General features: G+C 34.8%; 56 protein-coding genes and 1 riboswitch (2 of these 57 only partly in view). Of the genes, 21 read left to right on the top strand and 35 right to left on the bottom strand.

Annotation, left to right across the window (positions count from 1 at the left end):
- The 3 genes from asnB to J7E44_RS10115 all read right to left on the bottom strand — a co-directional run.
- A protein-coding gene (asnB, locus tag J7E44_RS10105; RefSeq protein ID WP_214828926.1) for an asparagine synthase B crosses the window boundary here: on the bottom strand, nt 1-1,285 show its 5' portion. Its footprint begins 386 nt before the window's first position; 1,285 of the gene's 1,671 nt are visible here — the first part of the coding sequence; it begins with the start codon at nt 1,283-1,285; its stop codon lies off the left edge, out of view.
- A 319-nt stretch (nt 1,286-1,604) separates the two neighbouring features.
- Entirely contained in the window at nt 1,605-3,269 is a 1,665-nt protein-coding gene (locus J7E44_RS10110; protein WP_214828928.1) for a GLPGLI family protein, read from the bottom strand.
- 243 nt (nt 3,270-3,512) lie between these two features.
- Nucleotides 3,513-4,718: an RsmB/NOP family class I SAM-dependent RNA methyltransferase gene (locus J7E44_RS10115; RefSeq protein ID WP_214829224.1), complete on the bottom strand. Its 1,206-nt coding sequence runs from the start codon at nt 4,716-4,718 to the stop codon at nt 3,513-3,515.
- Between the two features lie 253 nt (nt 4,719-4,971).
- Between J7E44_RS10115 and J7E44_RS10120 the strand changes: the two genes are divergently transcribed.
- Complete coding sequence (locus J7E44_RS10120; protein WP_214828930.1) at nt 4,972-5,316, top strand: zinc ribbon domain-containing protein YjdM; 345 nt, start codon at nt 4,972-4,974, stop codon at nt 5,314-5,316.
- 339 nt (nt 5,317-5,655) lie between these two features.
- Here the strand turns inward: J7E44_RS10120 and J7E44_RS10125 are convergent, their stop codons facing one another.
- Entirely contained in the window at nt 5,656-6,591 is a 936-nt protein-coding gene (locus J7E44_RS10125) for a sulfate/molybdate ABC transporter ATP-binding protein (protein ID WP_214828932.1), read from the bottom strand.
- Nucleotides 6,592-6,666: 75 nt separating this feature from the next.
- Here J7E44_RS10125 and J7E44_RS10130 point away from each other — a divergent pair, with 75 nt between their 5' ends.
- A complete protein-coding gene (locus J7E44_RS10130) occupies nt 6,667-7,326 on the top strand; it encodes a YceI family protein (protein ID WP_214828934.1) in 660 nt (219 codons plus the stop codon).
- Nucleotides 7,327-7,458: 132 nt separating this feature from the next.
- Nucleotides 7,459-8,469 (top strand): phenylalanine--tRNA ligase subunit alpha, encoded by a 1,011-nt coding sequence (gene pheS, locus J7E44_RS10135; protein WP_214828936.1) that lies wholly within the window; start codon nt 7,459-7,461, stop codon nt 8,467-8,469.
- Between the two features lie 86 nt (nt 8,470-8,555).
- Here the strand turns inward: pheS and J7E44_RS10140 are convergent, their stop codons facing one another.
- Nucleotides 8,556-9,326 carry a DUF3108 domain-containing protein gene (locus tag J7E44_RS10140; protein ID WP_214828937.1) on the bottom strand — a complete coding sequence of 257 codons (771 nt, stop codon included), beginning with the start codon at nt 9,324-9,326 and terminating at the stop codon, nt 8,556-8,558.
- A 150-nt stretch (nt 9,327-9,476) separates the two neighbouring features.
- Between J7E44_RS10140 and J7E44_RS10145 the strand changes: the two genes are divergently transcribed.
- Together J7E44_RS10145 and J7E44_RS10150 are read left to right on the top strand one after the other, a co-directional pair.
- Nucleotides 9,477-10,532, top strand: coding sequence for an NAD(P)/FAD-dependent oxidoreductase (locus J7E44_RS10145; protein ID WP_214828939.1), 1,056 nt, complete (start codon nt 9,477-9,479; stop codon nt 10,530-10,532).
- Between the two features lie 12 nt (nt 10,533-10,544).
- The gene (locus J7E44_RS10150; protein ID WP_089029176.1) at nt 10,545-10,874 is read left to right on the top strand and encodes a 2Fe-2S iron-sulfur cluster-binding family protein; all 330 of its coding nucleotides are present in this window, start codon (nt 10,545-10,547) and stop codon (nt 10,872-10,874) included.
- 184 nt (nt 10,875-11,058) lie between these two features.
- On the opposite strand, the gene J7E44_RS10155 is transcribed toward J7E44_RS10150, so the two are convergent.
- The 3 genes from J7E44_RS10155 to J7E44_RS10165 form a co-directional block, all read right to left on the bottom strand.
- Nucleotides 11,059-12,504 carry an aminoacyl-histidine dipeptidase gene (locus tag J7E44_RS10155; protein ID WP_214828941.1) on the bottom strand — a complete coding sequence of 482 codons (1,446 nt, stop codon included), beginning with the start codon at nt 12,502-12,504 and terminating at the stop codon, nt 11,059-11,061.
- Nucleotides 12,505-12,690: 186 nt separating this feature from the next.
- A complete protein-coding gene (locus tag J7E44_RS10160) occupies nt 12,691-13,179 on the bottom strand; it encodes a hypothetical protein (RefSeq protein WP_214828943.1) in 489 nt (162 codons plus the stop codon).
- A 19-nt stretch (nt 13,180-13,198) separates the two neighbouring features.
- Nucleotides 13,199-13,804, bottom strand: a complete 606-nt coding sequence (locus tag J7E44_RS10165) for an LURP-one-related/scramblase family protein (RefSeq protein WP_214828945.1) — start codon at nt 13,802-13,804, stop codon at nt 13,199-13,201.
- A gap of 111 nt (nt 13,805-13,915) precedes the next feature.
- Between J7E44_RS10165 and recR the strand changes: the two genes are divergently transcribed.
- Together recR and J7E44_RS10175 are read left to right on the top strand one after the other, a co-directional pair.
- Complete coding sequence (gene recR, locus J7E44_RS10170) at nt 13,916-14,527, top strand: recombination mediator RecR (protein WP_214828947.1); 612 nt, start codon at nt 13,916-13,918, stop codon at nt 14,525-14,527.
- Between the two features lies 1 nt (nt 14,528).
- Nucleotides 14,529-15,368 carry a glycosyltransferase family 2 protein gene (locus J7E44_RS10175; RefSeq protein ID WP_214828949.1) on the top strand — a complete coding sequence of 280 codons (840 nt, stop codon included), beginning with the start codon at nt 14,529-14,531 and terminating at the stop codon, nt 15,366-15,368.
- A 50-nt stretch (nt 15,369-15,418) separates the two neighbouring features.
- On the opposite strand, the gene secG is transcribed toward J7E44_RS10175, so the two are convergent.
- The 5 genes from secG to J7E44_RS10195 form a co-directional block, all read right to left on the bottom strand.
- The gene (secG, locus tag J7E44_RS10180; RefSeq protein ID WP_214828951.1) at nt 15,419-15,769 is read right to left on the bottom strand and encodes a preprotein translocase subunit SecG; all 351 of its coding nucleotides are present in this window, start codon (nt 15,767-15,769) and stop codon (nt 15,419-15,421) included.
- 122 nt (nt 15,770-15,891) lie between these two features.
- Nucleotides 15,892-17,925, bottom strand: coding sequence for a M16 family metallopeptidase (locus J7E44_RS10185; RefSeq protein ID WP_214828953.1), 2,034 nt, complete (start codon nt 17,923-17,925; stop codon nt 15,892-15,894).
- 51 nt (nt 17,926-17,976) lie between these two features.
- The gene (locus J7E44_RS10190) at nt 17,977-19,290 is read right to left on the bottom strand and encodes a M16 family metallopeptidase (protein WP_214828955.1); all 1,314 of its coding nucleotides are present in this window, start codon (nt 19,288-19,290) and stop codon (nt 17,977-17,979) included.
- Nucleotides 19,291-19,455: 165 nt separating this feature from the next.
- Nucleotides 19,456-19,605, bottom strand: coding sequence for a bacteriocin-like protein (locus J7E44_RS24395; RefSeq protein WP_449243640.1), 150 nt, complete (start codon nt 19,603-19,605; stop codon nt 19,456-19,458).
- A gap of 54 nt (nt 19,606-19,659) precedes the next feature.
- The gene (locus J7E44_RS10195) at nt 19,660-19,821 is read right to left on the bottom strand and encodes a bacteriocin-like protein (protein WP_214828956.1); all 162 of its coding nucleotides are present in this window, start codon (nt 19,819-19,821) and stop codon (nt 19,660-19,662) included.
- A gap of 258 nt (nt 19,822-20,079) precedes the next feature.
- Here J7E44_RS10195 and J7E44_RS10200 point away from each other — a divergent pair, with 258 nt between their 5' ends.
- Both J7E44_RS10200 and J7E44_RS10205 read left to right on the top strand, forming a co-directional pair.
- Nucleotides 20,080-22,410, top strand: coding sequence for an ATP-dependent helicase (locus tag J7E44_RS10200; protein WP_214828958.1), 2,331 nt, complete (start codon nt 20,080-20,082; stop codon nt 22,408-22,410).
- Nucleotides 22,411-22,533: 123 nt separating this feature from the next.
- Entirely contained in the window at nt 22,534-25,263 is a 2,730-nt protein-coding gene (locus tag J7E44_RS10205; RefSeq protein WP_214828969.1) for a TonB-dependent receptor plug domain-containing protein, read from the top strand.
- Nucleotides 25,264-25,276: 13 nt separating this feature from the next.
- Here J7E44_RS10205 and hxpB read toward each other — a convergent pair whose 3' ends face one another.
- The 9 genes from hxpB to J7E44_RS10250 form a co-directional block, all read right to left on the bottom strand.
- A complete protein-coding gene (gene hxpB / locus J7E44_RS10210; RefSeq protein WP_214828976.1) occupies nt 25,277-25,930 on the bottom strand; it encodes a hexitol phosphatase HxpB in 654 nt (217 codons plus the stop codon).
- Nucleotides 25,921-26,571, bottom strand: a complete 651-nt coding sequence (tenA, locus tag J7E44_RS10215; RefSeq protein ID WP_214828978.1) for a thiaminase II — start codon at nt 26,569-26,571, stop codon at nt 25,921-25,923. Before tenA ends, hxpB begins: the two co-directional genes overlap by 10 nt.
- Nucleotides 26,558-27,391, bottom strand: coding sequence for a bifunctional hydroxymethylpyrimidine kinase/phosphomethylpyrimidine kinase (gene thiD, locus J7E44_RS10220; RefSeq protein WP_214828980.1), 834 nt, complete (start codon nt 27,389-27,391; stop codon nt 26,558-26,560). Before thiD ends, tenA begins: the two co-directional genes overlap by 14 nt.
- A complete protein-coding gene (thiE, locus tag J7E44_RS10225) occupies nt 27,388-28,023 on the bottom strand; it encodes a thiamine phosphate synthase (RefSeq protein WP_214828983.1) in 636 nt (211 codons plus the stop codon). Before thiE ends, thiD begins: the two co-directional genes overlap by 4 nt.
- Nucleotides 28,020-28,817 (bottom strand): hydroxyethylthiazole kinase, encoded by a 798-nt coding sequence (gene thiM, locus J7E44_RS10230; RefSeq protein ID WP_214828985.1) that lies wholly within the window; start codon nt 28,815-28,817, stop codon nt 28,020-28,022. The genes thiE and thiM overlap by 4 nt, the downstream gene beginning before the upstream one ends.
- A 61-nt stretch (nt 28,818-28,878) precedes the next feature.
- Nucleotides 28,879-28,972: riboswitch (TPP riboswitch) on the bottom strand.
- Nucleotides 28,973-29,021: 49 nt separating this feature from the next.
- Nucleotides 29,022-30,863 (bottom strand): carbon starvation CstA family protein, encoded by a 1,842-nt coding sequence (locus tag J7E44_RS10235; protein ID WP_214828987.1) that lies wholly within the window; start codon nt 30,861-30,863, stop codon nt 29,022-29,024.
- 262 nt (nt 30,864-31,125) lie between these two features.
- Nucleotides 31,126-32,145, bottom strand: coding sequence for an alpha/beta hydrolase (locus J7E44_RS10240; protein WP_214828989.1), 1,020 nt, complete (start codon nt 32,143-32,145; stop codon nt 31,126-31,128).
- A 23-nt stretch (nt 32,146-32,168) separates the two neighbouring features.
- Complete coding sequence (locus J7E44_RS10245) at nt 32,169-32,552, bottom strand: DUF3037 domain-containing protein (protein WP_214828991.1); 384 nt, start codon at nt 32,550-32,552, stop codon at nt 32,169-32,171.
- Nucleotides 32,539-33,312, bottom strand: coding sequence for a HipA family kinase (locus J7E44_RS10250; RefSeq protein WP_214828993.1), 774 nt, complete (start codon nt 33,310-33,312; stop codon nt 32,539-32,541). The genes J7E44_RS10245 and J7E44_RS10250 overlap by 14 nt, the downstream gene beginning before the upstream one ends.
- 153 nt (nt 33,313-33,465) lie before the next feature.
- Here J7E44_RS10250 and J7E44_RS10255 point away from each other — a divergent pair, with 153 nt between their 5' ends.
- The 4 genes from J7E44_RS10255 to J7E44_RS10270 all read left to right on the top strand — a co-directional run bounded on the left by J7E44_RS10255 (nt 33,466) and on the right by J7E44_RS10270 (nt 36,796).
- Nucleotides 33,466-34,305 (top strand): alpha/beta hydrolase family protein, encoded by an 840-nt coding sequence (locus J7E44_RS10255; protein ID WP_214828995.1) that lies wholly within the window; start codon nt 33,466-33,468, stop codon nt 34,303-34,305.
- A gap of 27 nt (nt 34,306-34,332) precedes the next feature.
- Complete coding sequence (locus J7E44_RS10260; protein WP_214828997.1) at nt 34,333-35,229, top strand: helix-turn-helix domain-containing protein; 897 nt, start codon at nt 34,333-34,335, stop codon at nt 35,227-35,229.
- 67 nt (nt 35,230-35,296) lie between these two features.
- Complete coding sequence (locus J7E44_RS10265) at nt 35,297-35,956, top strand: hypothetical protein (protein WP_251040538.1); 660 nt, start codon at nt 35,297-35,299, stop codon at nt 35,954-35,956.
- A 24-nt stretch (nt 35,957-35,980) separates the two neighbouring features.
- Nucleotides 35,981-36,796 (top strand): arylamine N-acetyltransferase family protein, encoded by an 816-nt coding sequence (locus tag J7E44_RS10270; RefSeq protein ID WP_214828999.1) that lies wholly within the window; start codon nt 35,981-35,983, stop codon nt 36,794-36,796.
- A gap of 69 nt (nt 36,797-36,865) precedes the next feature.
- On the opposite strand, the gene J7E44_RS10275 is transcribed toward J7E44_RS10270, so the two are convergent.
- The 7 genes from J7E44_RS10275 to J7E44_RS10305 form a co-directional block, all read right to left on the bottom strand.
- On the bottom strand, nt 36,866-37,687 hold the full coding sequence (locus tag J7E44_RS10275; RefSeq protein WP_214829000.1) for a flavin reductase family protein: 822 nt from the start codon (nt 37,685-37,687) through the stop codon (nt 36,866-36,868).
- A 104-nt stretch (nt 37,688-37,791) separates the two neighbouring features.
- A complete protein-coding gene (gene fahA / locus J7E44_RS10280; protein ID WP_214829002.1) occupies nt 37,792-39,039 on the bottom strand; it encodes a fumarylacetoacetase in 1,248 nt (415 codons plus the stop codon).
- 224 nt (nt 39,040-39,263) lie between these two features.
- Nucleotides 39,264-39,719 carry a hypothetical protein gene (locus J7E44_RS10285; RefSeq protein ID WP_214829004.1) on the bottom strand — a complete coding sequence of 152 codons (456 nt, stop codon included), beginning with the start codon at nt 39,717-39,719 and terminating at the stop codon, nt 39,264-39,266.
- A 71-nt stretch (nt 39,720-39,790) separates the two neighbouring features.
- Complete coding sequence (gene hppD, locus J7E44_RS10290) at nt 39,791-40,921, bottom strand: 4-hydroxyphenylpyruvate dioxygenase (RefSeq protein ID WP_214829006.1); 1,131 nt, start codon at nt 40,919-40,921, stop codon at nt 39,791-39,793.
- Between the two features lie 230 nt (nt 40,922-41,151).
- Nucleotides 41,152-41,931, bottom strand: a complete 780-nt coding sequence (locus J7E44_RS10295) for a hypothetical protein (RefSeq protein WP_214829008.1) — start codon at nt 41,929-41,931, stop codon at nt 41,152-41,154.
- 108 nt (nt 41,932-42,039) lie between these two features.
- Nucleotides 42,040-43,314 carry an acetyl-CoA hydrolase/transferase family protein gene (locus J7E44_RS10300; RefSeq protein ID WP_214829010.1) on the bottom strand — a complete coding sequence of 425 codons (1,275 nt, stop codon included), beginning with the start codon at nt 43,312-43,314 and terminating at the stop codon, nt 42,040-42,042.
- Nucleotides 43,315-43,379: 65 nt separating this feature from the next.
- On the bottom strand, nt 43,380-44,531 hold the full coding sequence (locus J7E44_RS10305) for a homogentisate 1,2-dioxygenase (RefSeq protein WP_214829228.1): 1,152 nt from the start codon (nt 44,529-44,531) through the stop codon (nt 43,380-43,382).
- A gap of 117 nt (nt 44,532-44,648) precedes the next feature.
- Between J7E44_RS10305 and J7E44_RS10310 the strand changes: the two genes are divergently transcribed.
- Nucleotides 44,649-46,718, top strand: coding sequence for a TonB-dependent receptor plug domain-containing protein (locus J7E44_RS10310; protein WP_251040539.1), 2,070 nt, complete (start codon nt 44,649-44,651; stop codon nt 46,716-46,718).
- Nucleotides 46,719-46,774: 56 nt separating this feature from the next.
- Nucleotides 46,775-47,182, top strand: a complete 408-nt coding sequence (locus tag J7E44_RS10315; protein ID WP_251040540.1) for a thioredoxin fold domain-containing protein — start codon at nt 46,775-46,777, stop codon at nt 47,180-47,182.
- 150 nt (nt 47,183-47,332) lie between these two features.
- On the opposite strand, the gene J7E44_RS10320 is transcribed toward J7E44_RS10315, so the two are convergent.
- Nucleotides 47,333-47,803, bottom strand: a complete 471-nt coding sequence (locus tag J7E44_RS10320; protein WP_214829013.1) for a cupin domain-containing protein — start codon at nt 47,801-47,803, stop codon at nt 47,333-47,335.
- A gap of 3 nt (nt 47,804-47,806) precedes the next feature.
- Nucleotides 47,807-48,796, bottom strand: coding sequence for an NADP-dependent oxidoreductase (locus J7E44_RS10325; protein ID WP_214829015.1), 990 nt, complete (start codon nt 48,794-48,796; stop codon nt 47,807-47,809).
- Nucleotides 48,797-48,888: 92 nt separating this feature from the next.
- Between J7E44_RS10325 and J7E44_RS10330 the strand changes: the two genes are divergently transcribed.
- The gene (locus tag J7E44_RS10330) at nt 48,889-49,269 is read left to right on the top strand and encodes a winged helix-turn-helix transcriptional regulator (protein WP_214829017.1); all 381 of its coding nucleotides are present in this window, start codon (nt 48,889-48,891) and stop codon (nt 49,267-49,269) included.
- A 159-nt stretch (nt 49,270-49,428) separates the two neighbouring features.
- Here the strand turns inward: J7E44_RS10330 and J7E44_RS10335 are convergent, their stop codons facing one another.
- The gene (locus J7E44_RS10335; RefSeq protein WP_214829019.1) at nt 49,429-49,794 is read right to left on the bottom strand and encodes a DUF1304 domain-containing protein; all 366 of its coding nucleotides are present in this window, start codon (nt 49,792-49,794) and stop codon (nt 49,429-49,431) included.
- A gap of 66 nt (nt 49,795-49,860) precedes the next feature.
- Here J7E44_RS10335 and J7E44_RS10340 point away from each other — a divergent pair, with 66 nt between their 5' ends.
- The 5 genes from J7E44_RS10340 to J7E44_RS10360 all read left to right on the top strand — a co-directional run bounded on the left by J7E44_RS10340 (nt 49,861) and on the right by J7E44_RS10360 (nt 56,230).
- Complete coding sequence (locus J7E44_RS10340; RefSeq protein WP_214829021.1) at nt 49,861-50,433, top strand: Crp/Fnr family transcriptional regulator; 573 nt, start codon at nt 49,861-49,863, stop codon at nt 50,431-50,433.
- A gap of 63 nt (nt 50,434-50,496) precedes the next feature.
- Nucleotides 50,497-50,928, top strand: a complete 432-nt coding sequence (locus tag J7E44_RS10345; RefSeq protein WP_251040541.1) for a DoxX family membrane protein — start codon at nt 50,497-50,499, stop codon at nt 50,926-50,928.
- Between the two features lie 4 nt (nt 50,929-50,932).
- Complete coding sequence (locus J7E44_RS10350) at nt 50,933-51,376, top strand: carboxymuconolactone decarboxylase family protein (protein WP_214829025.1); 444 nt, start codon at nt 50,933-50,935, stop codon at nt 51,374-51,376.
- A 398-nt stretch (nt 51,377-51,774) separates the two neighbouring features.
- On the top strand, nt 51,775-54,675 hold the full coding sequence (locus J7E44_RS10355; protein WP_214829027.1) for a SusC/RagA family TonB-linked outer membrane protein: 2,901 nt from the start codon (nt 51,775-51,777) through the stop codon (nt 54,673-54,675).
- 10 nt (nt 54,676-54,685) lie between these two features.
- Nucleotides 54,686-56,230, top strand: a complete 1,545-nt coding sequence (locus J7E44_RS10360) for a RagB/SusD family nutrient uptake outer membrane protein (RefSeq protein WP_251040542.1) — start codon at nt 54,686-54,688, stop codon at nt 56,228-56,230.
- Nucleotides 56,231-56,308: 78 nt separating this feature from the next.
- Here J7E44_RS10360 and J7E44_RS10365 read toward each other — a convergent pair whose 3' ends face one another.
- The 3 genes in view from J7E44_RS10365 to J7E44_RS10375 are tightly spaced (at most 57 nt apart) and all read right to left on the bottom strand, a layout consistent with a single transcriptional unit that may run on beyond the window.
- Nucleotides 56,309-56,800 carry a VOC family protein gene (locus tag J7E44_RS10365; protein ID WP_214829037.1) on the bottom strand — a complete coding sequence of 164 codons (492 nt, stop codon included), beginning with the start codon at nt 56,798-56,800 and terminating at the stop codon, nt 56,309-56,311.
- Nucleotides 56,801-56,828: 28 nt separating this feature from the next.
- On the bottom strand, nt 56,829-57,353 hold the full coding sequence (locus J7E44_RS10370) for a PPC domain-containing DNA-binding protein (RefSeq protein WP_214829039.1): 525 nt from the start codon (nt 57,351-57,353) through the stop codon (nt 56,829-56,831).
- Between the two features lie 57 nt (nt 57,354-57,410).
- A protein-coding gene (locus J7E44_RS10375; RefSeq protein ID WP_214829041.1) for a cyclase family protein crosses the window boundary here: on the bottom strand, nt 57,411-57,671 show its 3' end. It continues 711 nt past the right edge of the window; only the last 261 of its 972 coding nucleotides appear in the window; its start codon lies beyond the right edge, outside the window; its stop codon occupies nt 57,411-57,413.

Below are 57,671 nucleotides of genomic sequence, written 5' to 3' on the forward strand. Positions count from 1 at the left end.
TTCCTTCAGCGACATTGATCATTTTATCCTTCGGATTAATGGACATGGCTATATCCATGAATTCCTTATCCAGAAAAGGAACACGACCTTCAATTCCCCAACTCATTAAAGCTTTATTTGCTCTTAAGCAATCGTACAGGTGAAGCTTTCCTAATTTTCTTACCGTCTCATCATGGAATTCTTTTGCATTCGGTGCTTTATGAAAATATAAATATCCACCAAAAAGTTCATCAGAACCTTCACCAGAGAGTACCATTTTTATTCCCATAGATTTAATAACTCTTGCTAAAAGATACATTGGAGTTGAAGCTCTTATCGTTGTTACATCGTAAGTTTCAAGATGATAAATAACATCGCGAATGGCATCCAACCCTTCTTGTACAGTAAAATTGACTTCATGATGGACAGATCCTATATGTTCTGCGGCTTTTTTAGCGGCTGTAAGATCAGGAGATCCAACCAGTCCTACGGCAAAACTATGCAATCTTGGATACCATGCTTCCTGAGTATCTCCGCTTTCAACTCTTTGTCTTGCATATTTCGCTGTAATTGCAGAAATAACAGAAGAGTCTAAACCTCCGGATAATAATACACCATAAGGAACATCACTCATCAATTGTCTGTGGACGGCATCTTCAAGTCCTTTTCTAAGTTTTTTTATATCGCTTTCGTTGTCTTTTACTTCATCGAAGTTTACCCAGTCTCTTTTATACCATTGTTGGATTTCATTGCCATCCTTACTATATATATAGTGTCCCGGTAAAAAAGTCTCTATTGTTTTACATACCCCTTCCAGTGCCTTTAATTCTGAAGCTACATAAAAGTTTCCACTTCTGTCCCAGCCTTGATATAAAGGGCATATTCCCATATGGTCACGAGCAATAAGATAAACATCATTTTTTATGTCATAAAGTGAAAAAGCAAAAATACCATTTAGTTTTTCAAGGAAGTCTTTTCCGTATCTTTCATAAAGAGCCAAAATAACTTCACAGTCAGATTGAGTTTGAAATTCATAGTCAGGGAATTCTTCTTTCAATTCTCTGTGGTTGTATATTTCTCCATTTACAGCTAAGACGATATTTCCATCTTTAGAAAATAACGGTTGTTTTCCAGAAGTAGGATCCACGATTGCCAATCTTTCATGAGAGAATACTACTTTTTCATTTTGAAAAACACCACTCCAGTCTGGCCCCCTATGACGGATTTTTTTTGACATTTCTAAGACCTGAGGTCTCAATATTTCAGTTTTTTGTTTCGCATCAAACAAACATACAATTCCACACATTTTTTATCATTTATTTAGAAACAAAAGTAGGGTTGTAATTTAAAAAAGACAATATAAATTAAATATAAGTTAATATTTTTAACTTATTAATTGAATTTGATTAAAATTATAAATTAATTTAATGAGAATAAATGATTTTGGTTGATATTTTTCACTACAAACTAATGCTACTATTCATACGAAATTAAAACGATATATTTATTAATCTATGGTAATTAATTATATGAATTTTTACATTTACTTTGTGGCTCGAAATAATTTTTTTTCATCATTTGTGTTTTTACCTTCTTGTGACTAATATCACAAGAAGGTTTTGTTTTTATTGGATTCCTAGTAAAACACCTGAGACATTCCATGAGCTGAAACTTGTGCCTTCTGTTGGTCCCTGTGGGATTTTTATCTGGATATTATGTTTACCTGCTTTAAGATCTCCCAATGGAATAAAGTTAGGGTTGGTAAGTGTTCCGGGACACCAGTTTGATCTGCTTAGATCTGAGGAAGAAAGGCCGTCCGGAAAATTTCCTGATGCAGGATTATATAGTCTATAAGATCCACAATCTGTTCTCCATGGTGTGAAAGAGAATGTCATTTTGCCATCTAAGAATATAGAATTGGCCTTTGGAACAAACTCATCACCATTTTCCCATCCGCCGTGACCAGTAGTAATGTACCTTAATTGTGCATTTTTAAGATCCTTTTTCAAAGTGAATTCTACAAATAGTCCTTTATCCTGATTGAACATTGTTGAATAATCCTGACCAGCCATTTCCATAATATTTACTGTATTGAACAGTGGCAGTACCATATTATTTTTATGAATGGTCTGATCGCTTTTGTGAATCGTAATATCAAGGCTTACCTTATGTCCACCTTTGTCATAATTACCTATAAATGTACCCATCCAAAGTTCTTTTTCTGATAAAGAAGGCTTTAGATCTGTAATATCCTGTCGGTAAGGACTTATTGTTTGCCAGTCTTTTCCTTTCAACTGGATATGATTAAATTTCTGAATACCAAAAGCGGTAAAGAAACGCATCATTTCAATACCTGGGTCATAGTTTTCCGTTGAAGTAATACCATAATATTGTTTTCCATTTCCATTTTCATAAACAGGAAGTGTTTTGGCTCCTTTTTCCAAACCATCAAAAAAAGATTGCGATTTATCTTGGGGTATGAAAAATACGGTTCCCGTTCTGTCATAGGCGTCACCATTAGATTGTTGCTTTAGTTCAACAAAAATATTTTCACCATCAGATATTTTAGGAAACTTTACTTTTTTTAAAATGATTGTTCCATTGGCGAATCTTTTTACTTTCTCATCGGATTTTGACTCATCTGAAAAATTAATAATTTCATTTTCAAAGATATTTAAAGTGGTAAACCTGCTTTTCCAGAGAAGATCTTTATATCCTGACAGATCAGTAGTTCTGATCTGACCTTTTATAATGTCATCAATATCCGCTTTCTTAACTTTTTTAATGGAGCTGGCTGTAATTAATGAGTTTTTATTTCGTTCAATTTCTAATACCAAACCCATATTTTGACCTAATGTTGATGGCCCGCCGTTTATTTTTAGATCATTGGTGTACCAAACTTCAATAGTGTTGGAATTTATTTTGGTAACCGCTTTTTTACAGGTGTACCCTAATATTTTCTTAGTTTCACTGGTTAATTCAAAAGTTTGCTTGCTTACCGATTCCTTATCCGATGTAGAAATCGTTTCAGAGGGTTTTAAAAAAGCATAAGAAACGATCGTGTTAGAGGGTTTCTCTACTTTTGTAATCTCAAATGGATATTCACTTTTCTTCTCTCTTATTGAATTATTGAGAATATAATTTTCCTCAGAATTTACCCATATAAAGGTAGGAGATTGGTCTGCTTGTACTTTTCCGTTATAAGAACTGATGTATTGAATTTCATACGTCTGTGCGTTCGTAACAAAAAATACGAAAATAGATAGACTTAATAAAATTCTTTTATACATAGTAATAGGGGTTTATCACAAAGATAGAATTAGTAATACATGTCTATTTTGCGAATTAAAATTGGTTTTTGATATAATAGGTGTTACATATAATAAGAATGTTACGGAATTATAAAAATATTTTTATCATAAGATGTCCTTTGGTTTAAAATATTAAGTTCGAGGTGGTGGATTGGTATATAACAAAAAACTACTCCAGGAAAGTGGAGTAGCTGTATGTTAATAATGAAAATGAAATTCTAATTAAGCAAGTCTTTCGATCAGTGCCATATAGAACCCATCGTAACCTTCACTAGGCATTACCTTTTCATCTTTGATCAGTTTAAAATCAGGATTGTTTTTAAGGAATTCTTTAACCTGTCCATTGTTTTCAGAAGGTAGGATAGAACATGTCGCATAAACCATTTTTCCACCTTTTTTAAGGATCTTAGAATAATCCTGTAGAATTTGTTGCTGCTCTGTTTTGATCCTGTCAATGAAAGCCTGATCAATTTTCCATTTACTATCCGGATTTCTTTTTAAAACCCCTAAACCTGAACAAGGAGCATCAATAAGAAGTCTGTCAGCTTTTTCATGAAGGCGTTTGATTACTTTATTGTCGGAAATCATGCGGGTTTCAATATTGTGTGCTCCGGCTCTTTTTGCACGACGTTTTAATTCTGCTAATTTCCATTCGTAGATATCTAAAGCGATGATCTGTCCTTTGTTTTCCATTAGAGCAGCAAGGTGAAGCGTCTTTCCACCTGCTCCTGCGCAAGCATCAACGACTCTTTGTCCTTCTTTTACATCAAGAAAATATCCGATTTTTTGAGAAGAGGCATCCTGAACCTCAAATAATCCTTCTTTGAAAGCTGTAGTTAAAAAGACATTCTTTTTTTCTTCTAACTGTACCGCGTCTTGATAATTTCTTACAGTAAAAGCAGTAACACCTTCATCGGATAGATCAGAGATCAGTTCTTTTGGCGTTGTTTTAAGAGAATTCGCTCTTAAAACTGTCGGAGCCTGTTCGTTTAAAGCTCTCATTTCCTTTTCCCAGTTAGCACCTAATTCTTTTTCTAAAGTTTCAGCTAACCATTCCGGGATTGAATGTTCAATTGCTTTTGTAGGAACTGTACCTTTTTTTAATTTAGTAATGATATCAGCGATCTTTACCCCTTCGAATTCTTCAAATCTTTTATAGTTTGTTTTACTCCAAAGCAAATAAGCAATGATCAGTTTATAAACATTATTGGGTTTTACACCTTCTCCCATATAATATTCCAAACGTTTTTTCCAACGTATGATATTGTAAAAAATTTCAGAAACAACGGCTCTGTCCTGACTTCCCCATTTTCTGTGAGCCTTTAAAAGTCTTTCAATTACTTTATCGGCGTATTTATTTTTTTCAAAAAATGTTTCTTGTAGGGCATCGTGAATTCCGATTGCTAAGTTTCTGTGAATAAGTTCCATAATTGCTTCTCCTGTTTTCAATCTGCAAAAGTACAAATTATAGTTGAGAATTAATACTTGAGAGATTTAGCCTTCTGAAGAGAAGAAATGGATTTGAAAATAAAGGCAGAAGTAGTATAAAATGTTGCTTCCTCTAATAAACCAATCTATCTTCTCTCTTTGTTCTTTTCTCTTAACTCTTGGTTTTCGAATTCCATTTCCACCTCTTGACTCTATCATTCAAAAAGCTCTACCTTTGTAGAAATTTAAAGATATGAGTGATATTGTACTTTGTCCAAAGTGTGGTTCTGAATTTACTTATCCAAGTGATAATATGACGGTATGTTCTCAGTGTTTCTATGAATGGAATGCGGAGGAAGTTACTGCTGAAGCTGCAAATTCAGGAAAAATACTGGATTCCAATGGAAATGAATTGCAGGATGGTGATTCTGTAGTGGTCATTAAAGACTTACCGGTAAAAGGTGCTCCTAAGCCAGTAAAGGCAGGGACTAAAGTAAAAAATATCCGTTTACGACCAGATAGTGATCATAATATAGATTGTAAAATTGATGGTTTTGGATCAATGGCACTAAAATCGGAGTTTGTAAAGAAAGCTTAGAAGAAATTTCTTAACTATATTGGTGCGTCTTTGGACGCATTTTTTGTCTATAGAAAACAAAAAAAGGAAAAGATTGGACAGTGTAATCTTTCAAAGACTAGATTGCAGGATTCTGCTAATGTTTGTCCTGGAGGCAGAAAGAGAATTAACCAAAAGTTTCCTTATGCTGTGGAAATACAAATGTAAGAAAAAGTTTTAAAAATGAATTCTTAGATTTTTATTATTTATCCACAAACTAACATTAACTATAAGTAAATGTGTTGATTAACTGAAATCGTCAAACGGGTTATTAAAATAAAGATGACCGCTTAGATTTCGATATTTTATTTTTTTAGCTTTCTATTCAAATGTGATTTTAATCGGATTTTCCAGTTTATTGTTGCTGTAAACAATGAGGTCTCTATTCTTCATACTGATTTTATTCCAGTAATGATTGCCTGCAAATCTGCTTTCCAGAACTTCAGCATCTAAGCCATTCTCGGAAATTTTAATTTCATGTGGGTAATAAAAGAACTTTGAAATCTGAAAATCATTTATTTCATTTTCATTAAAAATATTTACTTCTCCAAAAAGCTTTGCTACATAAGAATTATAAGGTTCTTTATAAGTTTCTTCAGGATTGTTGTTTTGAATTAATCTGCCATTTTGGAGGATAACGATCTGATCAACCCAAGGCATAATATCCTGAAGCTCATGAGTAGAAATAATTAAAGAGATATTGTGCTGTTTTACATATCTGAAAAGTCTTTCACGAAGTTCTATTTTTCGTGGAAAATCGATATTACTAAAAGGTTCATCCAGAATAAGTAATTTAGGTAACACCGAGAGTGATCTTGCAATGGCAACTCTTTGTTGCTGACCGCCACTTAAATTTTTTGGGAAAACGTTACCATATTCCTCCAGTCCTACCACCTCAAGAAGCTCCGCTACAGTTTCACTTTTTTTAGCTAAATTAATATTTGAAATAAATTTCCCCACATTATCAGCAACCGTTGAATAAGGCATCAGATCAAAATTTTGAGCTACAAATTTCATTTCAGCTTCTCCCGGAACAAGATTTCCTTTAGGACCTAAAAGTGGAATTCCATCAAAAATAATTTCTCCACTTTCCCAGTCTAAAAGTCCATAAATTAAATTTAATAATGTAGATTTTCCACATCCGCTTTCTCCTGCCAATGCAATGATTTTGCCCTCCTCAAATCGTATATTCAGGTTTTGGAAAAGCGGTTGATCTTCGCGGTGTGAAAAGTATAAATTGTTTATCTCTAATAGCATATTACAAATGTAGTATTTTTATAAAAGAATTATTTTTTTTATTATCTTAGCGGACGTAATAAAAAAATATCAAAAATGAGAAAAAAACTGTTTTATTTCGTTATCCCTGCCGTTTTTGCTACAGCTGTAGTGGTTTCTTGTAAAAAAGATAAACCGCTTACCAGCGAAAGTAATGATGTTGCAACTACAAAAGATGGTACTCAATATGCATTAGATACTTTAAATAGTAAAATAGAATGGAAAGGATATAAAGTATTTAAATCCGAAAGCACAAGCCATTTTGGAACGATCAAGTTTGAAAGTGGAGATCTTACAGTAAAAGAAGGGAAACTGGAAAGTGGAAAATTCGTTGCTGATATGAATTCTTTAACATCAGTTGATTTGAAAGATGATGCTGACCAACTGGGAAAATTAAATGGACATTTGAAAAGTGGTGATTTTTTTGAAGTTGAAAAATTCCCAACTGCTTCTTATGAAATTACTAAAGTTACACCGGCTGCTGAAGGTGATTACAATACCTTGTTAGATGGTAATTTAACAATTAAAGGGATTACAAAACCACTTCAGCTTAAAGCTAATGTTTCTGTTAAAGAAGGAGAGGTAACTGTGGCAACTGAGCCAAAAGATATTAAAAGAGAAGAGTTTGGGGTGAAATTCCAGGCTCCTGCTGAAAACGGGGTCATTAAAGATGAGGTAACTCTTCAGATCAACGTTAAAGCTTTAGAAAAGAAATAATTTTTTTATTTAAGTGAAATAAGTGATTGAAGTCTGCCTCTGAATAAGGGGCAGATTTTTTTTATGATAAAATAAGAAAGTTTTTAAACTGAAAAATCGTATTTTTGCAAAACATTTTGAAAGGGTAAAATAATGATAGAAAAGATAGAAGAACTACTCGTTGAAGTAAACAGCTTCAATACTACATCTAAAGAGGAAATCGAAAATTTCCGAATCAAGTATAATGGTAAGAAAGGAGTTCTAAACGATTTTTACGAAACATTAAAAGAAGTTCCTAATGATCAGAAGAAAGAATTCGGACAAAAGGTTAATTCTTTGAAGCAGGCTATTGCCATAAAATTAGAAGACTTGAAAAGTGCTTCTGCATCTTCTATTATTCTGGAGAAAGATGATCTTACGAAACCTGCTTTTCCCTTAGAGCTTGGATCAAGACATCCTATCAACTTGGTGAAGAACAGAATTATTGAGATCTTCAAATCTATTGGATTCGCTGTAGCAGACGGACCTGAAATTGAAGATGACTGGCATAACTTTACAGCACTTAATCTTCCCGAATATCACCCGGCAAGAGATATGCAGGATACTTTCTTTATAGAGCAAAATCCGGATATTCTGTTGAGGACTCATACTTCTTCAGTACAGATCCGTTATATGGAAGAAAACCAACCGCCCATAAGAATTTTATCTCCGGGAAGAGTTTTCAGAAATGAAGCGGTATCTTCTCGTTCTCACTGTATTTTCCATCAGATTGAAGGTTTGTATATTGATGAGAATGTAAGTTTTGCCGATTTAAAACAAACGATTCAGTTTTTTACTACTGAGCTTTTTGGAAAATCTAAAATCAGAATGAGACCTTCTTATTTCCCTTTTACTGAGCCTAGTGCAGAGATTGATGTGTATTGGGGATTAAACTCAGAAACTGATTACAGAATTACAAAAGGTACTGGTTGGTTAGAAATTATGGGTTGCGGGATGGTAGATCCAGCCGTATTGAAAAATGTAAATATTGATTCAGAGAAATATTCAGGATATGCTTTTGGAATGGGTATCGAAAGAATTGTCATGCTTCTTTATCAAATGAGTGATATCAGAATGTTCTTCGAAAACGATATCAGAACTTTAGAGCAATTTAAAACTTTATAATAGAAAAGCCTCCGATATTTCGGAGGCTTTTTACTTCTTATTTATTTTGGTTTACTTTAAAAGTAAAATTTAAAAAAGGTCATCTATTATTTTGTAAACTTCAGCGGATACTTCACATTTTTATAATCATCAATACTTGCCTTTAAAGAACCAACTGCTAATTCAGCTTTTAACAGCATAGGTACGTGGTTAGCATCATTTGAAACCCACATGGTAACGCCTTCTTTTTCTTTAAATACTCTTCCACTTATTACTGAAGGAATAATTTTTAAACAATTGATCTTTCCAAACTTTGTTTTTAGGTCTTCGGTACCGATCACTTTCAAACGGAAAGGAAACATTTCATCATCAATCCATACGTTCATGTTAATGACTGTTCCTACTTTTAAATCTGTCTGACTTTGACTTCTCAGGTAATAGAAACAGGAAAGCATGTCCTGTACTCCTTTTACCGACTTTATTACCTTGGAACCATTAGCAGGTGTTTTTTTATCAGTTAGGATCAGTGTGTTGTTGTTGTGATTGAAGACCGTTTCAAAATGTTGGCGATAGCTGCCTTCTTTTACATTTCTTACATAAAAACTGGGAAGTCCTGTTTCTGTATTAATGAAGCTTTCATACAAATCATCCACCTTGAAGAATGCTTTTACAGCACCAGATGTTTGTCCTGTTCCCTTTACATACAAATGCGGAGAACCTTTGTAGGTTGTCTTTTGTGTTGTGAGGGTTGCATTTCCAGCGGTTAGAATTCCGTAATGGATTCTAAAGGTAATAGATTCACCATCCGCTATATTTTCAATCTGACCAAAGCCCAAAAAGAATACGAATAATGCAAGGATATTGAAAATTTTCTTCATACTATGGTTTTTACAAAAACGCTGCCAAAATTAAAATTTTTCTCTTTTTCCTGTTATTTGATAAATCTCAGGTTTTTATTTAGACTCAATTAAATCAGCTTGTCGTTAAAATTAGTAAATTTGCAGCTATATGTAAAATTAAATTTTGTTATGATTACTACTGATATATTGATTATAGGAGCAGGGCCAACTGGACTTTTTGCAGTATTTGAAGCTGGTTTGCTTAAAATGAAATGCCATATTATAGATGCTCTTCCTCAACCTGGAGGACAATTGGCTGAACTTTATCCTAAAAAACCTATTTTCGATATTCCAGGTTATCCTTCAGTAAATGCAGGAGATTTAGTTGATAACTTAATGGAACAGATCAAACAGTTTCAACCGGGATTTACCTTAGGAGAAACTGCTGTAACGCTGACTAAAGTAGATGAAGAGTGGTTTGAGGTGATTACAAATAAAGGAACAGTACACAGAGCAAAAGCAATTGCTATTGCAGGTGGATTGGGTACTTTTGAACCTAGAAAACCAACTATTGAAAATATTGCCGACTATGAGGAAAAAGGAGTTGAGTATTTTGTAAAAGAGCCTGAGCATTTCAGAAATAAAAAAGTAGTAATCGCCGGAGGTGGAGATTCTGCTTTGGACTGGAGTATTTTCTTGTCAAATGTAGCAAGTGAAGTGACTCTGATTCACAGAAGAAATGAATTTAGGGGTGCTTTGGATTCTGTTGAAAAAGTTCAGGATCTAAAGAATGCCGGAAAAATAAAATTAATTACTCCCGCTGAGGTTATTGGTGTAAAAGGAGAGGGTAAGGTTTCTGCAATCACTGTGCAGAAAGATGGAGAAGAAGCTTATGATCTCGAGACAGATTATTTCATTCCTTTATTTGGTTTAACTCCAAAACTTGGAGATATTGCCAGTTGGGGACTTAATATTGAAAAGAATGCCATTGTTGTAAACAATGCTCTAGATTATCAGACCAACATTGATGGAGTTTACGCGATCGGAGATATCAATACATATCCTGGTAAATTAAAGCTTATTCTGTGTGGTTTCCATGAGGCAACATTAATGTGTCAAAGTGTTTATAACAGATTAAATCCAGGTAAAAAATACGTTTTAAAATATACAACAGTAAGTGGAGTAGACGGATTTGATGGAAGCCGTAAAGAAGCAGAGAAAGCAGTTGTGAAAAAAATTGACTAATTTTGCAAAATTATGTCAGATATCAATATAAAAATTACCGATAGAGAGGGGGTAGCTCATGACGTTGTTGCACCAACGGATATGTCTATGAACTTAATGGAAATTATCCGTTCATATGAATTAGCTGAAGAGGGAACAATCGGTGTTTGTGGAGGAATGGCCATGTGTGCTTCATGTCAGGTCTATGTGATCAATGATCCGGGATTAGTGGAAATGGGAGATGAAGAAGATGCGATGTTAGCGGAGGCTTTCCATGTGAAGGAGAACAGCAGACTGGGTTGCCAGCTGCATATGGTAGAAGAAATGGAAGGACTTGAAGTGGAAATTGCTCCATACCCCTAGAAAATTTTTAACTTAAAAATATAAACTCCTGAAAAATATTTTTCAGGAGTTTTTTGTTTATCTCAAAGAACACCTTCATTATTATTTTTATTGAGACATTCTAATAAAAAATCGATAATTCATTTTGCAAAAAAATATCCAAAATCAAACGACTTTGGATATTCAATATAGAAATTTTATTGTTTTATTTCTGAGGAATATTCGCTAAAATTTCTTTTAGGAAGCTCCAGAACTTTTGTGCTGAAGGGATATTTGCTTTTTCATCTGGAGAGTGAGCTCCTCTGATGGTAGGTCCAAAGCTTACCATTTCCATTTCAGGATAATTAGCTCCAATGATCCCACATTCTAAACCGGCATGACAAGCGACAACATGAGGCGTTTCTTTGAATTTTTCAGTATAGATCTTTTCCATTAGTTGAACGATCTCAGAACCTGGTTTAGGCTTCCATCCCGGATAAGAGCCACTAAATTCTACCTGCATTCCCGCTAATTCAGCAACAGACTTTAATTGCTCTGCAACCGCATATTTGTTTGAATCTACAGATGATCTTGAAAGGTTTAAAATTCTTAAACTTCCTCCTTTCAATTCTACTCTTGCTACATTATTAGATGTTTCTACAAGATCTTTTACATCTGGGCTCATTCTATAAACCCCATTATGAAGAGATTTTAAAACTAAAATGATCTTTTTAGAATCTTCTTCAGAGATTGCTTTGTCAGAACTTGTTGAGTTTTCAATATTGATTTGAAGGCCTGGTTCCACCGTGGCAAATTCCTCTAAAATTTCTTTTTTAAGACCATTTGCTAGCTCTTCAATGAACTCATTGGCATTTCTTACTGATATTGTGGCAACAGCCTCTCTTGGAATAGCATTTCTTAAGCCTCCACCATCAACTGAAATCAGCTGTATATTTTCTTTAGCTAAGCCATTATAAAGCAATCTAGCCAGGATAATATTTGAATTTCCAAACCCTTTGTGGATATCCATTCCCGAGTGTCCACCTTGTAACCCTTTGATTTCAATTCTTACAATTTGTCCTTTAGAATCTTCCAATCCATAATTCTGAGTAATCGTAACGTCAATTCCTCCTGCACAACCGATATCTATTTCATCGTCTTCTTCTGTATCTAGGTTTAATAAAATTTGTCCGGTTAGCTGACCTGGCTTTAATCCTAAAGCTCCCGTCATTCCTGTTTCTTCATCTATTGTGAAAAGTGCTTCTAAATCAGGATGAGGAATATCAGAGCTTTCTAAAATTGACATGATCGTAGCTACCCCTAACCCATTATCAGCTCCTAATGTAGTTCCTTTGGCTTTTACCCAGTCCCCATCAATCTCCATTTTAATTCCTTCAGTTTCAAAGTCAAAATTAACATCACTGTTTTTTTGACAAACCATATCAAGGTGCGACTGTAGGACAATAGATTTTCGGTTTTCCATTCCAGCAGTAGCTGGCTTTTTGATAATAACGTTCCCTACTTCATCGACTGTTGTAGGTAATCCTAAATTTTCACCAAATGCCTTGATGAATGCTATTACTTTTTCCTCTTTTTTTGAAGGTCTTGGAACCGCATTTAATTTGGAGAAATTTTTCCAGATAATTTGTGGTTCTATGTTGGATAATTCCATAAAATTTATTTTTATCAAAATTACGAAATAAAAAATGCTCCCGTAAATTCAGGAGCATTCTTTTTATTGTGAAATCAAAAATCACTAAAATAATAAATCGTTGGATTGGAAGGTTATAAATTAACGCCAGTACAATAATAAACGATTTTGCATTTTAGTAGTTTAATAGTTATTTGATTTTACTTTTTAACATCCACATTCACCATAAATTGGTAAAGTGATTACAGTGCCATCTGGTTTTTCTATTGTAATCATACCTTCAAATAATAAGGCTTCTTCACCTTTTATTTTTTTACCTTTTACTGAAATTTTATAGTTATCATTTTCAATCTCTTTCGTCAATTGTTCATCAGCTTCCATATCACTGGATGAGATAAGATTCATTGCTAATCTTTTTCCGTCCAATTTCATATATGCTGTTTTTCCGGCATCATCTGCGTAGATGTATTTTTCCGCTTCAAAATCAGCTTTGCTTTTTGCAAAATAACATGAGCATTCTTTGATTTCTTTCGGGAATGTGATCGTTTCAACTAAAATTTTTCCTGATGCTTCTACTTTCGAAGAGTCCTGAACAACATTCAGTGAATCTTTAGGTGCAGAATTGGAAACAGGTTCTTTGTCTTTTTTACAAGCGACTAATAAGAGCGCTGAAAAGAGAATAATAAGATATTTCATTGTTTGTGGTTTATTGCATTTATCCTCTGGCTCTTTCCAATAGAACCATCATTAATAAAGAAAGTACAACTAAGCTTTCGTCTTCGTCATCAATATCAATCAATCTGTCAAGCTGAAATCTTCTGCCAAAGAAAGAAGGCATTTTTTTAAGTTTAAAATATTCCTTGCCATCCACACCTCTTACCGTATAAGCAGGGTTAAGGAAATATCCTGTAAACATTCCGATAATTGGAATTTCACTTACCATTCCATCAAAAAACTTTGTCCATGCATTATCTTCTGCTACCGTAAATTTTGGCTGATCATTTGAGTCCAGAATATTGTAAGTGGATTTCCACAGAGAACGCATTCCTTTTCTTGCTAATCTTCCAAAGTTCTTTTTATCAATCAGATCATTTAAAGAATAAGAAGCATTAAAATCGATCCATTTGTTAGCCTGTATTCTGAAAAGCTCCTGAGACTTGCTTTCATCATTAAAAACAATAACATCTTCTTTAAGTTTAAACATTTTTTGACGAACATAGGCAACGTAATTTCCATTTTTGTCCGTAATGTTGAAATCACTGGCTAATGTTGTGATTTTAAATTTAAAATCCAGTGGATAATTAAGGTTCTTAAGTGCCATTTAGTTTATTTTTTTCATATAATTCTCAAAGATAGATTTTTTATTGGAAAGGAGAGTATTTAAGCTTTGTAAACCCTTAAATACTCATCTTTTTATATTATTTTTGTAATTATGGATTATCCAAGTAAAGTTTTGGCAAAAGCAGTGGATGAGATTTCAGGACTTCCCGGAATTGGCAGGAAAACAGCTTTGCGTTTGGCACTTCACTTATTGAAACAACCGAATTCCAGGGCAGTAGGTCTTGGAAATTCTCTCATCAATCTTGTTAATGAAATAAAGTACTGCAAAGAATGTCATAATTTCTCTGATTTTGAAATTTGTGAGATATGCAGCAGTTCTAAAAGAAATGACGAAGTGATCTGTATCGTAGAGGATGTTCGTGATGTTATTGCGATTGAAAATACGGGGAAATATACAGGGAAGTATTTGATCTTGGGTGGAAAAATTTCTCCAATGGAAGGTGTAGGTCCTAACCAGCTGAATATTCCAAGTATCGAAAGAAAATTAAATGCAGGTGTAGTAAAAGAGTTTATTTTTGCTCTTAGTGCAACGATGGAGGGTGATACTACAGCCTACTATATTTATAAAAAATTCAAAAATTTCAATGTGAGCTTCTCAAGTATTGCCAGAGGTATATCAGTAGGGGATGAGCTTGAATATGCAGATGAGATCTCTTTGGGTAGATCGATTATCAACAGACTTCCTTATAACGAAAAGGACTAAAATGAACACAAAACTATCAATTGTAATTGTTAATTATAACGTTACTGGATTACTTAGAAATTGTCTTTTATCTATTCAAAAATATATAGAGGGAATTGCATATGAAGTAATTGTCATTGATAACGCTTCTACAGATGTTTCATGGAAAGATCTTATCACGGAATTTCCGGAATTTCATTTTATTGAATCTGAAAATAATGAAGGTTTTGCTAAAGCTAATAATAAAGCTATAAGAACGGCAACCGGCGAATATATTCTTATCTTAAACCCTGATACGGAACTCGAAGGCTTTTATATGAATGATATTTTAAGCTTCGCTGATTCACAAACTGATTTTGGATGTTTGGGTGTTAGAATGCATGATGCTAATGGTGTATTTTTGCCTGAAAGTAAGCGTTCTGTTCCTGATATGTTCAATTCTTTTGAAAAGTTATTTGTCAATTTTAAAAATAACAATTCAAAATCTTATTATCGAAATGATATCGGTGAAAATGAAATTAATGAAGTAGAAGTGATCACGGGAGCTTTTTTTCTCGTTAAAAAATATATTTATGAAAATGTAGGAGGCTTGGATGAGGCTTATTTCATGTATGGAGAAGATATTGATCTTTGTTATACCTTGCTCAGAAGTGGCTTGAAAAACTATTATTATGGTAAGGCTTCAATACTGCATCATAAGGGCGAAAGTACAGTAAAAGATGAGATTTACCTGGAAAGGTTCTATGGGGCAATGGAAATTTTTATCAGCAAATACTATAAAGAATCAAAACCGATTCAGTATTCATTTTTAAAAGCCGGATTAAGACTTCGACACAAAATAGAAAAGATTAAATTAAAATAAAAAGCAACTCCGGTAGAGTTGCTTTTTAAATATATAAAAATATTATTTGCTTATTTAGCTGGTGCAATAGGAGTCTTTGCAGGTGTGCTTGTTTGAGAAGCAGGCGTAGATTGTTTTGCAGGAGCTTCTTTCTTAGCTGGTTGTTGAACCGGAGCTGTTTGTGAAGGTTTTCCTGTAACAATAACGCTTATCAGAATAAGAACGATGATCGTTCCTCCTAAAGTCCATGTTGCTTTTTCCATGAAGTCATTGGTTCTTTGTACTCCAAACTGTGCAGATGATGCACCTCCGAAAGTACTCGAAAGGCCTCCACCTTTAGGGTTTTGAGCCATAACAATAATTACTAGTAAAATGCTAGCAATCATAACAAGAACCATCAATAGTATAAATATAGAATCCATTAATTTGATATCTTTTTGAATGGGCAAATTTAATCTTTTTTTACCGAATGACAAAATAAGATTTTAGTAAAAAGAAAAAACGACAACATTTGTTGCCGTCTTTTCTTTAAAAGAGATTATCCTTATTTAAAATCAGAATCTTTAGCCTGATTGATCTGATAAGATTTTATCGCAAGGTTAATATCCATTCCGCCCATATTTTGAAGAATCGTATGAGGCAATTTCACGCCAGATACATCTTTATAATCGGCATAGCTTGTAGGAGTAGAGCCCTGTTCTCCAGCTTTTACTTCTCCGGTTTTTAATCCAGTTTTTACGCTGTAGTAGTAAGTGTTTTTTGCATTTTTCACTACATAAGAATCTTCATTGTTATATTTTTCGATTCCTGCTAATTTGTATTCCGCAGACTTAGCGAAGTTTAATTCCGGAAATAGTTCTTTTTCCTGAGACATTTCTGTTTTCTGTTTGTCACTTAAAGGAACTTTTTTTCCTTGAACTTCCATATAACCATCTTTCCCGTCAAACACAATTTTTTGAACTGTATTTCCCATCATGCTGATGTTCATAGCCATTTTTCCTTCTTTTGCCTGTATCATTTTCATGGTCATATCCATTCCCTGTACTTTAGTAGTAGCTTCGCTAGAAATAGAAGTGATTTTCTGAACAGCAGCTAATCCACCAATTGCATTGATGTATTTGTCAGCAACAGAACCTATTGTAACGCTTGCATCAACTTTTTGAGCGGCAGGCTTTGCTACAGGATTGGCATCTTTATCAAAATATTTTACAGGGTATCCTAATTTTTCCAATCCTTCAGAAATGTCAGAAGCTTTACCAGCAATGAAAATTCTACTTTGATTAGGAAGGATCGTAGCTTTTACAGCGTTTGAAACATCAGCAGCAGTTACTTTATCAATTGATTTCAGATAATTTGTATAGAAATCAGAAGGAAGATCCTGAACTTTTTGATTTAAAGCAAATCTTGCGATAGTCTCAGGTTTTTCTAAAGACATAATGAAGTTTCCTTTCAGTTTAGCTTTAGCGTTTTCAAGTTCTTCCGGCTTTACTGTAGAAATTGCATTTAGCTCATTCATAAATTCTTTAACCGCTTTGTCGGTAACTTCATTTCTTACACTTGCTTCAGCGGAGAAATCAGGAGAATACTTACTGGCACTCATGCTGGAGTAAGCTCCATATGTGAACCCATTTTTCTCACGAAGGTTCATGAAAAGTCTGGCCTCACCACCACCACCTAAAATGTAGTTAGCAATTGTTGCAGGGAAATAATTGGTATCCTTCATTTTCAGTGTATTCAAGTTTCCTACAGAAACTACTGACTGTACAGCTGAAGGTACGTCAACAACATTAATTTCGGTTTTAGCCACGTTTGAAGCGGGTTCTAGTGCTGTAAATGCAGTATTTGATTTTTTCCAGCTATTAAATGCCTTTTCAATCAAAGATTTTACCTGATCATATTTAACATCTCCAACGATCACTAAGTATGCGTTGTCTGGAGAATAGTATTTTTTATACGTATTCTGAACATCTGCAAGCTGAATTTTATTGATGGATTCAACGGTTTCAAATTCTCCTCTGGATGTGTTTTTTCCATACTGTAAAGCATTAGAAACTCTTGATGCAATAGATGAAGCGTTTTTTTCTTCAGATTTTAAACCTTCAATTGCTCTTTCTTTGGAGCTCTGAATTTCTTCAGCAGAGAATTTAGGGTTTATAATAGCATCAGCCATTAAACCTAATACTTCTGGGAAATATTTTGAAAGTGAACTCGCAAAAGCGCCCGCTGAAGAAAAGCTTAAGTTAGCACCTAAAAAGTCAACCTTTTTATTGAATTCGTCTTTACTGATGTTTGTTGTTCCGTTTTCGAACTGTTCTGCCATGATCTGGCTTACACCTGTCACATTTCCTTCATAATAAGGAGGTCTGTCCATAGAAAGATTAGCGCTTACTCTTGGTAATTTGTTGTTTTCTACAACCATTACCGTAAGGCCGTTGCTTAGTTGGAAAGTCTTTGGCTTTGCAATGTTAATGGCAGGAGTGGGTCCTGGCTTTGGCATCGCATTAATATCTATTTTTTGTGCTGAAAGCATTCCAGTAAATAAAAATGCTACCGCTATATATGTTAATTGCTTTTTCATTTGTAAATAATTGTTTGTTATAATCACTTTTAAACCTAAAGTTATCTAGGATTATTTTTTTTCAGGTACGTAATTAATGATTACTCTTTGGTTAGGATTCAGGTACTTTTTAGCAGCATTTTGCAGATCTTCTCTTGTGATCGATCTGTAAATGTCAATTTCCTTATTAATTAAGTTGGTATTACCCATCAATACGTGGTTTGTTGCTAGTGAAGCAGCAATTCCCTGAATACTTGAATTTTGATTTACAAACTGGTTTTCAAATTGATTTTGAAGTTTTTGATAATCTTCCTGAGAAATTAAAGTTGTTTGTAGTTTTTTTATTTCAGCGTCTATATCAGACTGTAAAGTTTGCTTTGTAGTCTGTCCCATTGGAATAGCAAAGAAAGCAAAGATACTATAATCCTCAAGCCCCTGATTGAAAGCAGCTACCTGAAGCGCTTTTTTCTCCTGATCTACTAATTTTTTATATAAAACGGAAGATTTTCCATTACTTAAATAAGAAGAAAGCATATCTAAGATATAAGCATCCTTCTCCTTATTGGCAGGTGTTCTGTATGCAAAAACATAAGCTGGAAGCTGAATGTTAGGATCGGTTGCTGTAACTTCTTTTTCCTGAGTGATAGGCGCATCTTTCGGGAAATTTTTTGGAGTAACAGTACCTTTTTGAATTCCACCGTAATATTCCTCGATCCATTTTTTTGTCTGTTCTGGCTTGATATCTCCTGCTACAACAAGAGTGGCGTTGTTAGGAACATAATATTTTTTATAAAATGCCTGAAACTCTTCCAATTTTGCAGAGTTCAGATCCTCCATTGATCCAATAGTTGGCCAGTTGTATGGGTGATTGGTAAATAGGTTTTTTTGGATAGTTGAAAATAGATTTCCATAAGGCTGATTATCCATTCTTAATCTTTTTTCTTCCTTTACAACCTCTCTCTGAGTGTCTACACCTACTTGATTGATCACTGCCTGACGCATTCTTTCAGCTTCCATCCAAAGACCTAATTGTTCATTGTTCGAAGGGAAGGTTTCATAGTAATAAGTTCTGTCATTCGTCGTATTGGCATTGTTTTGTCCTCCGTTGGAAGAAACAATTTTAAACCATTCACCTCTTTTGATATTAGGTGTTCCTTCAAATAAAAGATGTTCGAAGAAGTGAGCGAAACCGGTTCTTCCTTTTACTTCATCCTTAGCACCTACGTGATACATTACCCCTGTTGTAACTACTGGTGCCGTATTGTCCTGATGAAGAATTACGTGTAAACCATTTGGTAAATCATACTCTTCGAATTTGATTTGTTGCGCATTCAGCATCATTCCAAAGAAAGCTACAGCAGCAACAGAAAGAAGTCGTTTTTTCATAAAGTCGAAATTGTTTGTCAATTAGTCATTAAAAAAGCTTACTTGTTACAAATTTGATTTTTTCATTGTTATTGAATATGAAAATTAAATATTAGAGTATCTCAGGCAAAGAGAATACCCCTGTATTTACAGGGGTATTTATGATGGTATCAGTAAGGTGATTTATTATTGACAATAAGGATGACTTAACGGTCTACAGCTATTTTTAGCACAGCACCATCCTGTTGCGCATGGTGGCAGGTCTTCACCGCATTGTATTAGTCCTCCTTTAATCGTTTTTAAATTTTGTCTGGAAATTGTTTTTAGATTTTTCATATCATTTAATTTAGTTTGAAATTCAATTATTGGATAATTACAAAAATTATTGCATTATTCTTCCGGTACTATCAAACAGTAAGAAGAATTGATTGGTCTGCAAGCACTTCCCGCACAGCACCAGCCTGCACCACATGGTGTACCATCACCACAATACTTAAGTCCTCCTTTAATTGTTTTTAAATTTTCTCTTGAAATTGACTTTAAATTTTTCATATTATTTTAATTTTTAGTTATCAACTAAGATAAAAAAATAATTGTAAAGTTGATTATTTTAAGTGTAAATATCTTATTTACTTATAGTTTCAATGTGTTAATAAGTCATAGAGCAGGGATAATGTACCGAGATTAAAAGCGTGAAATGTTTTTTTTCAGAGATGGTTGGTAATAAATAAGTTTGAAAACTGGAGACTATATACAGTTTGAATTCTCCTTTTAATACGTTATTTTTGTATTCCCAAATTTTTTTGCAGCATGGACTATTTGAAAGGATTAAATGAATCACAATATGAAGCCGTTACCACTTTACAGGGACCACTAATGGTGCTTGCAGGAGCAGGTTCCGGGAAAACTCGCGTACTAACCATGCGTATTGCCCATTTGATTACTAATGGAATCGATCCTTTTAATATTTTAGCACTTACCTTTACCAATAAGGCGGCAAAAGAGATGAAGGAGCGTATTGCAAAGGTGGTAGGGCCAGGCAATGCAAGAAGCCTTTGGATGGGAACTTTCCACTCTGTATTTGCGAGAATTTTAAGAGGTGAGGCACACTATTTAGGCTATCCTTCAAACTTTACGATTTATGATCAGCAAGATGCTTTGAATGTGATCAGAAAAGTACTGAAAGACATGAATATTGATGCTGACCTTTATAAACCTAAAAAAGTTCAGGCAAGAATTTCAAATTATAAAAACAACCTGATCACAGTAAAGGCCTATTTCAATAATCCTGAATTGATGGAAGCTGATGAAAAGGCCAATATGAAATTTATCGGGAAGATCTATGAAAAATATGTAGATGCCTGTTTTAGAAATGGAGCCATGGACTTTGATGATTTATTGTTAAAGACCAATGAATTGCTTACCCGTTTCCCTGAAGTTTTGGCAAAGTATCAGGATCGGTTTAGATATATTTTGGTAGATGAGTACCAGGATACCAATCATTCGCAGTATCTTATTGTGAAAGCATTAGCTTCAAAATTTGAAAACATATGTGTGGTAGGGGACGATGCGCAGTCAATTTATTCATTCCGTGGTGCAAATATTTATAATATACTAAACTTTAAAAAAGATTATCCGGACGCAATAACAGTTTCATTGGAGCAGAATTACCGTTCCACACAAACGATTGTAAATGCAGCTAATGTAGTGATCGCAAAAAACCTTCAACAGTTCAAAAAGAACGTATTCAGTGAAAATGAAGAAGGAGATAAAATAAAAATTTACCGTTCTCTTTCCGATGCTGATGAAGCAAATTTCGTAGCCGGAAATATCTGGGAACTTCGTAACAGAGATCAGAGAAAATACAATGATTTCGCTATTTTATATAGAACAAACTCTCAGACGCGTGCTTTTGAAGATGCATTGAGACGTAAAAATATTCCGTACAAAGTGTATGGAGGCCTGTCTTTTTATCAGAGAAAAGAGGTAAAGGATTTAATTGCTTACCTGCGTCTTTTGATTAACGAAAATGATTCGGAGGCATTGACAAGAATTATCAATTATCCTACAAGAGGAATTGGTGAAACTACTCAAAATAAACTGATTGTTTTTGCAGATGCTCATAATGTATCTGTTTCAAAAGTATTGGATAATCTACCAATGTATTCGCAACAGTTAGGTTTCAATAATGGCGTTCTTAATAAACTGAACGATTTTTGGTCCATGATCAAAGCCTTTCAGGTATTATTAAAAACCGAAACGGCCTACAGCGTAGCTATGGAAGTGGCTAAGCGAAGTGGTTTGATCAAATTTTTAAAAGACGATGGAACTCCGGAAGGTATTTCGAGAGTGGAAAACGTGCAGGAATTGATGAATTCGATGCAGGGTTTCATTGAAGAACAGATGCAGTTGGAAGATGGAGATCCCAGTTTATCTAATTTCCTCGAGAATATTGCCCTTTCTGCAGATACACAAGCTAAGGAAGAGGAAGAAGATATGGTTTCCCTGATGACCATTCACCTTTCAAAAGGTTTGGAGTTTCCTGTGGTACACCTTGTAGGAATGGAAGAAAATCTTTTCCCGAGTTTTATGAGTTCTGCAACCAGAGAAGATCTGGAGGAAGAAAGACGTCTCTTCTACGTTGCTTTAACAAGAGCTGAAAAACAGGCTTTTTTCTCTTATGCTATTTCCCGTTTTCAATGGGGAAAAATTACAGATGCTGAGCCTTCAAGATTTTTAAGTGAAATTGATGAGGAATATCTGGAATTCATTAATCCGGCAATGGAAAAGCGTTTCATAAACCAAAGTGGCCTTAAGTCTAATATTTTTGACGAGCATCCTTCTGAAATGAGAAGCTTTAAAAAAGTTGAAAAGAAAACGATTGAAAAGAGTGATGATGCGAAACCTATTGCTGAACCAAGGAAATTAAAACCTGTAAGTACAGCTAAAATTATCAACCCAAGCGGAGCTTCTTCTCAGGACATTGAGATTGGCGACAGGGTAAGGCATGACCGCTTTGGTATTGGCGAAGTTACTTTCCTGGATGGAACTGATCCTCAGAATATCAAAGCAAAAGTTATTTTCATGCATGAAGGAGAAAAAAATCTTATTCTGAAATACGCGAAACTAACCAAGATTTAAAAAAGAATAGATATCAGCTATTAACATTTTCTATAAATTATTAGTCCACTTGTTTTGTAGACTAATAAATATGACATACATTTGCTCCTCAAAAAAAGTTAAAGAAATCTTAACATAAAATGTATGAAAAATAGAAAGACAATTTTTTCGGCTTCTGTTTTATTTTTCTTGGGAACGTATGCTTATGCACAGGAAAAAGATACAGTAAAGACGGCTAATGTAGAAGAAGTGGTTATATTAGGTTCTCGAAGTGGAGCAAGATCTAAAGTAGACAGCCCGGTTCCTGTAGATGTTTTTAATATAAAAGAATCTTCATTGGTTTTACCTCAAACCAATATTTCCCAGATCTTAAATGCTATTGCCCCTTCTTTTACCTCTACGGTTCAGACCAATTCAGATGGTACGGATCATTTGGATCCTGCTCAGCTTAGAGGACTTGGTCCAGATCAGGTATTGGTTTTGGTGAATGGGAAAAGAAGACATACTTCAGCATTAGTTAACGTTAATGGAACTCCTGGAAGGGGAACGGTTGGAACAGATCTGAACGCAATTCCTTCTTTTGCAATCAATAGAATAGAAGTTTTGCGAGATGGGGCAGCTGCCCAATATGGTTCAGACGCCATTGCAGGAGTGATCAACTTAGGGTTAAAAAGAGACACCGGCAAACTGACCGGACAATTTACATATGGTGGAAATCTTACTCCAACAGCCAATGACCATACCGGAAATTTTGATGGTCAAAATTTTCAGGTTGACCTGAATTATGGTAATAAAATAGGAAAGAAAGGTGGTTTTTATAATATTACCTGGACTTCTCAGTTCAGAAATCCTACTTATAGAGCAGGAACAGAAAGTGGAGCAATATATAATGCTTATAACGCAATTGAAAAAAGAGCTTTGAATGATGGCGTAAATCTTTCCACATTATTCACAGACATTAATAATACGCCCAACTCTCAGCAGATCGTAAATTATATTCATCAGTATTCCCAGAATGTAAATTATTTTTCTCAGGATTTTCAGAATCAAATCCAGGGGGCTCATACAATTGGAGCATTACAGGGGATATTAGGGCGTGATGTTAGTGATCAGGAACTGGCGTATAGAGGATTAGACAGAAAGGATTTCAATATGCAAGTAGGACAATCAAAACTGAATAATCATCAGCTTTTTGCCAATATAGAAGTTCCTATTAATGATGATTGGAAAGTCTATACATTTGGAGGATATAGTTTCAGACATGGAACTTCGGGAGGTTTTTTCAGAAGACCTAATCAAAGTAGAACTTTTACGGGTCTTTATCCGGATGGTTATCTACCTCAGATCGCAACAGATATTCAGGATTTATCTCTTTCTGCAGGAATCAAAGGAAACTGGGAAGGATGGAATATTGATTTCAGTAATACCTATGGACAGAATTCTTTTGATTACAATATCCAGAATACAGGAAATACTTCTTTGCGATTTGCTTCACCAAATGAGTTTAGTGCTGGAGGATTGAGGTTTTCTCAAAACACAATAAATCTCGATTTCTCAAAAAAATATGATGTTTGGCAGGGGATCAATATTGCTTTTGGGGCAGAACACCGTTATGAGAATTTTAAAATAACAGCAGGGGAGGAAGCTTCTTATGCAACCTATGATGTAAATGGAAATGTATGGAACGGGAGTACTCCAAGACCTACTGATTTCTTCGGAAATGGTACGCAATTTCTTCCTGGTGGATCACAGGTTTTTAGTGGTTTCAGGCCTGATAATGCTGTAAATAAAAACAGACAATCTGTTGCCGGATATGCTGATTTTGAGTTCAACTTTACAGATTGGCTATTGGTAGATGCGGCAGCGAGATATGAGAACTATTCAGATTTTGGCTCTACCTTTAATTATAAAATTGCTTCAAGAGTCAAGCTTGATAAAAATTTAAATCTGAGATTTGCCGGATCTACAGGATTCAGAGCTCCTTCTATCCATCAGATCTATTATAATGTGACTTCAACATTATTTACAAATGGTCAGCTGCTTGATGTTGGAACTTTTAGTAATGATTCAGAAATTGCCGGATTATTAGATATCCCAAAACTGAAACAGGAAACTTCCCAATCAGCAAGCTTCGGATTTACTTATAGAATTCCTTCGGCTAACTTAACCTTTACAGCTGATGGATATTTTACTAAAATTAAAAATAGAATTATCCTTACCGATCAATTTACAAGAGCTGCGGTTCCTGATGCAGCAAAAGTGGCCTTTGATAAAGCAGGAGTCAATGCGGGACAATTTTTTGCCAATGCGATAGATACAGAAACCAAAGGTTTGGATGTTGTAATTACGCACAATGCGAGATTTTCTGAAGTAAAATTGGATAATAACTTTGCTGTTAATCTTAACCAGACCAAAAAAGTAGGAAATGTTCATTCATCAGGTTTACTGGAATCTGCTAATCTGGAAAATACTTATTTTTCTGAGAAATCAAGAATATACCTTGAAGAAGCTGTTCCAAGAGTAAAAGCTACTTTGTCACATAGTGTTTCCTGGAAAAATGCAAGTTTCTATCTTAGAAATACGTATTTCGGAAAAGTTACCGGAGCGGATGTTTTAGATGCTAATGGAGATGGGATTATTGCATTTGATGAACATCAAAAGATTGCAGATAAAGTGATTACGGATGTTTCTGTAGCGTATCAGTTTACGAAAAATGTTGGTTTAACGTTAGGAGTCAATAATGTCTTTGATATTTATCCTACGAAAAACCTTCCGGCATCCAGTAATAATGACCAGTTTATCTACTCACGTTCCACTTCACAGTTTGGACAGAATGGTAGGTATGTCTTCACGAGATTAAATTTTAATTTCTAAAACTTTATTTCATCTAGTTAAATATTGCGGGTAAGGGACCTTCAAAACTGATGATCCTATCATCTGCAAGATCAAAATAAATATCAGGATTTTGATTAGTAAAAGCAATAACAGTCATTCCCGCATTTTTTGCAGCAATAATACCGGAATGGCTGTCTTCTATTACGAAACAAAATTGTGGATCAACATCTAGATTTTTTGCTGAAGTAAAATATACCGCAGGATGAGGTTTGCCTTGCTTTTCAAATTCTGCTGAGGTAATGTGATCGAATAAATGGGTGACCCTTATTTTATCCAGAACAGTTTGAATAATTCTGTAAGGAGAGTTGGTGGCTAAGCCTATTTTATATTGTTTTAATTTAAGATCTTCTATAAACTTTTTTATACCTGCAACAGAACATTCTTCTGTTTGTATCAATTCAATTACCCTTGAGATGACTTGCTGTTCTATAACATCTAGTGCAGCGTTTTCCCAGGGGTATTTTTCATGCCAGAATCGAGCTACTTCGGAAGTCGTCATTGATTGTGTGTGCTTGCTTAATTCTTCAGTGACCTCAACTCCTAAAGAGCTGAAAACTTCATATTCAGCCTGCTTCCAGAATTTCTCACTATCAATGAGAACACCGTCCATATCGAAAATTACGGCTCTTTTAGATTTTATATCCATGTCTTTAGGTCATATGCTGCTTCCCAGAAATGATATTCCATCCGGGTTGACATGATAAAAGCTTCAGTCATTTTTTTTCTTGTTTCCATGGTCGCATTTTCTGCTATTTTATCACAGATTGCAATGGCCTGATCTACCGCAACAGAAAATTCGTCACCACCATAAGTTTCAATCCATTTCTGATAGGGATTATTAACTGTGTTTTGGTTTTTGTAAATGTAATCTCCTACTTCTCTATAGATCCAGAAACAGGGCAATACCGCGGCAACACCAATTTCTACAGATTCTATAGCTGCAGTACTTCTAAGGAAATGGATGTAATGATGACAGGCGGGTTCTAATACTCCTTTATCAGTAACCCCAAAATCTTTAAAATAAAACTCATGTAATGCATTTTCCACTACGATGGCATTTTCAGCAAATCGCATATAGGCAAGTACATCCTTAAGATCGTGAATTTTTGTAGCAATCATTGAAAGTGTTCTTCCAAAATGTTCAAGATATAAGGAATCCTGAGCCATGTAAAATTTAAACTTCTCTTGTGGTAAGGTACCATCTGATAATTCTTTTATAAAGGGCATTTTCAGAATAGATTGATATCGTTCTTCAATACTTTGCCAGGTTTGTTCAGACCATTTCATTTTTGACGAGTTTTTGAGGGTTAAAAAAATGATTAAGCGGACCATTTCCCAGGCCGGTTTTTACATCTTTGCCATTTTCTATAGCTTGATAAACATACTGTTGACCAAGAGAAACGGAGTCATATAAAGTTTTCCCCAGGGCCAAATAAGCCGCAATAGCAGAGGAAAGTGTACAGCCAGAACCATGGGTGTTATTGGTATTAAATTTTATTGTTTCAAAACAGTGGTAATTCTCGTGTTCATCATAGAATAAGGATGTGATCATGGAAGTTTCCTGATGTCCACCTTTAAGAAGAATGCTTTTACAGCCCAATTGTTTGATCTGTTTTCCCGCAGTATAAAGATCATCCAGAGTTTCTACTTTCATATGAGCTAAAATGGCTGCTTCATCCATATTTGGAGTAATAACATCAGCAATAGGAAAGAGCCTTTCTATAATAGCGGTAATGGTGTCTTCTTCAATAAGCCTATGTCCGCTTGTTGCTACCATTACAGGATCAAAAACAAGAGGTATTTTTTTGTATTTACTTAATGTTGAAACAATGACTTCTACCAGTTGCGGGGTGTGAACCATTCCGATTTTAATGGCATCAGGGAAAATATCATCCAGAATAGCTTCTATCTGATCTGCTACAGCTTCTACAGGAATAGGGTAGATTTTTCTTACGCCTTGTGTATTCTGTACAGGTAAAGCGGTTAAGACAGATGTGGAAAAACAACCTAACGCGGAGGCTGTTTTAATATCAGCTTGAATACCTGCACCACCACTTCCGTCAAATCCGGCAATCGTTAATACCGATGGATATGTATACTTTTTCATTTTAGAATTTCATTTTTTAATTCATAAGCAGCTTTTTGAGGATCATCAGCACTGCATATGGCCGAAACCACAGCGATACAATCTGCTCCGGCGTTTATAATATCCTTAACATTAGTGAGATGAATATTACCAATTGCCACCAAAGGTTTTTCTGTGAGCTGTCTGATCTTTGTAATTCCATCAAGTCCCCATTCTGTCACCGTATCAGATTTTGTATTCGTTCTGAATACAGGGCTAATTCCAAGATAATCAGATTCTGTGATCTGTTCATTTTCAAGTTGAGACAGATATTCTATAGAGTAGCCTATGATTTTATTTTGAAGAAATGGCTGTTGTCTGAGATAAGTAGGTTTTGCATCATTATTACCTACATGAATTCCGGCTACATTTATATTTTTTGTAACTTCAATATTATCATTAATAATAAGTGGAATATTATACTTGTCTGTAATTTCAATCAGTTGACTGGCTTTTTTGATAAACTCGCTATTAGAACAGTTTTTTTCTCTCAGCTGAATAATATCTACGCCACCAAGAATAGCCTTTTCGGCGACTGTTAGAAAACTTCTTCCGATACAATCTGCCTCAGAGATCACAAGATAAAGTTGATAAGGAAAAGGATGTAAACTCATTTTCTTTCTATCTTTAAATAACTGATAAATTCCTTTTCCGTCATGTTATACAATTTATCAATAAGATTGACCTGGAGACTTCCTGGTCCTTTACTTTCCAAAACAGCAAGTTCACCAGCAATACCTATCAATGCCATTGCAGCTGCCACAGCTTCACTTATATTTTCCGTAATACCTATGAATGCTCCGATAATTGCAGTAGCAGAACATCCAAGACCTGTTACTTTAGTCATCATCGGATGTCCATTGCTGATAAGAAATATTTGTTGACTATCTATAATGATATCTGTTTCACCGGAAATGCATACGATTGCATGGTAGTGATCCGCGAGAAAATGTGCAGCGTTAATGGCTTCACTACTTTTTGCTGTGCTATCGACCCCTTTAGTAATACTCGTATTGGCTTTAGCAAGTGCAATAATCTCAGAGGCATTACCTCTTATCACTGTAGGCTGGTATTGCAGGAGCTGATTTAAAGTAGCATCCCGAAAAGTTGTTGCTCCTGCACCTACCGGATCCAAAACCCAGGGTTTCTTTACTGAATGTGCGGCTTCAGCAGCGATTAACATCGATTCAGACCAGTATTCATCGAGTGTCCCAATATTGATGACCACTGAATGGGCAATATTGACCATTTCATGAATTTCAGATTTTGCATGAGCCATGATAGGTGAAGCTCCGACAGCCAAAAGAGCATTAGCTGTGTTATTCATCACAACATAATTCGTGATATTATGTACAAGAGGAGAGTGTTGTTTTACCAACTGTACCAGTTCCCAAAGATTTTTGTCCATTGTTATTGATTAAAATAAAAATAGCTTCAGGAAAAAATCCAAAACAAAAGTACATTGTAGAGAATGTCTTTTTGCTTTTCCCTACGTCGGTGTAAGCCGTATCAGGTTCAAAGGGACTCTCTCAATTCTTTTTCAGAATACCCCTAAAGCAAGACAAATGTATAAAAATTATCAGAGCAGGCAAAGAACCAGCAAAGGATCTTTTTATCTTTCTACTAGTTCCTTTACGGTTTCTCCATAAAAATCAGTTTCAGATTTATTGATTTTTAAAAGTTCATACCATTTTCTAAAAGCACCAATAAATACAATAAGCATTAATGCCATGGCAACAACTGCTAGTGTAGCAAGTAGATATTGTTCTTTAGGGAGATAGATAACTGTTACCTGAATATAGCCAGCCCAAAATGTGATGATTGCCATAAATACTCCTGGAATAGCTGAGCAAAGTGCATATTTTCCTCTGTTCAGCCGGATAAGCATCGTAGTGCACACGATGAGTCCACAGGCTGCTAAAAGTTGATTGCTAATTCCGAATAATGGCCAGATACTGCTTACATTACCTGTGAAGACCAGATAGCCCCAGGCAAAAGTAAAAATAAGACTGCTTATAATGATTCCCGGTATCCAGTTTTTATCATTGAATTTTGGAATGACAGAGCCCAGCATTTCTTGTAAAAAGAACCGTCCTACTCTTGTTCCGGCATCAATGGCAGTAAGGATAAATACAGCTTCAAACATGATCGCAAAGTTGTACCAATAAGCCATCAGCTGATCCATATATGGGATCTTATTAAAAATATGAGCCATTCCTACGGCCAGAGAAACAGCTCCACCAGTTCTTCCATGTAGGTCGATGCCTATTTTTTGAGAAAAGTAATCAATGTCTACTCCGTGAAGAGAAGGATGTGTCGCAAGAAATGCATCGTAAGATTCTTTAGGGGTATTGATCGCAAAATAGTCGCCGGGCATTAAAGTACAGGCGGCAATTAAAGCCATAAGGGCAACAAATCCTTCTACCAACATCGCCCCATAACCTACAAAAAGAATTTCTCTTTCTTTATTCAGCATTTTAGGTGTGGTTCCGGTTGCAATAACGGCGTGGAATCCTGAAATGGCCCCACAAGCAATCACTATAAAAATAAAGGGCAGAACCGGGCCTCCTATAACAGGGCCACCACCATTTACAAATTGACTGATCGCTGGCATTTGTACCGTTGGATGTATAGCAATTACGCCTATGGCAAGCATGACGATGGTTCCGATTTTTAAATAGGTAGAAAGATAGTCTCTTGGTACCAGAAGTAACCAAACAGGTAATACTGAAGCTAAAAAACCATATAAAGGAATAGCGATAGAAATAGTAGTAATATCCCAGGAAAATAGATTATTCATTGTTTCATTCTGCATCAGGTTATGCCCACCAATAATACCTGCGATCAAAAGCACACCGCCTAAGATGCTGGCAAAGGTCACACTATTTTTTCGGTAGCGCATAATTAAGCCCATGATAATAGCGATAGGCATAGTGATTACTACTGTAAAGAGAGACCATGATGCCTCGTGCATGGCATTGATGCAGGCAAGTGATAAACCTGCCAACGTGAGAATCAGGATGAATAAAATGGCAAAACCGGCAACAGTTCCTGTTGTTTTTCCAATTTCTTTAGAAGCTATGGTAGCTAAACTTTGTCCCTTGTGGCGAACAGAGGCAAATAAAACAACCATATCATGCACACCCCCTCCCAGGACGCAGCCGATCAAGATCCATAAAGCACCTGGAAGATATCCGAATTGAGCTGCGAGTACAGGTCCAACCAGAGGTCCCGCAGCAGCTATGGCCGCAAAATGATGCCCAAAAAGAACATTTTTGTTAGTGGCAACATAATCCTTACCATCGGCAAATTCCAATGCAGGGGTTGTATTTTTATCATTAAGACGCAATACTTTATTGGCCAGAAAAATACCGTAGAAACGGTAGGCAATTGCAAAAATAAGGACTGAAGTGAAAACTAAAGTTAAGGCGTTTATGTTATTTAGGAAATCCATATCATCTTAGTTTTTTATGAATAAATAATTAAATTTTTTGTTTATTTTACTTTGAATAATTTAAACAATGGCCAAGTTAATTAATTTATGAATAAAAAATATAGATATGTATATTAATTTAGCAAATTAATAAAGTGGAAAGCTTTTTTATGTGTTAAAGTGCTATAAACCAGTATGTATATTGTGGTGTTGATTTTGTGAACTATATTTATTAATCGGTTTTAATAATTAGTCACTACTCGTTCATCATCATTTACTGGGTTTATTTTTTTTGAGATACGATATAGTCTACCATTTCATCAACAAGCTGATTGAGATAGGATTTATCGGTTGTTCCAAAACCGTGTATTCCTCCTTCAACAATGGTTAGTTTATTTTTTATGTCCTTTTTATCTAATTTTCTTTTTAATATTTCAGATTGTTTCAAGGGAACAATTTTATCTTTATTACCCTGTAAAATCAGAGTAGGTGTAGCATTGTCAATATAGGTTACAGGAGATAAGGTTTTAAAATAATCGATCACTTTTCTTTTGTCTTTTTTTATATCATAACCTGAGATTCCTAAGATCAGCTTATCCCTGAGATCAACAATTTTTTTTGAAAACAGGCTGACAAAAAAAGCACCCACGTTTCCTACACGGGTATGTAGTAATTTATTAAGATCAGTTGGTCCAAAATTATTTACAACATAATTCACTTTTGCCGAATAGGGTGAAAGCTCTGGAGCTCCAACAAACTCGTTGTCCTCAGTATAAGCTGCCAATAATGAGAGATGAGCTCCTGCAGATGCTCCGAAAAGGCCAATATTATTGGTGTCAAAATGATATTTATCGGCATTTTTTCTTACCCATCTAATGGCATCTTTAGTGTCCTGAATAGGAAGAGGAAAATGGACATCCTTATTCACCAGCGTGTAGTTGATACTCACTACGGTATATTCTTTTTCTACAAGTTTTAGAATCATATTTTCTATATATGAATCAGCGTGTATCACTTTATCACCTCCTATCCAACCTCCACCATGCACATAAATAAGAACAGGATGTTTTTCATCGGAACTGTTTTTAGGGCTGTAAATATCTAAAGCTACAGAGCCTTCTTTATTAGTTTTATAAAAAATATTTTCTGAAACAGTTGTTTTTTCCTGTAAGAGTATACTTTTAGGGGTTTGTGCTTGAATTTGATTTTGAGAGAAATTTAAATTAAATGCACTTAAAGATAAAACAAAAAACAGGTTTAATAAAAACCTGTATAATGTAGTATGGTTGTTAAATGATTTCATATGATTTTTTTTGAGGAAATTAGTTACTTTACTAACTCCTCAAAAAGTTTACCAAAAGTTTTTTCCAGGTCTTTGGATTTTCCGGGATGAGGTCTTGAGGTTTGAACAACAGAGCTGCGTACAGCGGTTAACCAACGGAAACGTTCTGGAAGTTCCAATTGTGCAATAGGTCCACCGTCTTTATCTCCATTGGCAATTTTTTTAAAACTTTCCAGATTTTGAATAATATCTTCGTAGTCCAGTTTACTGTGCATAAGATTGAATTTATCGGGACACAGATAAAAATCAGCCCGGATAAATTTTTCCTTTTTTGAAAACATAACAAGACCTACATTGAAAAATTCTTCTCTTTCAACCTTTGGTACCAAACGTATTACGGCGTATTCGTATATTTTATCCTCTTGCATTTTTCGCTTCGTTTAGAAAGGTTTGTGAATTCTCTAGCCTTGTTTTCATAAATTGGAAGTATACTTCACGAATCTCCTCAGGAGTTTCATCAGCGTCATTCCACTGTAACCAATCTTCAGGGATTAAATTAACGATTTCCCTGAACACAGTATCATTTAAAACTTCATGTGCCCACTGATCAGCTTCATCCAGCATCTTAGCTTTAGGAAGTAAAACGTGATCTTTTACATATTTAAAAGGTGTTTTTGCAGCAGTATCAAAATTCTCCCATGAATGGTGGAAATAAAAAGAAGCTCCATTATCAATTACCCAGAGTTCCTTATGCCACATTAATAAGTTGGTGTTTTTGTAAGTACGGTCGATATTGGTAATAAATGCATCCAGCCATACGATTTTTGAGGCTAAAAGTGGGTCAATAACAACACCAGGATCATAAGTAATAGATCCGGAAAGATAATGAAGACCAAGATTTAATCCTTCTGAAGATTTCAGTAAATCCTGAATTTCTTCGTCTGCTTCAGTTCTCCCAAAATCAACATCAAGGTTTACAAAAACCAATTCAGGAATTTTTAATCCTAAAACTTCTGTGATTTTTCCACCTAAAAGTTCTGATATCAACATTTTTACTCCATGACCTGCACCACGGAATTTTAACACATATTTAAAATCGTCATCAGCTTCCGCCAAAGCAGGAAGAGATCCACCCTCTCTTAAAGGCAGGATATAACGCATTACGGTTACCGTTCTTAAATCCAACATATCGCAAAAATAAGATTTTACTTTGTGTTTGTTTCTATTTTTAATATTTTTAGTTGAAATTAAGTTAGTAGCAAAAAGGATAAAGTCATTTTATCATAAGATAAGTTTAATTGCATCTCATAAGGACTTTCACTTTTAACTAAAAAAAGAAATATGGAAATCACAAAAAAACAAAATGTAATCCTCTCAAATCCTGAAACCAGGGATTTCCTTGCTGATGCGTTTTATTCCGAAACGGATAACAAACTACCTTTAGTGATTTTTGTTCACGGTTATAAAGGCTACAAAGATTGGGGAGCCTGGAATCTGATGGCTGAAAAATTTGCAAAAGCCGGATTTTTCTTTGTTAAGTTTAATTTCTCACATAATGGAACAACTGTAGAAGATCCTGATAATTTTGCAGATTTAGAAGCTTTTGGTAAGAATAACTATTCTAAAGAGCTTTCAGATTTGGGAGTAGTGATTGATTATTTTATTAAGGATCCCAAAGTTGATGATCAGAAAATAATACTGATAGGCCACAGCAGAGGGGGTGGGATTTCCATTGTTAAAACTTTTGAAGATGAACGAATTAATGGGTTGATTACATTAGCTAGTGTAGATACTTTAGACCGTTTTCCAGATGGGGCTAGTTTGGAGAAATGGAAAAACGAAGGAGTTTATTATGTTTTAAATGGAAGAACTAAACAGGAGATGCCTCATTATTACCAGTTCTATGAAAATTTTGAACAAGATGCTCATCGTTTTGATGTAGAAATGGCTACAGAAATGGCAAAGGCTCATTTATTGATTGTCCATGGAACAAATGATGAAAGTGTAGAGGTAAAGAATGCAGAACATTTACATATTTTGAACCCTAATTCCGAATTGTTTTTAGTTGAAAATGCCAATCATACTTTTGGTGCAAAAGAACCTTGGACTGAAGCTGGTCTTCCTCAAGATTTAAATACGGTTACGGAAAAATGTATTGATTTTATTAATCTGAAAATGTAGGGCAAATGTAAATTTGTTTAATAAAGTATGACTTTAATTCCGCAATATGATCCTGAAAATTTTAGAACAGTACTTCAGAACAGTACTGAAAATTTTAACCATAAAGAATCAAATGACTTTTTTATAATTGATCTTGCTATTCAAAAAAACAAAGTTCAGCTTCCATTTCTTCCACATCGTTTGACCGTTAATGATTTTGTATTTGTGAGCAGAGGCGAGCTCATAAAAACGGTATGCTCGGATTCTTACTCTATTCCTGAATCTACCTTAATGATTTTACCGCCGTATAAAATAAGGACCATGGAGAAGTTTTCAGATGATATCGAGGGGTATTACTGCCATTTTCCAGATGATCTTCTTTCACGGGATAATGGATTTAAGGCCCTTCAGGAAATACTTAATTACTTAGATTTAAAAAATGATCATCGTATCACAATAGCAAACAATACAAAGAGGAATCTTTTATATCTTCTGAAAAGGATGAAGGAATTGTATAAGCAGAATGATGTCAATTTGATCATCTCATACTTGCAGACATTTTTAGCAGAGATAAAATCTATTATACAAGATCTTCCACCTATTGTTCTTACTGCAAACGAAACTATCGCTTTCCACTTTAGAAAAGCAATTACTCAATATATTAATACTGTTCATAGCATTCAGGAATATGCGGATATGCTGCATGTTTCTCCTAATCATTTAAATAAATCTGTAAAGATGGCAACCGGAAAAACGGCTTCGTCAATTATCAGTGAAACTCTGACGATGGAAGCTAAATCACTGCTCTCCAATACTCAGTTAAGTGTCGGGGATATCGCTTTTTCTTTAGGAATTGAAGACCCGTCCTATTTTACCCGTTTCTTTAAAAAACACATTGGTGTTTCTCCCAATCAATATAGGAAGAGGATTGATTTGTCCTATTAATTGCTTTGTTTGTTCTATATGTAAGCCTGTTTTATTGCTGAAATTTGCAATATAATAGTTTGAAATTATGGATTTTAAAAGCGGGTTGATGTTTTTCTTAGGGTTCGTTTTGGCTAAGGCTCAGACGAGTGATGTGAAAGAAAAGCTAAATGCTCCTGTTGCTTTTGAAGTACTTGCAGGCAATGTGGGAATTGCTTCTCAACTGAATATCAATAAAAATTTTAAAGATGTCCATGGAATTTCTTTTTTCAGTGTCAGTAATATTTCTTCAAAATGGAACGAACAGAATGCCAAAGATGCCATGTCACAATTCAACTTGGCGTATGAATTTCTGAAAGGCTTTCGCGTACTTGGAGGAATACACTATACACCATCTACAGGTTTAAGGCCAAGTGTTATGGTATTGTATTCTTATGTAGCAGAAAATATGACCATCGTTTTCGGTCCCAGAGTAGATCTGTCTGATAATAGTAATGTGGAGGGTTTTGGAATGCTGGAATATAAACCAAAACTGAACGGGAATTGGCAGGTATATTCAAGGCTTCAAGGACTATATGCGCAGTCTGTTAAAAACGGTAATCATGCGAGAAGTTATTTAATGATAAGAGCTGGGGTCAGTCATCATGATTATAGTTTTGGATTTGGGGCAAACTTTGATGCTTATGATCCGGAAAGGATAGTGAAAAATAATTTTGGAATTTTTGCTTCCATCAGGTTATTCAAATAATATTAATTTTAATAATAAAATACAATGATACATACAGAATTGAAAAAATATTTTGAGCGAATACATTTTACAGGGAATGCTGCTGTTAATATAGAAACCTTGAAAAATATCCATGAATTGCATCCTCAATACATTACATTTGAAAATATTGCTACTTATACAGGGTATGTCCCGAAGGTTGACATAGAATCAGTTTTTAATAAATTGGTGATAGAAAACAGGGGTGGATATTGTTATGAACAAAATGTTTTGCTGAAAAATGTTTTAGAAACAATAGGCTTTGATGTTACCGCTCATCTTGGAAGAGTTTTATGGGGAAGAGAGAAGGAAGGGAAAGCTGCTCGTACACATATGTTGCTTACTGTAACCCTAAGCGGAGAAAAATATCTTGTGGATTCGGGATTTGGGACAGTGACGCTAACATCTCCGCTAATTTTACAGTCAGTGAATGAACAAATAACGCCCAATGGTCTTTTTCAAATATCTTCAAATAATCATATTTACACTCTATCTTTAATTGGAGAAGAAAATATGCCGATCTATGAATTTTCTTTAGAGCCTGCCGAGCAGACTGATGTAGAAGTTGCTAACTGGTATATCGCTACGAATCCATCTTCCATCTTTAGAGAAAATCTTATTGTGACAAAAGTGGATGTAATAGCTCGTTACACGTTAAACAATAAATCTCTAAACATACGCTATAACAATGGGACCAGAGAAAATATTGATGTCATTAATCATGAGGATTTGTTTATTTTGCTTGAAAATGTATTCCATATTAACTTAAATAATATTAAAGATAAGGTCGTTCTTATCAAAAAATTTATTGGAGAAGCGTAATCTATTGAAAGTGGGTAAAATAAAAAAAGATGGTTTAAAAAACCATCTTTTTTTATTTTAGATATATAATTAAATCACTAGAATTTTCCAGGCTTCATCGATATTGTTTTTCAGTAAAAGTTCCTGAGCCTTTTTATGAATATCTTCATCTGCGTAGCAACTTTCTGAAGGAAGAACTTCCACATTGGCAAGCATTCCCAGATCGTTACCTGTAAATACTTTGCTTAGTTTTATAGCATCAGGAAGAAGATCAAAGCCAATTCCTTTTGTTACCAAAGGTTTTGGTACTTCAAAGAGATTGTTTTCATTATTTCTGGAATACCAGTTTCCTCCTAAACGAGCAACCATATCCAGTTTTGCCTGATCCAGATTACCTTGTTCATTGAGGTATTCTTCTCTGATATGAATTTTTTGTACTTCACAAATAACTAAATTACCAGCGCCTCCCTGTTCTCCTAAAGATTTTATTTCTAAAACCTTGCACTCAAAATTAACGGGGCATTCTTCAATAAGCTTTGGTTTTACCATGTCAGCATCTTTCATGGTAAGCCCGGATTTGATGAATTCATTCACGCCATCCTCATATTCTGTTGACGCTAAAGAGATTTGTTGTACTATGGGAAAATTAACTGTTCCAATGACCACTTCCGGAACTTCCAGAACATTTTCCAGCGTATGTTTCGTTGTATTATCACGAACTCTTCTTGATGGTGAAAAGATCAAAATTGGCGGAACTGTACTGAACATGTTAAAAAAGCTGAAAGGCGATAAATTTATTGTACCATTTTTATCAACTGTTGATGCCAAAGCAATTGGTCTGGGAGCAACAGCGGTTTGCATGATCATCTGAAGCTGTACAGCGGTTATTTCGGATGGGATAACTGTTTTCATATTTTATACTTAAGCTACTTTAGCTTTTGAAAATCTAGTATTACAAAAACTAAAGTGAACTTAATTTTAGCATAATTATTTTAACTTAAGTGTTTAAACTTTTTTTATAATGTAGGAATGATTTTTCCAGATACTTCACCGAAGCCTACTCTTACACCGTCTTTTTCAGCCCAGGCTTTCATCGTTACAGTATCATTATCTTCAATGAACTTTCTTTCCTGGCCATTGTTTAATTGAATAGGATTTTGGCCTCTCCATGTTAATTCAAGCATAGAACCGAATGATTTTGGATCACTTCCTGAAATAGTACCACTTGCATACATATCACCCACTTCCAGATTACAACCGTTTACAGTATGATGAGCCAGTTGCTGGGTCATATTCCAATACATAAACTTGTAATTGCTTTCTGAGATTAGGTTTTCTTCTCCGTTCTCAGGCTGTAAGTATACTTCAAGGTTGATGTCGTAGTTTTTATCACCCTCAAATTTTAGGTAATCTAAAACTTCAGGATCTTGTTTTGGAGAAGCTGTTCTGAAAGGAGCCAGTGCTTCTAAAGTAACCACCCAAGGAGAAATCGATGAACCAAAGTTTTTACCTAAAAATGGTCCTAGTGGCACATATTCCCAAGATTGAATATCTCTTGCAGACCAGTCATTGAAGATAACCATTCCAAAAATAGCGTCTTCAGCTTCTTTTGTAGAAACACTTTCACCCATATCGGTGTTTTTATTGATAACAAAAGCCATTTCTAATTCAAAGTCCAGCTGTTTCGAAGGACCAAAGATTGGTTTCTCTGCATCGGCAGGTTTCATCTGACCTTTTGGACGGTTGATATCTGTTCCTGAAATAACGATTGAAGAAGCTCTGCCATGGTATCCTACAGGTAAATGTTTCCAGTTCGGCAGTAAAGCATTAGCTGGATCACGGAACATTTTTCCAACATTAGTTGCATGTTCGATACTGCTGTAAAAATCTGTATAATTTGGAATATGAATAGGCATGATCATTCTTACTTTATCAAGATCATAGAACGCATCTTCTATGGTTTTCTGATCTTTAGATAAAATGGAACCTTCCTGTAATAATTCTTGGATTCTAGCTCTAACAGCATTAGTGACAGGTTTTCCTAATTCGATAAATTCGTTCAGGGTGTAAGCTTCAAAGACATTGTCATCAAGTCCTTCAATATTTTCAAAGTAACTTAAATCAAATAAGCTGGCCAGATCAATAACCTGATCCCCAATTCTTGTACAACATCCAATATATTCTTTGTTGAAAACCGCTACTCCAAAAGGAATATTATGTATAGAAAAGTCTGAATTTGAGGAATACTCTACAAATGATTTCATAAGATTGTAATTTAATTGAGATTAATAAATCTGTTAAAATTTTAGGTTTTTAATATCTCAAGTGGCCGTAGTAGAAAAGCAAAGTTTCCAACTAAATATTTTTAAACTCATCAGTATCCTTGATTATGATAAAATCATTAAGTACTGACCAAATATTGAGATATTAAATAAATTACTTTCTCACTACGCTCCCCGCAATAACGAGCGCCCTCAAGATATGTATATTATTTTTTTGAATACGATGCTTCATCGATCCATCTGTCTTTAGTATTAACGTCAATCAGGTAAAGTATATTATCCTGTCTCGTTAATAATAAAGTTTTGGTAACCGGAATGGGAACCTTTTTACCTTCTAGAATATTAGCTCTTAAAGAAACAATATTCTTTTTTCTGACGATATCACCAGTAAAAACATTAGAACTGCTTTCACCTGTAGCCTTATCATCGAAAACTTCTACATAAGTTGCATTATTACCTTTAATAATAATGAAATCCCTTTCTGTATGGTCATCGGAATCTTTAATAAAGACAAATTTTTTGTCGTCAATATTTACATTTTCCAGATGCTGATTGATGCCTTTTCTTTCTTCAAGTCTGTTGAGAATTTCATTAAGTGTTCCGTATTGAGCTTTCAAGCCCAGTGCACTGAAAAATAAAATTCCAAATACAATTTTTTTCATATTAAGTGTTTTAAAAAAAAGTTTTGTCAAGACTTTGCATCCTGACAAAACTTAGTATTGATATCTGGGAATTAAAGATTACCTCTTCTATCCTGTTCTCTTTCTAATGCTTCAAACAATGCTTTGAAATTACCTGCTCCGAAGCTTTGTGCACCATGTCTTTCAATGATTTCAAAGAAAAGAGTAGGGCGGTCTTCTACAGGCTTAGTAAAGATTTGTAAAAGGTATCCTTCTTCATCATGATCAATTAATATACCAAGATCTTGTAATTTTTTAAGATCCTCATCGATATGACCTACTCGTTCAGGAACCATATCGTAATATGCTTCTGGTGGAGCAGAAAGGAATTCTACACCTCTCTTTTTAAGTTCTGTTACAGTATGGATAATATCTTTGGTAGCAACCGCAATGTGTTGAACTCCTTCACCTTCATAAAAATCAAGATATTCTTCTATCTGAGATTTTTTCTTTCCTTCAGCTGGCTCATTGATAGGGAATTTAGCAAATCCGTTTCCGTTGGACATTACTTTAGACATCAACGCAGAATATTCTGTATTGATCTGTTTGTCATCAAAAGAAAGGATATTTACAAAGCCCATTACTTTTTCATACCATTCAACAGTAGGGATCATTCTGTTCCAGTCTACATTTCCTACACAGTGGTCAACGTATAAAAGACCTGCTTCTTCCGGTTGATAAGTAGTTTCCCACTTTTCATAACCAGGCATAAATGGACCTGTATAATTTTTTCTCTCAATAAACATGTGAACTGTTTCTCCGTAAGTATAAATTCCGGACATTCTTACTTCTCCATGCTCGTCAGTTAAAGTTACAGGCTCTAAATAAGGTTTACCACCTCTTTTTGTGGTCTCTTCAAAAGCTTTGTAAGCGTCATCCACCCAAAGTGCTAAAACTTTTACTCCATCTCCATGTTTTTTTACATGTTCACTAATTGGAGATTCAGAGGTAAGTCCTGTCGTTAAGATTAATCTTATTTTTCCCTGTTGAAGAACATAAGAAGCACGATCCCTTACTCCTGTTTCAGGACCAGCGTATGCTACAGACTGAAAACCGAAAGCGGTTTTATAAAAATGAGCAGACTGTTTAGCATTTCCTACATAAAACTCAATGTAATCTGTGCCATTAATTGGCAAAAAATTCTCTGCTTGAGCAATTTTTTCGGCAAATGTAAGTGTTGACATATTTTCTTTTTACTTTTATTTTTATAGGTATGCAAATTACAAAAATCTTAGATATGGCAAAAGTATTAATAGGAAATCCTTAGTGAGGCTTAACATAGATTTAAAGAAAAGTTCATTTAAGTATGTTTAAGTTTAGTATGTTACAGGATGGTTATCTATTTTTGTATCTACAAAGACAAGTGAAAAAAAAATATTTTCGAAAATTTGAAAGCCGTAGGACACTACGGCTTTCATTTTTTATGATTTAGTCTCCCTGCATCAGGGTTATAATTATCCCATATTTTCCAGACGTTATCTATTTTCTTGATAAAGTAAATTTGGGTGTTTAACTGATTAACAAAATTTTCTTCACCTGTTTCGCCAACTTTAAATAAGAGATTCCAAAATTCCTGAGATTCCAATATTTTTTTGTCAGGTTCATCAGTAACCATATGGATATCAAAAACCTCAAAATTGGAGCGATTATTTTTTGTAATAAGTTTAAACTCTCTGTCACATAGTTCTTTACTAAACTGCGTGGCTCTTTCCAAAAAAGGGGAATCATCGAAAACAAGATCTTTAAAAAGTTGAGTATTATGAGAAGGAAACTGTTTGTAAAACTCAAACACTGTAGAACAATAGTTGTATATGATATTACTGAAGAACTCTTCATCTTCAGAATTATGATCCTGTTTATTCTCCCTTATAAACTGAATATAAGCATTGAGATCTTTAAATCCTAAAAAGATGCATATCTTATCCAGTGTTTTTAAAAAACGAAGATCGTTATGTGTTTTATCCTGATAATCATTTTCAAAAAAACGCTGCAGTGTAACATGAGAAATAGTACTTCCTATTTCAAATTTTTTACCTCCTTTCAGTTCTTCAGATCCTGATAGTTCATCTTTTATAATTTCGGAGAGAATAATATAATGACTCCTCTTCCAATCTTTAACATTACCTAAAACCGAATTTTTTACCTTGGAATGTTTTATTATTTCCTCTCTTATCGAATTATATATCGTTTTCAATTGCCTAACTTTAAAAGGGTTTATCAAAAATACTGCCAAAGACTTAGAAGGTCTTTTGTCTATCCCTTTTTGGTCAGTTTACAGATCGTTTAATGCAAAAGAAATTATTTAATGTTTAAATCTTTCAAAAGCGGCTTGTTCCAACATCTCTCTGTCATCAGGGTGAGCAATACTGATCAATTCCTGAGCCCGTTGGCGTAGATTTTTTCCATACAGGTAGGCTGTTCCATATTCTGTAACGACATAATGGATATGTCCTCTCGTGGTAACAACACCTGCTCCCTGTTTCAGGTAAGGAACAATTCTTGAAATTCCCTTTTTAGTCCTTGACGTGATCGCAATAATAGGTTTTCCTCCTTCGCTTAAGGCAGCACCTCTCATAAAGTCCATTTGGCCACCAATTCCACTGTATTGTAGAGTTCCTATAGAATCTGCACAAACCTGTCCAGTCAAATCGATTTCTATAGCAGAATTAATGGCAACCATCTTTTTGTTTCGCATGATATTGATTGGGAAGTTCACGTCACTTACATCCTTAAAAGCAAAAACAGTGTTGTCATCTACATAGTCGTACAATTTTCTTGTTCCAAAGCAAAAGCTGGTAATTGTTTTATTATCGTTATAACCTTTGTATTTGTTGTTAATGACATCATTTTGAATAAGATCTATTACTCCATCGCTTAGCATTTCTGTATGAACTCCCAGGTCTTTATGATTTCCAAGACATTTCAATACAGCATCCGGAATAGTTCCAATACCCATTTGGATGGTTGATCTGTCATCAATAAGATCGGCAACGTTCTTTCCAACTAACATTTCCTCAGGGTCTACTTTTGATCCGTAATCTACCGTAGGAAGTTCTTCTTCATGCCATACCAGTTTGTTTATTCTGCTAATATGTATCATTCCGTCTCCGTGAGTTCTCGGCATTAAAGGATTTACGATAGCAACAATTATTTTAGCAGTATCTACAGCAGCTCTTGCAACATCTACAGAAGTACCTAATGTGCAGAAGCCATGTTTGTCAGGTGGAGAAACAGTAATTAATGCTACATCAAGAGGTAAAATGTTATTCCTGAATAAGATGGGAATTTCACTTAAAAATACGGGAACGAAATCACCTCTTTCAGAGTTTACGGCATCCCTTACAGGAGTTGAAACAAATAAAGAATTGACGAAAAAGTTGTCTTTATATTGTGGTTTTGCAATTTCAACATTTCCTTGCTGAGTAATGGAAACCATTTCCACGTTTTCTAATCTGTGGGATTGTCTGGCTAATTCATCAATCAGGTAATTGGGTGTACATGCACTCCCGTGAAAAAATACACGATTTCCGCTTTTTACAGTATATACGGCTTCCTCTGCACTAATATAATTGTACATATTAAATTTTTTTTGAAATAATATTTATACCGACTGTTGTTTACAGTCATTTGTGTTTTTACAGTTTATTCCAACCAGGAAGTTTTATAGGTTGGATCTTCTACTTTCATAGCTTCTTCAGTGATTTTTAAAGGACGGAATGGATCTACCATCACAGCATATTCTTCAGTGAATTTTTTACCGATACTTCTTTCCATTGCCCCGGGATGTGGCCCATGAACAACTCCTCCAGGGTGAAGACTGAAGTCCATAAGATCAACATGGTTACGACTCATAAAGTCACCTTCTGTGTAGAATAAAACCTCATCAGAGTCAATATTAGAATGATTATATGGTGCAGGAATAGCTAATGGATGGTAATCATACATTCTGGCACAAAAAGAACAAACGACAAAATTATGTCCTTCAAAGTTTTGGTGAACTGGAGGTGGTTGATGAATTCTTCCTGTTATAGGCTCAAAGTTTTTGATGTTAAATTTATAAGGATAAAAATAACCATCCCAGCCTACGACATCAAAAGGGTGCGTTGCATAAATGAAGTCAGTGATTTGATTTTCTTTTTTTACTTTAATTAAAAACTCACCTTTTTCATCTTTAGGTTCAACAAAAGTTGGAGCGATAATGTCTCTCTCACAGAATGGAGAATGTTCCAAAAGTTGTCCAAATTCATTTCTGTATCGCTTTGGAGTATAAATTGGAGAATGACTTTCCAGTACAAAAAATACAGTATTTTCAGTATGAACTTCTACCTGATAGATTGTTCCCCTTGGAATAATAAGATAATCACCGGTAGAGAAATCCAGGTTACCAACAAATGTTTTTAAAACTCCGGTGCCTTCATGAACAAACAAAAGTTCATCACATTCAGCATTTTTATAGAAATAATCAGTTGATTTTCTAGGTTTTGATAACCCCATTTTCAGATCATTGTTCACCAAAAGGAATTTTCTGCTTTCCAAAAAGTCATCTTCAGGAGTTACCTGCATTCCTTTGAACATTCTTGGAGTTACATTTTTATCAACAGCAATCTTAGGAGTTACATCTTTTGCATTTCCTATTGATTTTATCTGAGTAGGTCGGTGGATATGATAGAGCAAAGAAGAAATACCATGAAAGCCCTCGGTTCCGAAAAGTTGCTCATAGTAGAATTTATCTTCTGGAGATTTAAAAATCGTATGTCTTTTCTGTGGGATTTTCCCAGATTGATTATATCTCATTTTACCTTTATATTTTCTCAAATTTAATAATTTTTGACGAATAATTTTTAAGGATATTTATCATAGAGTTTTTTGTTTCGAAAATAATTGTTAGATTTGCCTAACATTTATTATTTCATGAAGCGAATATTATTTTCTGTTGTACTTTTATCATCCTATTGTTTCTCTCAGGAAACAGACAGTTTAAGTTTAAATCAAGCTCCAAGACCCGATTCTATAGCTACTCCTAAAAAAGAGATCAAAACGAAATTGATCGATGACGTAGTGATCACGGGAACACTAAAACCGATGAGCAGATCTAAAAGCCCGGTAGCGGTAGAAATTTATAGTCAGAAGTTTTTTCAAAAGAATCCAACGCCCAGTATTTTTGAAGCCATCTCGATGGTTAATGGAGTACGTCCCCAATTGAACTGTTCTGTATGTAATACAGGAGATATTCATATCAACGGTCTCGAGGGACCTTATACTATGATTCTGATCGATGGAATGCCGATTGTGAGCTCATTATCCACAGTCTATGGACTGAGTGGAATTCCAAATAGCCTGGTCGAGAGGATAGAGGTAGTGAAAGGTCCTGCTTCATCTCTCTATGGCTCCGAAGCAATGGGTGGTGTTATTAATATCATTACAAAAAATGCCTTAACAGCTCCGAGGCTTAGTGTAGATTTTATGACAAGTACCTGGAGTGAAGATAATATTGATTTATCAACGAAATTCAATGTTGGAAAAAAGGCGGCTTCATTATTAAGTCTTAACTATTTCAATTTTACTAAGAGAATAGATCAGAACAAAGATAACTTTACAGATGCTACCCTACAGAACAGGATATCTGTTTTTAATAAATGGAACTTTCAGAGAAAGGAAAACAGGCTGGCAAGTTTAGCGTTACGTTACTTATATGAGGATCGTTTTGGAGGGGAAATGCAATGGAATAGGTCTGATAGAGGGGGTAATAAAATATATGGTGAAAGTATTTATACCAATAGAATGGAAGCTTTAGGAGTATATCAATGGCCTTTGAAGGAACAGGTTATTACCCAATTTTCCTATAACTATCATAATCAGGATTCCTTTTATGGAACAAATCCTTATGATGCAAAGCAGAAAGTGGCTTTCGTTCAGACGTATTGGGATAAAAAATTTGGAAATCATGATTTGATCTTGGGAGCTACTTATAAGCGGACATTTTACGATGACAATACTCCGGGAACCTCATCAGGAGACGGACTTATGAACGAACCCATGAAGTCTCCCATTTTAGGAGCTTTTATACAGGACCAATGGGAAATAGATTCTAAAAACACAATATTGCTTGGTTACAGATATGATTACGACAGGATCCATCATTCTGTTCATTCACCAAGATTTGCATGGAAATTTTCACCTAATCCATACCATACCCTCCGGTTTAATTTCGGGACCGGTTTCAGGGTGGTGAATTTATTTACTGAAGATCATGCGGCTCTAACGGGTTCCCGGGAAGTGGTGATCAAATCTGATTTAAAACCTGAAAAATCAATTAATGGAAATTTAAATTACATCTGGAAAATTCCAGTAGGAGATCGTTTGATTAATCTTGATGCTTCTGCTTTCTATACCTATTTCAGTAATAAGATCGTAGGTGATTTTGATACAGATCCCGGAAAAATTATTTATGATAACCTTCACGGATATGGCATTTCAAAAGGAGCGTCGATGAATGTAGATTTCAGCTTCAGTTTTCCTCTGACTGTCAACCTTGGTGTAACTTATCTAGAAGTATTTCAGAAGTTGGATGGTGAAAATGGCAAAATTCAACAGCTTCATGCTCCAAAATGGAGTGGAACGTATAGCCTGACGTATAAATTTCAGAATGCTCTTACAGTAGATTTTACAGGTCAGTTTTATGGACCGATGAGATTACCGGTTTTACCGGATGACTTCCGTCGTGAGTATTCGCCATTCTATTCTTTGGCTAATATTCAGGTTTCGAAATCTTTTAAATCAGGGTTTGAAGTGTATTGTGGGATTAAAAATCTTTTAAATTTTACACCTAAAGATCCATTGATGAGGCCGTTTGACCCGTTTGATCAGCATGTAAATGATCCTATTAATAACCCCAATAATTACAAGTTTGATACTGCTTATGGCTACGCACCAATGCAGGGAATACGTGGATTTTTTGGAGTAAGATATACTTTGAAATGAAAATATTTTTAATTTTATTTTTAATGTTAGTGCCCTACTTTTGTCTTTCTCAAAAGATGAGAGAGGGCACTTTTTCTGAACTTGAAACCCTACATAATAAACATCAGAGACCTGTTATCATTCATTTGTATACCGGATGGTGTGCCATTTGTAAAATTGAGTCTTTTAATCTGAATAAAGATAAAGATCTTGTTAATTTTATTAATGATCATTTTTATTTTATCAATTTCGAAGCGGAGAAAACTAAAGAAAAGATTCGTTTTGAAGGGAAAGAATTTAACTATCTCCCGAATGGAAATTCCGGGATCCATGAGCTAGCTCTGGCATTATCTAAAAATAAAAGTCAACCAGTTTATCCGCTGTGGATTATATTGGATGCTGATCAGAATCTGGTCTATTACCATGAAGGAGAATTTAAACCCGAAATAATGAAACAGAAACTTAAAGAAATTTCTGCTTTATAATAATTACTATTTTTACACTTATTTTTCAGATAATACTGATTTAAATAGTATAGAAAATCAGCCTAACCTGCGAAAGTTCTTGATGCTGCTAAAATAATTTGATTAATAATCTCTCGCAGATTAAAAAGCTGAGATAAATCCATCTTTTAATCACACTTCTCCATCCATTAAAATTGCCAGCTGAATACAAGGTTGATCAGAACGGTTACTCCAGGCATGGTTCGTTCCCCTTTGTATCACAATGTCTCCTGCTTTAAGAAGTGTTTCACCTTCCTCCATGATTAAATGCAGTTCACCTGAAAGAATAACAATGTAATCTAAGGTTTGAGTCTGATGCATCATAGGATGAAGTTCACCGGCTTTAAACTCAACTCCAAGGTCTTTATCAGGCGGAATGACCACATATCGGAAGTACGTTCCGTTTTTGGGAGTTTGAGGAAATCCTGTATTGGGAATTGGAACTTCAAAATCCAGGCTTGCAGGAGCTTTCTGAGTATTCCAGATATCTGAAATAAGGAGTCCGGGTAAATGCTCTACTGCATTTTCTGCTTCCTTGTCTTCAACAATAGTTGATTTTCCGTTTTGAATCCCTGTTACAACGCGTCTTGGTATTTTATTCATAATCTAATGGGACATAATTAATTTGTTTCCTTGAGTAAGGTTGTTTTTCAGCATTTGATGAGCTTGAAGAACGGTTTCTAAAGAAAGATTTCCAATCACTTTATATTTTGGCGGAACGATTATTCCTTCCTCGATAAGGTTAGAAATCTTGGTTAAACTATTTTTATAATAATCATAATTCTTCGTCATGCTAAAGGTATAATTCGAGATGTTCATGATTATGTTTCCTTTATTAAATAGTATTTCTTTGGCATCTTTACTGATTAGCGCAGTCACATCTATATACATTCCATGGATTTTCAGTACTTCGGCGGTCACCTCGGACATATAATTACCTACGAGATCGACTCCGATATCAAAAGACAGATTATCATTTGCTTTAATTAAATTTTCTACCAGCCGGTCTTCTTTATAATTAATGATCTGATTATTTTTTAACCCCATTTCAAGCAATAACTTTCTGTTGTCCTCTGATCCTACCGTTGCCACTATATTGTTGTAACTGTTAGCGAGTAATAGTTTGATCAAAAAGGATCCGACTCCTCCGGTAGCTCCAGTGATCAAAACAGTATCGGTAGACTTTAATGACATACGATTAAAAGTTTGTAATGCAGTCATTCCTACCGATGGAATAGCTGCTGCCTGTTCAAAAGAAATGTTTTTAGGTTTTAATGCAACAATAGCCGCTGGAACTGTAATATATTCTGCATAAGAACCATTACTACCCATGGAGCCGCTGCCACAAAATATTTCGTCTCCAATTTCAAATTGGGAAACATCACTTCCTTTACCAATGATAATTCCTGAGAGTTCACGGCCTAAAACAGGAGAACTGACAAGCTTGCGTTCAAGCTCATTTTCAATCATCTGATAGTCAATGGGATTAAATCCACTGGCTTTTATTTGAATTAAAACTTCATTATTTTTAGGGTACGGTTTTTCTATATAACCATCTTCTAGTTTGAAATCTTTATTAAGTATGACTGTTTTCATTATAACAATTTTATAGGACAAATGTAAAACCAGAATAGTTTATATTTGCTACTAGTTAACTATTGGTAACTAGTAACTTTAAGGATACTATTATGTCAAAAATTATAGAAAACGGGGTAGAACGTGAAGCCACATGTACCGAAGAATTATTCGCAATGCGCGATAGTCTGGATGTTTTAGGAGGAAAGTGGAAGCTGATGATCTTACGTTATCTGACCAACCGAACTGATCAGCTGATTCATTTTAAAAAACTCCAGAGAGGGATTGATGGAATTTCTGCAAAAATGTTGAGTAAGGAACTAAAAGAGCTGGAAATCAATTTGCTGATCACCCGTACGATTCAGGATACCAAACCAATTACGGTAACTTATGCAGTAACCGAGTATGGAAAGTCGGTGCTTCCGGTTACAGAAACTCTGGTTAATTGGGGAATTCACCATCGGGAAAAGATTAAAGAATCGATGGGTGGGTAAAGGTGATTGAAAGATTTAAAAATTAAAACATTCAAAAGCTGAAGCCCTTCTGGGCTTTACATGAGATAGATTATAATGTCCCACAGATTTTAACAGATCATACAGATTTTTTAACGTTAGCATCTACGCCATCTGTAAAATCTGCGGGGAAAATAAATGTTATTTTAAAAGTACCGCGATGATTGCTAAAATAGCGGGTAAAGCCTGAACAAAGAATATTCTTTTTGTTGCAGAAATAGCTCCGTAAATTCCGGCTATAGCAACACAGCTCAAGAAAAATAAAGCGATATTAGTTTGCCATTCTGCGTCCTTGATAAAGAAAGTCCATGTTAATCCTGCAGCCAGAAAACCATTATAAAGACCTTGATTGGCTGCCAGCCCTTTAGTTGGCTTGAACATTTCCGCTGGTAACGCAGCTTTGAAAACTTCTTTACCTTTTGTTTCCCAGGCAAACATTTCCATCCAGAGAATATAAATATGTTCTAATGCTACTAATCCGATCAAAATTTTTGCAACGATTTCCATGATTAATTGTTTTTTGTCATTGTAAAACTAAAAAAATAAAGTTAAGTTTGATTACTAAATTTCAAAATGGATACTTTTAAAACACATCTGGATAAATTTATTACCATCAATGATGCGGATTATGTTTCTGTATTGTCTTTTTTCCAGGTAATGGAAGTTAAAAAGAAACAGAATCTACTTCTTGAGGGTGAAGTCTGTAAATCCATGTACTTTGTTTTAAACGGATGTCTCAGAAAGTTTTTTGTGAATGAAAAAGGAGTAGAACATACGACTGAGTTTGCTGTTGAAAACTGGTGGATGACAGATACTTTTGCCTATGAAAGGCAAATCAAAACTGAGTTTACGATACAGGCAGTAGAGCGGTCAACGATTTTAGTTATCGATCTTGAAACCCAGGAACTGTTATTGCAAAAGCATCCGGTTATGGAACGTTATTTCAGGATGATCTATCAGAGAGCTTATGCCGCTTCGGAAAGAAGGATCCGTTATTTATATGAAATGACAAGAGAGGATCTTTATATTCATTTCAGTACACAGTATCCATGGTTTATTCAGCGGATTCCACAATATTTAATTGCTTCTTTTTTAGGTTTTACACCAGAATATCTAAGTGAAATAAGAGCGAAATTACGTTCTTAAACCAGTTTAAGATTATTAAGAATTAAAAGTCCGAATTTTGTCATGTTATTAAAAGCTAATACAATGACTAATCAAAAAGTTCAATTTTCGCAGTTATTTTTAAGAGTGGCGATTGCCATAACAATGCTTTCCGCAGTGGCAGACCGATTCGGATTCTGGGGTAGAAATTCAGCTTGGGGAAACTGGGCGAATTTTGAGGAATACACCAGAAAACTAACCTTTTTTCTACCCGAAAGTTTAAGTCAGTTTTCAGCTTATACAGCCACATTCTTTGAAATTGCTATTCCACTGTTATTGCTTGTAGGATACAAAACCAAAATAGCAGCTTATGGCGCAGGATTTTTGTTGTTGATTTTTGCATTATCCATGAGTATAGCTTTAGGGGTAAAAGCACCTTTAGATTATTCAGTTTGGGTAGGAAGTGCCGCTGCATTTTTACTGGCAAGCCAACAAGAGTTTTCATTTAGTTTAGATCAATTAACCAAAAAAATATAATATTATGAGTACAAGAGTGAACATCGCAAAAACAGATGCAGCAGCTTACAAAGCAATGATGGGATTAGAGGGATATCTTCAGACTATTTCTTTAAACCCTATTCAAAAGGAATTAATTAAAATCAGAGCTTCACAGATCAATGGATGTGCATTTTGTTTGGATATGCATACAAAGGATGCCATGAAGTATGGAGAAACTCCACAAAGAATATATCTTTTAAATGCATGGCGAGAAGCTTTAGAATTATTTACAGAAGAAGAACAGGTCTTGCTTATGATGACAGAAGAGATTACTTTAATTAGTCATAAAGGTTTAACAGAAGAGACTTATCAGAAGGCAAAATCATTTTTTGATGAAACTCAGATTTCACAAATCATTATGGCTATTGTAACGATTAATGCATGGAACAGAATTGCGATAAGCACACATTTGCCGATCATGAAATAATTTTTTTAAATTGTTTTTTTAACAAGAAGAGCTTTTCATATGAAAAGCTCTTCTTGTTATTATTACCTAAATCATCCAGATAATTTAATAATTTATACTCTTCTTGTCAATCCTATCCTCTTTTTTCTCAGTATTTGAAATATGGAATAATCTTTTTTTTATCCTTCAAATATTTGATTATTTAGAATTAATTAAAATAAGCATATTGTTAAAATATTTATTATTTAGACGTTTTTTTAATGTTTGTGATTAAAATAGTAATTGAATATATTTTTTGTGAAAAAAAATTGATGAATTGACATTCCTGCCTAGTAAATAAATCACTTTCAGTTCATGGAGGATTAATATCTGTTAACATACTTTTGGGAAAACAACTCACTTTTTAAATTTTTGTTAATATGGATATAAAAAAACATTTGCTAAGTACTGCGGTCCTCTTTTTTATCGGACAGTCTGCTTATGCCCAGAGTACAAAGAAAGATACAGTCACTAAAGAAAAAAAAATAGAAGAGGTAGTGGTGGTGGGTTATGGAACACAGAAGAAAAGCGAGGTAACAGCAGCAATGTCACAGGTAAAAGCTGAAGATATGGCAGGCCTGGTCACTGCTAGTTTTGAATCTCAGCTGGCTGGAAGAGCAGCAGGGGTCAATGTAACAACCAGTTCAGGTATGGTAGGAGCACCTCCTGCTATCAATATTAGAGGAATAAATTCCATTAATTCAGGAACTTATCCTTTGGTTGTAGTAGACGGGATGCCAATTTTCACAGGTGATACGGGAGGATATGCTCCAAGCAATGCCTTGGGAGATATTAACCCTTCGGACATAGAGAGTATAGAAATTTTAAAAGATGGAGCTGCCGCTGCTGTTTATGGTTCCAGGGCTGCCAATGGAGTAATGATCATTACGACAAAGAAGGGTAAAAAAGGTAAATTTCAGTTAGATTACAATACCTATACAGGACTTGCCCAGGTTGTTAAACAGTTTGATCTTCTTCAGACACCAGATTTTCTGACGATTTCTAATGAAAAAAGAACAAATGCAGGGAGAGCACCTTGGGCCTTTGGAACAGAATATAATACAAACTGGCAAAAAGCGGTTTTAAGAACAGCAACTCAAACAGACCATAATATATCTCTTCAGGGAGGTTTGGGTAAGGGTTCGTATTTTGGATCTGTAGGCTATACTAAACAGGATGGAATTATTTTGAGTAATGGCATGGAAAGGTTTACAGCCCGTTTTAATGTAAATCAGGAAGTGACCAACTGGCTGAAAATGGGTGCTAATCTGGGAGTAACGAGAACAGAATATCAATCCCTTAATTCGGGGGTCAATTCTCTCTCAGGAGCGATGGCTAATGCTGTAAGACAATTACCGAATACTTCTATATATAGAGCAGATGGTCCATTTGGATATAATATTGATGTTGTAGGCACCAATACAATTACAGGGCGAGGGCAAAACACGGAGCATATTGCAAATAATCTTCCAAATATTATGTATGTTCTTAATACCAATAGATTGCAGTCCAAAGTACTACGGGTGCTGGGAGATGTTTATGGAGAAATAAAAATATTACCATCTCTTACCTATAAGCTTCAGATGAGCATAGATCGATCTCAGAATGAGGGATTAATGTACTGGAATGCATTTCATGGAGATGGGCGGGGTAGCAATGGGCGGATCCAAAACAGCAATACAACCATGGAAAGGTATAATATTCAAAATATATTAAACTTTAACAAAAGTTTTGGAGAGCATAAAATTGGAATTACATTGGTGAATGAATATCAGAAAGAAAATCAGAACTCCTTTTTTGGAGGTGGAATAGATTTGGGTGATTCTTATTTTAATACGAATGTAATTTCAGGTTCTTATGGAACCCCGGTTTCAGGGGGAGGAAAAACAGAATTTGCATTGATATCCTATCTGGCAAGATTTAATTATGATTTTGGAAAAAGATATTTTTTCCAGGGAGTAATACGAAGGGATGATTTGTCTTCTCTTCCTAAAGAGGGTAGAGTAGGGTATTTCCCAGGAGCTTCGTTAGGATGGAATGTGAGTAATGAGAGCTTTTTTGAAAAAGCCAAAAATATTGTCAATGAGCTAAAGGTTCGTGCTTCTTATGGTAGAGTAGGTAATAGTAGTATTGGAAATTATCCATATATGTCTTTATATGGACCAGCTAGGTATGGAGATTCTAATGGATTAGGCTATTTCCAGATGGGAGTTAACTCATTGAGATGGGAGCGAAGTGAGAAGTTGGATTATGGTGTGGATATGAGCTTTTTAGGTAATAAGCTTAAAGTTACTTTAGACTATTTTGTAAATAATATTGATGAAATGATTCAGCAGGTTCCTGTTGATCCTTCTTTAGGAATCCCAGACAATCAATACAGCTCAAATATTGGGGTAGCGAAGAATAAAGGTTGGGAACTGACAGTGAACTATACCCCTATTAAAAAAGACAATTTTGAATTAAATATTGGCGGTAACATCTCATTGATTAATAATAAAATCACACAATTGTATAAAGGGGCAGATATTTTCCCTGGAAATGTGGATTGGGGAAATTTCGACCGTTTTTACAGAGTACATAAGGAAGGTTATTCTATGAACCAGTTGTATGGAATAAAATACTGGGGGGTAAATTCGGCTAATGGTAATCCTGTTTATTACAGGTTGGATGGTTCTTTGGTACAATATAATTTAAATACAAGATTATATAATGTTTTTAATCAGGATGATCCGAGCAATGTCTCTCAGAGTGGAAAAGCTCCGGAGAATCAATTATTAGGAAATACAATCCCAAAATATTTTGGAGCTTTCAATTTATCAGTGAAGTATCATAATTTCGACTTGGGCACTCTGATGAGGTTTAGTGGTGGAAACTATATTATGAACATTACAAGAAGAGAAATGCTGAGTCAGAATCTTGTTAATAATTCTACAGAAATTATGGGAAGATGGCAGAGCCCGGAAAATCCTGGTGATGGATGGACTCCAAGGCTGATGGCGGGTAATGATCCGGGAGTAAACGGGCCATCGGTTTCCAATAGTAGGTTTATAGAAAAGGGAGACTTTATAAAATTCGATAACCTCACTTTAGGTTATAGTTTAGAACGAGAATTTTTGAATAAAATTAATATCCAAAAAATGCGACTTTATATCCAGGCACAAAATGCATTCATTATTACTAAATATTCAGGTGCAGATCCGGAAATGCAGGTTAATGGTTTGGATTTTAATGGAATCCCAAGACAGCGAGTTTTTTCAGTTGGATTAAATGTTACCCTTTAAAAATATTATGATGAATAAATTAAAAAAATATATACTATTAGTTTTTGTAGGATTGGTATTCAGCTCATGCCAACAGGATATTTTAGATACTACATCTTTTAATAATCCAAATCCTGAATTGGCATTTACTTCTCCTGAATTGGTTCAGTTGGCGGTAAATGGAGTTTATAATGCAGCACAAATTGGATATTATAGCAGTACTCCATTATCGAACAGTGCAAGAGGCTATGTTTTTGGCGCAGCTTATTTTCAGCAAAATGAGGTACGGGGAGAAGATGTAGTGAATACACAAGCATTCTATCAATTGACTTATGAGTCTAATTATGATCCTACTACTGCCAATAATGCATATTATTGGAGTGATGCCTACCGACTTATTAACAGAGCTAATCTTGTTAATGAGGGGATTAATAGAGCCGTGAACAATAAAGTAATTTCTGAGGATCAGGGAAAAATATATAAGGGAGAGGTTTTATTTTTTAGAGCTTTGGCTCATTTGGAACTTCTGAAGCATTTTTCAAGACCCTATCATTTAGACAATGGATCTTCCATGGGAGTGCCCTACAGAACAATTGGGGTAGATACTGAAGCTACTATAGAGCAGGCAATGCAGGTAGGTAGAGGTACTGTGGCAGAGGGATATGAGAAGCTTTTTGAAGATTTGAACTTTGCAGAAAATGGTCTTCCTGGTAATGCTCAAAGACAGGGAATAAATAAAATAGGCAAAATAACCAAAGGAGCTGCAATTGCTATTAAAATAAGAGCTTATTTGAATATGAGAAACTGGAGTAAGGTAATAGAAGAATATAATAAATTAACCTCTATGTATACTTTAGAATCCAACCCTCTTACAGTATTTAATAACAACCTGACCAATACAGAGTCTATTTTTTCTATCATTAACACAGCAAATAATAACCCGGGAGTCAACGGAGCATTAGCTTCGCAATTTAGTGGTCGTTCTTTAATAGCCATCAGTCCTATTTTATGGAATAATCCTTTGTGGCTGAAAGATGATAAAAGACGATCGGTTACAGATGTTGTCTCCGGGTCCAGATTTACCAGGAAATATAAAGATATAACAACATTTTCTGATGCATCACCAATTGTTAGATTCTCCGAAATGAAATTAGCAGCAGCCGAGGCTCATGCAAGATTAAATAATATGACAAGTGCGTTGTTACTTCTTAATGAAGTTAGAAACAGAGCATTAGAAACCCCCAATACAGAAGCCTACACCAGCTCATCTTTTTCTAATAAAGAAGGTATGATAAAAGCTATTCTGTTAGAAAGAAGAATAGAATTGAGCTGTGAGGGGGTTCGTTGGGCAGATATACATAGATTGATCAATGATGATATTGCACCTACCTATGGAATTCCGGCAAAAGTGCCAAATGGATTTCCTTCAGCTTCAAGTTATACAATAGGAATTCCATATACTGGAAATCTAACAAACAGTATTCCTTATACGGATAAAAGATTTCTGTGGCCTATACCATTAATGACCACAAGTGTTAATCCACTTCTTGCCGGTCAGCAAAACCCGGAATGGTAAAATGAAAATTGTAATCATTACAAAAGAGCTTCTCAATATTGAGAAGCTCTTTTGCTTGTAAAAGGTTTATAAAAATTTTCAGTGATTTTTTCTTTTAAAAGGTCCCTGTGGTGCAATGATTTCCAGATTGGTTCCATCCGGATCCTGAAAATAAGCGACAGCGGTACCAAATCCGGATTTTAAACCATCTTCTTCCTGAAATACAATAGGTTCTCCCTGAGGCTCTATACCTATTTCCTTTAGCCTTTGAACTGCTGCATCGATATCATCAACTTCAAAACATAAATGCATAGCACTGATCTGATCATTTTTATAGGAAGCTTGTTCAGATTCTGGAATGACATACTCCAGGATATCTATATTGAGGTTGTCAAGATGCAGATTGGCATATTTGATACGGGTGTCTTTTAATCCTTGTGTTTTTGCCATTCTTTCACCTCCTATTTCATCGATATTGGAAACTTTTGTTCCCGTTAAGGCTTCATAAAAAGCAATTGATTTCTCTAAATTTTTAACGGTAATACCAACATGATTAGCTCGGGTAAAACCTTGATTTGATGATTTTTCCATTGTTTGAAATTTTGTGATTATATAAGTGTTATGGCTCTTGATTCAGTTGTAGAACATTTGCGTTTAAAGGCTGTTCAATTTTACGTTGCAATTTTTTGTCATTCAATGTAATATAAATTTCCATAGAACCTGTTCCTACTTTTAATGACAAAATATGACCGCCATATGCATCAAATTTTTCATCTGTTGCGATGCCATGAATATGTATGGAAGGTCCTTTTTCGTTCCAAGCGACTGAACCGGTTAGGTTGCCCATTTCTACACGGTTGAAAGTTTTAGGATTGAATTTTTTCTTATTAAAATCGTAGAATCCAAAAGTGACTTCACTTGCAAAACCAATTCCTGAGAAATTGGCAAATGGAATTTTTTCATTGACTGCCAGTTTTTCAATTTCTGCAATTACATTATCGCCTTCACGCAATACCATGATATATCCGGTTTGGGTTTTATTGTAACGTGGAATCTCTGTCTTAGAGACCTGTTGAGCAAATATATGTACGGTGACAAAAAACAGTAATGCTACAAGGCGAAATTTTTGGATTAAAATCTTCATTTTCATTAATTTAAGCTCAATAATGATTATGTTAAATTACACATTATTACTGAAAGTTTAATAAATAGCGACAGGATTGATGTTAACCTGAGTAGATCCTTTATAAAGAGGCTGTCCTAAAACAAACATAAATTCCCATATCTTTTCTTTTACCAACGGACGGCTGTCAATTAATTCCAGATTGTAAATTCCTTTTTTAGCCAGCATAAATTGATTGATTGGAAACTCTTCCTTACTTTTTGGGTTTGGATAAACCTCAGAAGCCCACGTATCACCTCCAAAAGCAACAATACCCTGATCGGCAAGCCATTTTGCGGC

It is taken from the genome of Chryseobacterium sp. ISL-6 (assembly GCF_018613715.1).
Taxonomy (GTDB): Bacteria; Bacteroidota; Bacteroidia; order Flavobacteriales; family Weeksellaceae; genus Chryseobacterium; species Chryseobacterium paludis.

Bases quoted from the DNA above. Each gene is read 5' to 3' on its own strand.
- J7E44_RS10250 (WP_214828993.1), bottom strand. From the start codon at position 33,312: ATGTTGGATTTAAGAACGGTAACCGTAATGCGTTATATCCTGCCTTTA.
- secG (WP_214828951.1), bottom strand. From the start codon at position 15,769: ATGGATTCTATATTTATACTATTGATGGTTCTTGTTATGATTGCTAGC.
- J7E44_RS10270 (WP_214828999.1), top strand. From the start codon at position 35,981: ATGATACATACAGAATTGAAAAAATATTTTGAGCGAATACATTTTACA.
- J7E44_RS10275 (WP_214829000.1), bottom strand. From the start codon at position 37,687: ATGAAAACAGTTATCCCATCCGAAATAACCGCTGTACAGCTTCAGATG.
- J7E44_RS10205 (WP_214828969.1), top strand. From the start codon at position 22,534: ATGAAAAATAGAAAGACAATTTTTTCGGCTTCTGTTTTATTTTTCTTG.
- J7E44_RS10145 (WP_214828939.1), top strand. From the start codon at position 9,477: ATGATTACTACTGATATATTGATTATAGGAGCAGGGCCAACTGGACTT.
- J7E44_RS10235 (WP_214828987.1), bottom strand. From the start codon at position 30,863: ATGGATTTCCTAAATAACATAAACGCCTTAACTTTAGTTTTCACTTCA.
- J7E44_RS10130 (WP_214828934.1), top strand. From the start codon at position 6,667: ATGAGAAAAAAACTGTTTTATTTCGTTATCCCTGCCGTTTTTGCTACA.
- J7E44_RS10185 (WP_214828953.1), bottom strand. From the start codon at position 17,925: ATGAAAAAGCAATTAACATATATAGCGGTAGCATTTTTATTTACTGGA.
- J7E44_RS10150 (WP_089029176.1), top strand. From the start codon at position 10,545: ATGTCAGATATCAATATAAAAATTACCGATAGAGAGGGGGTAGCTCAT.
- J7E44_RS10190 (WP_214828955.1), bottom strand. From the start codon at position 19,290: ATGAAAAAACGACTTCTTTCTGTTGCTGCTGTAGCTTTCTTTGGAATG.
- J7E44_RS10195 (WP_214828956.1), bottom strand. From the start codon at position 19,821: ATGAAAAATTTAAAGTCAATTTCAAGAGAAAATTTAAAAACAATTAAA.
- pheS (WP_214828936.1), top strand. From the start codon at position 7,459: ATGATAGAAAAGATAGAAGAACTACTCGTTGAAGTAAACAGCTTCAAT.
- J7E44_RS10245 (WP_214828991.1), bottom strand. From the start codon at position 32,552: ATGCAAGAGGATAAAATATACGAATACGCCGTAATACGTTTGGTACCA.
- thiM (WP_214828985.1), bottom strand. From the start codon at position 28,817: ATGGACAAAAATCTTTGGGAACTGGTACAGTTGGTAAAACAACACTCT.
- J7E44_RS10335 (WP_214829019.1), bottom strand. From the start codon at position 49,794: ATGGAAATCGTTGCAAAAATTTTGATCGGATTAGTAGCATTAGAACAT.
- J7E44_RS10160 (WP_214828943.1), bottom strand. From the start codon at position 13,179: ATGAAATATCTTATTATTCTCTTTTCAGCGCTCTTATTAGTCGCTTGT.
- J7E44_RS10310 (WP_251040539.1), top strand. From the start codon at position 44,649: ATGAAGCGAATATTATTTTCTGTTGTACTTTTATCATCCTATTGTTTC.
- J7E44_RS10305 (WP_214829228.1), bottom strand. From the start codon at position 44,531: ATGAGATATAATCAATCTGGGAAAATCCCACAGAAAAGACATACGATT.
- J7E44_RS10340 (WP_214829021.1), top strand. From the start codon at position 49,861: ATGGATACTTTTAAAACACATCTGGATAAATTTATTACCATCAATGAT.
- J7E44_RS10345 (WP_251040541.1), top strand. From the start codon at position 50,497: ATGACTAATCAAAAAGTTCAATTTTCGCAGTTATTTTTAAGAGTGGCG.
- J7E44_RS10175 (WP_214828949.1), top strand. From the start codon at position 14,529: ATGAACACAAAACTATCAATTGTAATTGTTAATTATAACGTTACTGGA.
- hxpB (WP_214828976.1), bottom strand. From the start codon at position 25,930: ATGGATATAAAATCTAAAAGAGCCGTAATTTTCGATATGGACGGTGTT.
- J7E44_RS10350 (WP_214829025.1), top strand. From the start codon at position 50,933: ATGAGTACAAGAGTGAACATCGCAAAAACAGATGCAGCAGCTTACAAA.
- J7E44_RS10370 (WP_214829039.1), bottom strand. From the start codon at position 57,353: ATGAAGATTTTAATCCAAAAATTTCGCCTTGTAGCATTACTGTTTTTT.
- J7E44_RS10200 (WP_214828958.1), top strand. From the start codon at position 20,080: ATGGACTATTTGAAAGGATTAAATGAATCACAATATGAAGCCGTTACC.
- J7E44_RS10165 (WP_214828945.1), bottom strand. From the start codon at position 13,804: ATGGCACTTAAGAACCTTAATTATCCACTGGATTTTAAATTTAAAATC.
- J7E44_RS10285 (WP_214829004.1), bottom strand. From the start codon at position 39,719: ATGAAAAAAATTGTATTTGGAATTTTATTTTTCAGTGCACTGGGCTTG.
- J7E44_RS10240 (WP_214828989.1), bottom strand. From the start codon at position 32,145: ATGAAATCATTTAACAACCATACTACATTATACAGGTTTTTATTAAAC.
- J7E44_RS10315 (WP_251040540.1), top strand. From the start codon at position 46,775: ATGAGAGAGGGCACTTTTTCTGAACTTGAAACCCTACATAATAAACAT.
- recR (WP_214828947.1), top strand. From the start codon at position 13,916: ATGGATTATCCAAGTAAAGTTTTGGCAAAAGCAGTGGATGAGATTTCA.
- J7E44_RS10120 (WP_214828930.1), top strand. From the start codon at position 4,972: ATGAGTGATATTGTACTTTGTCCAAAGTGTGGTTCTGAATTTACTTAT.
- fahA (WP_214829002.1), bottom strand. From the start codon at position 39,039: ATGAAATCATTTGTAGAGTATTCCTCAAATTCAGACTTTTCTATACAT.
- J7E44_RS10260 (WP_214828997.1), top strand. From the start codon at position 34,333: ATGACTTTAATTCCGCAATATGATCCTGAAAATTTTAGAACAGTACTT.
- J7E44_RS10265 (WP_251040538.1), top strand. From the start codon at position 35,297: ATGGATTTTAAAAGCGGGTTGATGTTTTTCTTAGGGTTCGTTTTGGCT.
- J7E44_RS10320 (WP_214829013.1), bottom strand. From the start codon at position 47,803: ATGAATAAAATACCAAGACGCGTTGTAACAGGGATTCAAAACGGAAAA.
- thiE (WP_214828983.1), bottom strand. From the start codon at position 28,023: ATGAGTTTACATCCTTTTCCTTATCAACTTTATCTTGTGATCTCTGAG.
- J7E44_RS24395 (WP_449243640.1), bottom strand. From the start codon at position 19,605: ATGAAAAATCTAAAAACAATTTCCAGACAAAATTTAAAAACGATTAAA.
- J7E44_RS10300 (WP_214829010.1), bottom strand. From the start codon at position 43,314: ATGTACAATTATATTAGTGCAGAGGAAGCCGTATATACTGTAAAAAGC.
- thiD (WP_214828980.1), bottom strand. From the start codon at position 27,391: ATGAAAAAGTATACATATCCATCGGTATTAACGATTGCCGGATTTGAC.
- J7E44_RS10110 (WP_214828928.1), bottom strand. From the start codon at position 3,269: ATGTATAAAAGAATTTTATTAAGTCTATCTATTTTCGTATTTTTTGTT.
- J7E44_RS10140 (WP_214828937.1), bottom strand. From the start codon at position 9,326: ATGAAGAAAATTTTCAATATCCTTGCATTATTCGTATTCTTTTTGGGC.
- J7E44_RS10325 (WP_214829015.1), bottom strand. From the start codon at position 48,796: ATGAAAACAGTCATACTTAATAAAGATTTCAAACTAGAAGATGGTTAT.
- J7E44_RS10330 (WP_214829017.1), top strand. From the start codon at position 48,889: ATGTCAAAAATTATAGAAAACGGGGTAGAACGTGAAGCCACATGTACC.
- J7E44_RS10115 (WP_214829224.1), bottom strand. From the start codon at position 4,718: ATGGAACTTATTCACAGAAACTTAGCAATCGGAATTCACGATGCCCTA.
- J7E44_RS10255 (WP_214828995.1), top strand. From the start codon at position 33,466: ATGGAAATCACAAAAAAACAAAATGTAATCCTCTCAAATCCTGAAACC.
- J7E44_RS10365 (WP_214829037.1), bottom strand. From the start codon at position 56,800: ATGGAAAAATCATCAAATCAAGGTTTTACCCGAGCTAATCATGTTGGT.
- J7E44_RS10125 (WP_214828932.1), bottom strand. From the start codon at position 6,591: ATGCTATTAGAGATAAACAATTTATACTTTTCACACCGCGAAGATCAA.
- J7E44_RS10155 (WP_214828941.1), bottom strand. From the start codon at position 12,504: ATGGAATTATCCAACATAGAACCACAAATTATCTGGAAAAATTTCTCC.
- hppD (WP_214829006.1), bottom strand. From the start codon at position 40,921: ATGTCAACACTTACATTTGCCGAAAAAATTGCTCAAGCAGAGAATTTT.
- tenA (WP_214828978.1), bottom strand. From the start codon at position 26,571: ATGAAATGGTCTGAACAAACCTGGCAAAGTATTGAAGAACGATATCAA.
- J7E44_RS10355 (WP_214829027.1), top strand. From the start codon at position 51,775: ATGGATATAAAAAAACATTTGCTAAGTACTGCGGTCCTCTTTTTTATC.
- J7E44_RS10360 (WP_251040542.1), top strand. From the start codon at position 54,686: ATGAATAAATTAAAAAAATATATACTATTAGTTTTTGTAGGATTGGTA.